This is a genomic window from Pseudomonas sp. CP4, from assembly GCF_047758505.1.
GTDB lineage: Bacteria > Pseudomonadota > Gammaproteobacteria > Pseudomonadales > Pseudomonadaceae > Aquipseudomonas > Aquipseudomonas fluorescens_AO.
Genome location: NZ_CP180489.1, coordinates 2,174,330 through 2,232,000 on the forward strand (window position 1 = coordinate 2,174,330; position 57,671 = coordinate 2,232,000).

A 57,671-nucleotide genomic window follows, 5' to 3' on the forward strand; every position below is an offset into this window, starting at 1 on the left:
GGTGTTGAGCGATGCCGAACCCGGCACTGCGCTCCAGAAAGCTGAAACCGGAAGTGATGCCCCGGTGCTGAAGGTTGGTTTGGGTATTGTCGAACAGGTACCAGCCAAGCGAGACCACCGCCACAACGGTGATGATCTGGAATAGCCACGCACGCACTCGTGGATCGCTGAGGCTGAGCCTCTGCTTTGGTGCGCCGATTGAATTTTGCATGAAGTGCCCCGGAAGAAATGGAACAAGAACATCACCCGGCGGTTGGCCCGCCGGGCGATAGAACCATTAGCGCACTGGTGGTGCGTACTGAATGCCGCCGTTGTTCCACAGGGCGTTCAGGCCACGGTCGATTTCCAGCGGAGTGCTCTTGCCGAGGTTTTTCTCGAAGATTTCACCGTAGTTGCCGACTTGCTTGACGATCTGCACAACCCAGTCTTTCGGCAGTTTCAGGTCTTTGCCGTATTCGCCGTCAGCGCCGAGCATACGGGCCACGTCCGGGTTCTTGGTCGACTTGGCTTCAGCTTCGACGTTCTTCGAAGTGATGCCGGCTTCTTCGGCGTTGAGCAGCGCGTAGCCGACCCAACGTACGATGGCCAGCCACTCGTCGTCGCCGTTACGCACGACCGGACCCAGTGGTTCTTTGGAGATGGTTTCCGGCAGCACCACGTAGTCCTTCGGCGAAGCCAGCTTGCTGCGCTGGGCGAACAGCTGGGACTTATCGGAAGTCAGCACGTCGCAACGACCGGATTCCAGCGACTTGGCGCTTTCATCGGAGGTGTCGAAAGTGATCGGGGTGTATTTCAGACCGTTGCCACGGAAGTAGTCGGAAACGTTCAACTCGGTGGTGGTACCGGCCTGGATGCAGATGGTCGCGCCGTCGAGCTCTTTGGCACTTTTCACGCCCAGCTTGTTGTTTACCAGGAAGCCGATGCCGTCGTAGTAGGTGATGAAGCCCGGGAATTTCAGGCCCATGCCCGCGTCACGGGAGCTGGTCATGGTGGTGTTGCGCGACAGGATGTCGATCTCGCCGGATTGCAGCGCGGTGAAGCGCTCCTTGGCGTTCAACTGGCTGAACTTGACCTTGTTGGCGTCGCCGAAAACAGCAGCGGCCACAGCGCGGCAGACGTCGGCATCGATGCCGAGGATCTTGCCGGTCGCATCCGGTACCGAGAAGCCCGGCAGACCGTCGCTCACGCCACACTGCACGAAACCTTTTTTCTGTACCGCATCCAGGGTTGCACCCGCCTGAGCGAACCCGCTGACGCCGAGTACTGCTGCTGCAGTCACGACTGCCAGAGTGGATTTCAACATCTTCATTCAAACCTCCAGTTTTGCTCTTGTTGTGTCGGAGCTTGAGTCCTGTCGCACCCTTTTGAGGCGTTGCTGACCCGTGTTGGCTTTTTTTGGGGTCAACCGACGTAGGACCTTCGCTATGAGTCTAGTAGGAGAGAATCCACATCATGGATCACTCACTTCTCACCAATCGGCCGAACGGGCTGTGGCCCTTTCACGTTCGTTAAGCCCGTAGCGGCCATTGGCGAACATCCATCACCGGATTCGTTGCTGTCCCATCGCGCGACGTAGACTGATAGTGTTACCGCCACGCGTAGGACGCTTCGTACGCAATCCTCCATAGCAAAGGCCGTACCACACTGCTTGCCAAAGTGATTGCGCGACACGTCAATAGCTAAACTTGTAACCTTGCGACATCTTGTTAACGGATCAACCGGGCGCGCACTTCAATCACGCACTCAATGAGAGCGCCCGCACATTTTTGGAGCAGACATGACCGAGCCCTTGATTCTTCAGCCTGTTAAGCCCGCAGACGCCTGCGTGATCTGGCTGCACGGCCTCGGCGCCGACCGCTATGACTTCCTGCCGGTAGCCGAGGCGTTGCAGGAAAGTCTGCTGAGCACACGCTTTGTGCTGCCGCAGGCACCGACCCGTCCTGTGACGATAAATGGCGGATATGCCATGCCCAGCTGGTACGACATCAAGGCCATGAGTCCGGCCCGAGCGATCGATCGCGACGAACTGGAAGCCTCGGCGGATCGCATCGTCGAACTGATCGAAAACGAGCGCGCCAGCGGAATAGACGCCTCGCGGATTTTTCTTGCCGGGTTTTCGCAAGGCGGCGCGGTGGTACTGCACACCGCTTTTCTGAAATGGCAGGGACCGTTGGGTGGGGTGCTGGCGCTGTCGACTTACGCACCGACTTTCAGCGATGAACTGGAATTGTCCGCCAGTCAGCAGCGCATTCCGGTGCTGTCGCTGCATGGCCAGTTCGATAACGTGGTGCAAAACTCGATGGGCCGCAGCGCTTATGAGCATTTGAAGAAGCATGGTGTCACCGTGACATGGCAGGAATACCCAATGGAGCACGAAGTGTTACCTGAAGAGATTCGCGACATCGGCGTCTGGCTGAGCGAACGCCTGCGCTGATTGGCGAGTGATGTCCGCCCATTGATCCCTCCTACTACGCCGCGCCCGATTCTTGCATTACACTGGCCGGCGTACATTCCTTAACCAACTGATGAGATGACCGTGCTCAAAGCACTCAAGAAAATGTTCGGTAAAAGCGAGGCTGAGCAGCTCGCGCCAGTTCCCAGTGCGCCGTCGCACGCCCCCGGTCATCGCAGCGATGCCCCGCAGGTCGACCGCCCCGCTCCCGTAGCGACACCGAAGCCAGAAGAAAAACCTGCTGCGGCCGCACCAATCGCTGCAGAGCCTGTGCGCAGCGAAGCGCCGAAACCGGCCAGACCGCGTCGCGAACCGAAGCCCAAGGCACCGGTCATTCCGTGGAAACTCGAAGACTTCGTCGTCGAGCCACAGGAGGGCAAAACCCGCTTTCACGATTTCAAACTTGCCCCCGAGCTGATGCACGCCATCCAGGACTTGGGCTTTCCGTACTGCACGCCGATCCAGGCGCAGGTGCTGGGCTTCACCCTCGCCGGCAAAGACGCCATTGGCCGCGCGCAGACCGGCACCGGCAAGACTGCCGCATTCCTGATCTCGATCATTACCCAGTTGCTGCAGACGCCGCCACCGAAAGAGCGCTACATGGGCGAACCGCGTGCGCTGATCATCGCGCCGACCCGCGAGCTGGTGGTGCAGATCGCCAAGGACGCCGCTGACCTGACCAAGTACACCGGCCTCAACGTGATGACGTTCGTCGGCGGCATGGATTTCGACAAACAGCTCAAGCACCTCGAAGCGCGCCACTGCGACATTCTTGTTGCGACGCCGGGGCGTTTGCTCGACTTCAACCAGCGCGGCGACGTGCATCTGGACATGGTTGAAGTGATGGTGCTGGACGAAGCCGACCGTATGCTCGACATGGGTTTCATCCCGCAGGTACGGCAGATCATTCGCCAGACCCCACCGAAGTCCGAACGCCAGACTTTGCTGTTCTCGGCGACCTTTACCGAAGACGTGATGAATCTGGCCAAGCAATGGACCACCGATCCGGCCATCGTCGAAATCGAAATTACCAACGTCGCCAACGAGAACGTCGAGCAGCACATCTACGCCGTGGCCGCTGCCGACAAATACAAGCTGCTCTACAACCTGGTCAACGATAACGGTTGGGAGCGGGTCATCGTGTTTGCCAACCGCAAGGACGAAGTGCGCCGCATCGAAGAGCGCCTGGTGCGTGACGGCATCAATGCCGCGCAACTGTCTGGCGACGTGCCGCAGCACAAGCGCATCAAGACCCTGGAAGGTTTCCGCGAAGGCAAGATTCGCGTGCTGGTGGCCACTGATGTCGCCGGCCGCGGCATCCACATTGATGGCATCAGCCACGTGATCAACTTCACCCTGCCGGAAGTCCCGGACGATTACGTGCACCGTATCGGCCGTACCGGTCGTGCTGGCGCTGACGGAGTGTCGATCAGCTTTGCCGGCGAGGACGACTCCTACCAGTTGCCGTCGATCGAAGAAAAGCTTGGTCGCAAGATCAGTTGCGAAACGCCGCCAACGCATCTGTTGCGCGCGGTTGAGCGCAAGCGTCCACAGTAAGCGCCACGAAATGAAAAAGCGCAGCCGGCAACGGACTGCGCTTTTTTTACGCCTGATGGTTGCCCATCTAAACTAAAAGTCCATAATGGAAAAATAAGTTTAGATTTGGAGCGCAAAATGTCTGGTACGCCTTACGTCATCGATCAGGCGCAGGCCCGGGATCTGCTGGCGCGCATCGATGTGCCGCAGATCCTGCGCAAGCTGTTCCGCGATCTGGCGGCCGGTAACGCCGTGCAGCCAGCACAGCAAGTGGTCGAGTTCCCGCAGGGTGCCGGCGACTTCATCAACTATTTGGGCGTGCTGGCAGAGGATGGTGTCTACGGAGTGAAGACCTCGCCGTACATCGCGCGCGAGCAGGGTGCGCTGGTGACGGCGTGGACTTTGTTGATGTCGATGAAAACCGGCCAGCCGCTGCTGCTCTGTGACGCCAGCGAACTGACCACCGCGCGTACCGCCGCGACCACGGCAGTGGCGGTCGACGCCCTCGCCCCGTTGAATGCCCAACGACTGGCGATCATCGGCAGCGGGAAAGTTGCTCAGGCGCATCTGCATTACGTCAAAACCTTGCGCGACTGGCAAAGCATCAGCGTGTACTCGCCGTCGCTGCCGGAAGATCCTGAGACACAGGCCGTATTGAGGACCATCGCGCCGCAAGTGAAGATTTCCGACAGCCGCGAGTCCGCCATTGCCGACGCGGAGGTGATCATGCTCTGCACCTCGTCGGCCGGGCCGGTGATTGATCCTGCAACGTTAAGCAAACCGGCGCTGATCACCTCGATCAGCACCAACGCCCCGCGCGCCCATGAAGTACCGCCGCAAAGCCTCAACGACATGCAGGTGTTCTGCGACTATCGTCTGACCACGCCGGGTTCGGCTGGTGAGATGCTGATTGCCGCCGAACAGCATGGCTGGAGCAAGGGTTCGATTGTCGGCGACCTCGCCGACTTGCTCAGCGAAAAAGTGCAGCGCCCGGGTTACGACCGTCACGTGTTCTTCCGTTCAATCGGCTTGGGCCTGGAAGACATTGCCCTCGCCAATGCGGTTTATCACTTAACCCACTAACGCCATAAATCCCCTGTGGGAGCGAGCCTGCTCGCGATGCGGTCTGACATTCACCGAAGATGTCGACTGATACACCGCTTCGCGAGCAGGCTCGCTCCCACAAGGGACTAGCGTACGCCTTGATATTGCGTACTGGAGACCTACATGAGCCACGCAGATTTCATCATCATCGGCGGCGGGATTGCCGGCGCTTCTACCGGGTTCTGGCTGGCGCCGCACGGCAAAGTGATCGTGCTCGAGCGTGAAACCCATCCCGGCTATCACTCCACCGGTCGCTCCGCCGCGCTGTACACCGCCGCCTACGGCACCGCACAGGTCCGCGCACTGACTCAGGCCAGCCGCGCGTTTTTCGACAGTCCTCCGAGCGGTTTTTGCGAGCACCCACTGCTGACCCCGCGCGGCGAAATGACCGTCGACTTCATCGGTGATCCCGCCGAACTGAACAACCAATACCTCAGCGCCAAAGCCACCGTGCCGCAGATGCAACTACTCAGCGCCGACGAAGCCTGCGCGCGCCTACCGATCCTGCGCCGGGAAAAAGTCCACGGCGCGATCTACGATCCATCGGCCTGCGACATCGACACCGACGCGCTGCACCAAGGCTACCTGCGCGGCATTCGGCGCAACCACGGCGAAGTCCGCACCGATTGCGAAGTGCTTGGCCTGCGCCGCGATGCCGATGGCCTGTGGCACGTGCAGACCAATGGCGAGTCTTTCAGCGCACCGGTCATCATCAATGCCGCTGGTGCCTGGGCCGACAGAGTCGGCGTTTTGGCTGGCGCGCAGCCGCTGGGTCTTCAACCAAAACGTCGTGCGGCGTTTATCTTTGCCGGACCTGAAGGCGTGGACACTCACCATTGGCCGATGCTGGTCAGCCTCGACGAGTCGTTCTACATGAAACCCGACGCCGGCATGTTCCTCGGCTCGCCGGCCAACGCCGATCCGGTCGAACCGCACGATGTGCAGGCGGAAGAACTCGACATCGCCATGGGTATTTATCAGATCGAAGAAGCCACCACGCTGACCATCCGCCGGCCGACGCGCACCTGGGCGGGCTTGCGCAGTTTCGTTGCCGACGGTGACCTGCTCAGCGGTTTCGATCCGCAGGTGCCGGGGTTGTTCTGGGTCGCCGCGCAGGGCGGTTACGGCATCCAGACGTCGCCGGCGATGGGCCAGGCCAGTGCGGCGCTGGTGCGCGGCGAGCCGCTTCCCGAGCACCTGCATGAATTCGGTCTGGACAGCGCCATGCTCTCCCCGGCCCGACTGGCTTGATCGCATCGACTCGCCCAAAAGATTGCGGCACACTCGCAGCGCCCCGGCACAAGGGGCGCTGACGCTGCCTGGAGCTCCACTGTCATGACTGCCCCCGAATTCGACCCGGCGCTGGATAACTTCCGCGCCATCGCCGACGCCATCGCCACGCTGTTCTTTCCCCACGCCGAGGTGGTGCTGCACGACCTGCGTACGCAGAAGGTCGACTACATTGCCAACAACCTGTCCAAGCGCGAGATCGGCGACGACTCGTCATTGGAAGACATGCTCAGCGAGGATGTCAGCGACAGGAATATCGGCCCGTACGAAAAGCTCAACTGGGACGGCCAGAAGATTCGCAGCCTGAGCACTGTGCTGCGCGACAGCGAAAGTCGTCCGCTGGCAGTGCTGTGCATCAATCTGAATATTTCCCTGTTCGAGAACGCCAAAGCGGCGCTGGATCTGTTTCTGTCACCGAGCAAACTGATTCCGCAGCCGGACTCGCTGTTCCGTGATGACTGGCAGGAACGCATCAACACCTTCCTCCACGCCTGGTTGCGCGAGCGGCAGCTGAGCCTGAACCTGCTGACCCGCGATCACAAACGCGAATTGGTGCTGGCGCTGCACGCCGAGGGCGCGTTCAAGGGCAAGAGCGCCTCGAACTATGTGGCCAATGTGCTGAACATGGGACGGGCGACGGTGTACAAGCATTTGAAGGAATTGAAGGGCTGAAGATTTGCATCGCTAGCGCTGGCCTCTTCGCGAGCAGACTCGCTCCCACATTTGGAATGCATTACCCCTGTGGTAGCGAGCCTGCTCGCGAAAGCGCTTGATCAATCGCCGTAGATATCAGCTTTGAAATACTTATCGGAAATCTTCTGATACTCGCCATTCGCGCGAATCCCGTCGATGGCGCTGTTCAACTGGCTGACCAGTTCGGCATTGCCCTTGCGCACGGCAATACCCGCGCCTTCACCGACGTACTTCGGATCCTTCAGCTCCGGCCCGACAAACGCATAGCCCTTGCCACGCGGCATCGACAGAAAGTCATTGAGCGGAATGGTGTCGGCGAAAATCGCATCGAGGCGCCCCGCTGCCAGGTCCATGTAGATCTCTTCGTTGTTGCTGTAGCGCTTGACGTTGATGCCCTTGGGTTCGAACACCTCGGTGGCGTAACGATCGGTGGTGGTCGCGCGCTGCACGCCGACGTTCTTGCCCTTGAGGCTGGCGTACTGGTCATCCACCGTGGCGCCCTCCTTCATGACCAGACGCGAGGAGGTGAAGTAGTACTTGTGGCTGAAATCCACCGACTTCTTGCGATCTTCGTTGATGGTCATCGACGACAGCGCCATGTCGATCTTCTTCACTTTCAGCGAAGGAATCAGCCCGTCGAACTCACCTTCAACCCACACGCATTTGACCTTCATCTGCGCGCATAGGGCATTGCCGATGTCGTAGTCGAAACCGACGATTTCACCCTTGTCGGTTTTCGACGCGAATGGCGGATAGGCCGCTTCGATGCCGATGCGCAGGGTTTTCTCGGCGGCGAATACGCTGGCGGAGGCCAACAGGCTGAGGGCCAGACCGGTGATGAGGGGGAATTTCTTCATGTTCGTTCTCTCGCGGGTTGTTGTAGGTTTGGCGAAGAAGAGCAGCTACAAGCGGCAAGCTGATAGCTGATAGCTGATAGCTGCAAGACAGAAGCATTTTTGTACTTGGAAATCCATACTGGACTCTCAGGTACAAATCGTCAATCGGGTAGAGAGGGGAGGGTTTTCGGTATTGCAGATGACGCCTTCGCGAGCAGGCTCGCTCCCACAGGGGAACGCATTTCAACTGTGGGAGCGAGCCTGCTCGCGAAGACTGACTAATGAGCAATACAGGGATTATTTTTTCCAGCGATCCGCAGCCGCATGATCACTGTCACGTCCTTCGACCCAACGTGGCCCGTCGCTGGTGTTTTCTTTTTTCCAGAACGGAGCGCGGGTTTTCAGGTAGTCCATGACGAAGGCGCAGGCGTCGAATGCGGCCTGGCGATGGGCGCTGGCGGCGCCGACGAAGACGATCGGTTCGCCCGGCTCCAGCGCGCCAATGCGGTGCAGCACTTCCAGCTTGAGCAGCGGCCAGCGCTGCTCGGCTTCGACAGCGATCTTGCCGAGGGCTTTTTCGGTCATGCCCGGGTAGTGCTCGAGAAACATCCCGGCCACGTCGAGCCCGTCGTTGAAGTCGCGTACGTAACCGACAAAACTCACCACCGCACCGACGCCGACGTTCGCCGCGTGCATGGCGTTGACTTCAGCGCCCGGATCGAACGGCGTGGCCTGCACGCGAATCGCCATGTTCAGCCTCCTGTCACGGTGGGGAAAAACGCCACTTCGTCGCCATCGGCCACTGGCTCGCCGAGCTGGCAGAGGTCTTCGTTGCGCGCGCACATCAGGTTCTGCTCGCTCAACACCTCGGCGCCATCACGTTGCGCCAACAGCTTGCGAACGTCATCGACGGTCGCGAAATCGCCTTCAACCTTCACCGAATCCACGCCCAGCGCTTCACGGTAACGAGCAAAAAACTTCACGGTCAGTTTCATGGCTGCTCCGCCTGGAAGTGGCCGCTTTTGCCGCCGACCTTTTCCAGCAGACGCACGCTTTCGATGGTCATGCCAGGATCCACGGCTTTGCACATGTCGTAAATGGTCAGGGCGGCGACGCTGGCGGCGGTCAGCGCTTCCATCTCGACACCGGTCTGCCCGGACAGCTTGCAGCGGGCGACGATGCGCACGCTATCTTCGCCTTCGGCGCTGAGTTCGACTTTGACGCCAGTGAGCATCAGCGGGTGGCACAGGGGAATCAGATCGCTGGTTTTCTTCGCCGCTTGAATCCCGGCAATGCGCGCGACAGCGAACACATCACCCTTGGGATGACCGCCGCTGACGATCATCTGCAGGGTTTCAGGGAGCATGCGCACCAGCGCTTGCGCGGTCGCTTCACGGAACGTCACGGCTTTTTCAGTGACGTCGACCATGTTGGCGCGACCTTGGGAATCGAGATGAGTCAGCACGAGGGCCTCCTTGAGGCAGCTGCGAGCGGCAAGCTACAAGCGGCAAGTTAAAGCGCGGTAGGCAGGCGTCAGGAAAGCTCGCATTTAAACAGCCGAAAGCCGCAAGCTTCAAGCGGCAAGTGAAGTTCACTCGGACCACTCGTAGCTTGCGGCTTGAAGCTTATAGCTGCTCCTCTTTAGAGATGCGATTCGGCGTATTCGGCCAGGATCGAGCGAGGCACGCCTTGCAGGGTGATGTGTACACCGTTGGGGAAGTCCTTGAAGCGTTCGGTCAGGTAGGTCAGCCCGGAGCTGGTCGCGGACAGGTACGGGGTGTCGATCTGCGCCAGGTTGCCCAGGCACACCACTTTGGAACCGGCGCCGGCACGGGTGATGATGGTTTTCATCTGGTGCGGCGTGAGGTTCTGGCATTCGTCGATCAGGATCAGGCTCTGCTGGAAGCTGCGACCGCGAATGTAGTTGAGCGATTTGAACTGCAACGGCACTTTGCTGAGGATGTAGTCGACGCTGCCATGGGTGTTTTCGTCATCCATGTGCAAGGCTTCGAGGTTGTCGGTGATGGCGCCCAGCCAAGGCTCCATTTTTTCCGCTTCGGTGCCGGGCAGGAAACCGATTTCCTGGTCCAGGCCCTGCACGCTGCGGGTGGCGATGATGCGGCGATAGCGCTTGCTGACCATGGTCTGCTCGATCGCAGCAGCCAGCGCCAGAATGGTTTTACCGGAACCGGCGGCGCCGGAGAGGTTGACCAGATGGATGTCCGGATCAAGCAGCGCGTAAAGCGCAAGACTCTGATAGATGTCGCGCGGTTTCAGGCCCCACGCCTCCTGATGCAGCAGCGGTTCCTGATGCAGGTCGAGGATCAGCAGGCGGTCTTCCTGGATTTCCTTGATCCAGCCGACAAAGCCCTGCTCGTCGATGATGAACTCGTTGATGTGCACGGCCGGCAGGTTGTCGATCAGTTGCACCTGATGCCAGGTGCGGCCGTGGTCCTGACGGGTTTCGACCTTGCTCACGCGGTCCCAGAAGGAGCCGGTCATGTTGTGGTAGCCGTTGGGCAGCAGGGACACGTCATCGACCAACTGGTCGGTGCTGTAGTCCTCGGCGTCGATGCCACAGGCGCGCGCCTTGAGGCGCATGTTGATGTCTTTGGTGACCAGCACCACCGGTTTCTGTGGATCGCGGGTGTGCAGATCAATCAGTTGGTTGATGATTTTGTTGTCGTTCAGGTGCTCGGGCAGAATCAGGTTCGACTCGGCCTGCTTGCTCATCAGAATTGACAGCAAGCCCTTCGGCCCGCCCTTGCCACGCTGGATCAGCACGCCCAGTTCGACGTCTTCGGGGGACGCATCGCCCAGGGTCTTGTCGATCAGACGGATCGCCTGGCGACATTCGGCGGCCACGCTGTGATGGCCGCTCTTGAGCTTGTCCAGCTCTTCCAGCACGGTCATCGGGATGGCGACGTGGTGTTCTTCGAAATTCAGCAGGGCATTTGGATCGTGAATCAATACGTTGGTATCGAGTACATACAGGATTGGCTGGTTGGAGGAAGGGCTGCGTCCGTGATCATCCATACTCGGTCACCTTTGTGGGAGCCATTCGACGCAATACCGTGACAGTGCTGCGCCTCGAGGTGACTGCCGAATTCATCCACGAGGGCCTGGATGAACTGCACACAATAGGAGTCTGGGAAGACGCCACCTGTGTTGCAGGTTTCGGCGGTCTGTCTTCGTAATACTCCAAAACCGATGACATAAAAAAGCACTTTGACGGTTTTTTTAAGTTTATTTTGCAGAGTGACGAAAAGCCCTTGGCGGACTCCCCGTACCCCGCTAAAGTCGGAAGTCCGCCTGCATCGAATTCCTCCTGAAAATCACCCCAAGCCCAATGTTTCCGGGCTTTTTGTCGTTCTCAACGAAACGCGTCCTGACAGTCTTCCCAGCCGATGCCGCTCTGCGCAGTCTGCGTGATCAGCCACGGCACGGACGTCTTCACCGCATCCTGTTTCATGTTGAAATTGATCACTCCGTGACGCCACAACAGCATCAGGGTCAGCACTCGCTGCGCGCTCGCCGGGCCCTTGAGCTTGCCGGCACCGTCCTGAGCATCAATGTCCCACAGCGCCACTTGCAGGCCCTGGCTATTGAAGAAACCTTGTGCGTCACTGCGGCGCTGACCATCCGGCGGACGGAATAGCGGCACATAGTTTTCCGGCAGTTTGTTTTTCACCAGGTCGGCGCTGCGCCGTACCGAATCCTGCCAGTCCTGCCAATGGCTATGGGAGCGGAACTCCCAGCCCTGCACGCCAACGCACTGCCGGGAGAAACTCGCCTGCAGGCTGCTGACCGAACGGCCGGCGAGTCGCGCCTGAATATCCTTGCCCAGCACAAAGAATGTCCCGCTCAGATTCGATTTGCGCAGGTACTCGGTCAGCCAGTCGGTGTTGTCCGGTTGCACGTTGGCGGCGCTGTCGAAGGTCAGCAAAAACAGCCGGTCATGCATCTCGTCGCCGTTGCGCTCGTAGTCGCCAAAACGATCGAATTCATTACTCGTTTGCGGTGACAGCGCGGCCTTGCGCATCAACTCGTCGAGGTACTGCAAATGGAAGATCCGGCTCGGCTCGGCCCATTTGGTGTAATAACTGTCGTCGCTGACCACGAACTTGGCCGCCTGTTCGCGCAGGGTAGGCAGGTCTTCGACGAGGAAACAGAATGAGGCGTCCTGATCGCAGCTTTGCTGGGCGTAATTGTAGTTGGCGAGCAAGCGCTGCCAGAGACGCTGACGCAGCTGATTGACCGCATCGATATTGACCGTGCGCAGACCCAGGCGCTGGGCCAGCGCCGCCTCGTCGATGGATTCGGTGCCAAGCAGGCCTCGAGCGAACATAAGGATTTCCGCCCGCGACGCGACGTCGAACAGGGTCGGATTGCTGAGCTGCTCCGGCCAGGTCGTGCGATCCAGCGTCGCCGCATCACCGGGTGCCGCGACGGCCGCGAAGCTCAGCAGCCACGCGGTGAATAAAAGAACAATGCGCAAAGGGATGTCTCCATAACAAAACCCGCGCGGCACTATAGCTGATCCTGTCCCATTCCCCGCAGCCACACCTATACCCTGTGGATCGTTCCCACGCTCTGCGTGGTAACGCCTCCCCGGACGCTCCGCGTCCGACGACTGTAACGCAGAGCGTCATGGGCTGCATTCCCACGCGGAGCGTGGGAACGATCATGTGAATCCGCTTTCGCGAGCAGGCTCGCTCCCACAAGGGGTCTGAGTTAAGCCGTCGATCACCTATGGGCTTGATAGCTGGAGTCAACAAGGACAACCCCCTAGAATCGCCCCCACGATTAAAGGAGACGACTTCATGCTGATGGTGATTTCCCCCGCCAAGACCCTCGACTACGAAACACCGCCGGCGACCCAGCGCTTTACCCAGCCGCAGTACCTCGACCATTCCCAGGAACTGATCCAGCAGTTGCGCGAGTTGAGTCCGGCGCAGATCAGCGAGTTGATGCACGTGTCCGACAAGATCGGTGGCCTCAATGCCGCGCGATTCGGCAGCTGGACGCCAGCCTTCACACCAGAGAACGCCAAGCAGGCGCTGCTCGCATTCAAAGGCGATGTGTACACCGGTCTCGACGCGCAGTCCTTCAGCGAAGCGCAATTCGATTACGCGCAAAAGCACCTGCGCATGCTCTCCGGCCTTTATGGCCTGCTGCGGCCGCTGGACCTGATGCAACCCTATCGCCTGGAGATGGGCACCAAACTGGCCAACGGCCGCGGCAAGGATCTGTATGCGTTCTGGGGCACGCGCATCAGCGAGTGGCTGAATGAAGCGCTGGCCGAGCAAGGCGATGACGTACTGCTCAACCTTGCATCCAACGAATACTTTTCTGCGGTCAAGCGCAGCGCGTTGAAGGCGCGGATCATCAATACCGAGTTCAAGGATCAGAAGAACGGCCAGTATAAGATCATCAGTTTCTACGCGAAGAAAGCGCGCGGTCTGATGAGCCGATTTGTGATCCAGGAACGCATCAACGACCCGGCTCAGCTCAAGCAATTCGATGTGCAGGGTTATCGCTACAGCGCCGAGCAATCGAAACCCGACAACCTGGTGTTTTTGCGCGACCACGCCCCGGAATAAAGCATGCCCTTTGCACGACTCTTTTCTTCGGGAGTCGTGCAGTCCGCCCGAAGTCAAAATCCCCCCGCGACATATCGCCAAATTCATGGCGCCAATAAAACAACACTCCATTTTCTAATTTTAGTTTCACTCGACACTGAAGTTTTTTTTCAGTAGTGGCACCTAAATTTTTTACCCGTAGTGGCGCAAAACTATCGGCCCCGGTTTCGCCCCGATAACTAAAGGACGAAATCGTTAGTGCTATCAAATTGCACCCAGTGCCATCTCCACCAATATTTCAAAAAATTTCGGCTGGCACGATGAGTGGGCTGGAACTATGTCCAAATGCGTTGCTCATACCACCGGTAACGATTCTCGGCGAGTTTGTACGAGATAACTTACGCAGAGCAGATAGCCATGTAACCAAGTTGTCACAGCAACTTGCCTGAGTGACTAACGAGTCTCAAAACAATCGAAGGACAGGAGATACGCACCATTAATATCCCCTACAAAGGCCAAGGCCGCGCCCCTATAAACGTGCTCGCCTGAGCACCTAACTGCTTGATTTACCGGCTCCCTACCGGACGTCGAGCAGGCTACACGACTGCACTAGAGTCTTCCTGCACGGAAGATCGGCTGCATAACAGGGCAAGTCATAACAACAAGGCCTAGTTGCGCACATCTTGAGTGCACTTATTAGACACTCGGAACTTTGTATGCCTGCACACGGCATTGCGGCGCCTGTAAGCCGCACTTCCGAGTGCACTAGTGACCGCTGAACACCATTAACTCCGGCCTTCTAAGGCCTGATATATACAGAGGTAATTGCGATGCGCATCAGCATATTTGGTTTGGGTTACGTTGGCGCAGTATGTGCCGGTTGCCTGTCTGCACGTGGCCATGACGTAGTTGGCGTCGATGTTGCCAAAGACAAGATCGACATGATTAACGACGGCCGATCGCCAATCGTTGAACCGGGCCTGGGTGAACTTCTGCAACAGGGTATTCAGACCGGTCGTCTGCGCGGCACGACCAACTTCGCCGAGGCGATTCGTGATACCGACCTGTCGATGATCTGCGTCGGCACGCCAAGCAAAAAGAACGGCGATCTGGAACTGAACTACATCGAGGCGGTGTGCCGCGAGATTGGTTATGTCCTGCGCGAAAAAACCACCCGTCACACCATCGTCGTGCGCAGCACCGTGCTGCCAGGCACTGTGGCCAACGTGGTGATTCCGATTCTGGAAGACTGCTCGGGCAAAAAGGCCGGCGTCGATTTCGGCGTTGCGGTCAACCCTGAATTCCTGCGTGAATCCACCGCCATCGCTGACTATGATCACCCGCCAATGACTGTCATCGGCGAGTTCGACACCGCGTCGGGCGACGTTCTGCAATCGCTGTACGAAGAACTCGACGCACCGATCATCCGCAAGGACATCGCCGTTGCCGAGATGATCAAGTACACCTGCAACGTCTGGCACGCGACCAAAGTGACCTTCGCCAACGAGATCGGCAACATCGCCAAAGCCGTGGGCGTCGATGGCCGTGAAGTGATGGACGTGGTTTGCCAGGACAAGACCCTGAACCTGTCCCAGTACTACATGCGCCCGGGCTTCGCCTTCGGCGGCTCGTGCCTGCCGAAAGACGTGCGCGCGCTGACCTACCGCGCTGGTTCCCTGGACGTCGAAGCGCCGCTGCTCAACTCGCTGATGCGCAGTAACGAATCGCAAGTGCAGAACGCCTTCGATATCGTCGAAAGCCATGAAAAACGCAAAGTCGCCCTGCTCGGTCTGAGCTTCAAGGCCGGCACCGACGACCTGCGCGAAAGCCCGCTGGTCGAACTGGCGGAAATGCTGATCGGCAAGGGTTACGACCTGAGCATCTACGACAGCAACGTCGAATACGCCCGTGTCCACGGTGCGAACAAGGACTACATCGAATCGAAGATTCCGCACGTGTCGTCCCTGCTCAACTCCGACTTCGACTCGGTGATCGACAACTCCGACGTGATCATCCTCGGCAACCGCGACGAGAAGTTCCGTTCGCTGGCCCAGGAAGCGCCACAGGGCAAGCAAGTCATCGACCTGGTGGGCTTCATGTCCAAGTCCACCAGCGCCGGTAGCCGCACCGAAGGTATTTGCTGGTAACGCAGCCCCAAGCGACAAGCGTCGAGCTGCAAGTCAACGCGATTGGCTTGCAGCTTGAAGCTTGCAACTTGCAGCTTCCCTTACCTTCGGATGACGGTTATGACCAAGCTCAAACATTTTTTTCTGCAATCAGCCGGCTGGCTTTTTTATCTCAGTCTGCTGATGGGCCTGGCCTTGATGCTGCCCACGTCCACATTCGACTCCGAGTCGAAGGACTTCATTTTCCTGATTGGCGCCGTGGGTATCTGGCGCTACTCGATGGGTGCAACGCACTTTGTGCGCGGCATGATTTTTCTCTACATCGTTTACCCGCACCTGCGTCGCAAAGTACGCAAGTTGGGTAAAGCGGCCGACCCGTCGCATGTGTTTCTGATGGTCACCAGCTTTCGTATTGACGCGCTGACCACCGCGCAGGTCTACAGCTCGGTGATCCGTGAAGCCATCGATTGCGAACTGCCGACCACCATTGTCTGCTCGATCGTGGAAATGTCCGACGAGTTGCTGGTCAAGGCGCTGTGGGCGCGGATGAATCCGCCGGAGCGGGTCAAGCTCGACTTCGTGCGCATTCCCGGTACCGGCAAGCGCGATGGCCTGGCCTTCGGTTTCCGCGCGATCTCCCGTCACCTGCCGGACGACCGTGCCGTGGTCGCGGTGATCGACGGCGACACCGTGCTCGGCGAAGGCGTCGTGCGCAAGACCGTGCCGTGGTTCCAGCTGTTCGGCAATGTCGGCGGCCTGACCACCAACGAGTTCTGCGAAGTGCGCGGCGGCTACATCATGAGCGAATGGCACAAGCTGCGTTTCGCCCAGCGCCACATCAACATGTGCTCGATGGCCCTGTCCAAGCGCGTGCTGACCATGACCGGGCGGATGTCGGTGTTCAAAGCTTCCGTAGTCACCAATCCGGAATTCATCGCCGACGTTGAAAGCGACTCGCTGCAACACTGGCGTCTGGGCCGCTTCAAATTCCTGACCGGCGACGACAAGTCGAGCTGGTTCAGCCTGATGCGCCTGGGTTACGACACCTTCTACGTGCCGGACGCCGCGATCAATACCGTTGAGCACCCGCCGGAAAAGAGCTTCATCAAGGCCAGCCGCAAGCTGATGTTCCGCTGGTACGGCAACAACCTGCGCCAGAACTCCCGCGCACTGGGTCTGGGTATCCGCCGCCTCGGCGTGTTCACCTCGGTGGTGCTGTTCGACCAGCGCGTGTCGATGTGGACTTCGCTGCTCGGCCTGACCGTCGCACTGATCGCCAGCTTCAAGTACGGCACCGCGTTCATCCTCGTGTACCTGCTATGGATCGGTATCACCCGCCTGATCCTGACGCTGTTGCTGTCGTGCTCCGGTCACCGCATCGGCCCTGCTTACCCGGCGATTCTGTATTACAACCAGATCGTTGGCGCCCTGGTGAAGATCTACGTGTTCTTCCGCCTCGACCAACAATCCTGGACTCGCCAGCCCACATCCCTGACCCGTGATCTCGCCAGCTTTCAACGTTGGTTCAACACCTGGTCGTCTCGGACCATGACCTTCTCCGCCGGCAGCATTTTTGTCGCCGTGCTGCTGATGATGGTCTGACCCGCTCCTATTGAATTAACAAGGAAATCGCCCCTATGAATACCGCCGTCAACGTCAACGTAGTGCATGAATCCGAAGCCCAGCGCCAGCACGCTCGCGTGAAAATCCCGGCCAAGCTGCGTTTCTTCGGCCCTGACCGGACGCCACTCGAAGCGCGCGTCCTCGATCTGTCGGCTGGCGGTCTGGCGTTCAACGCCGGGCAGATGCCGCTGACCATCGGCGAGGTGTACAAGGCGCGTCTGCAATTTGTCATCGACAACCTCGGCCTGGCCATGGACGTTGAACTGCAGGTGCGTTCCTTCGATCGCGCCACCGGCCGCGCCGGCTGCCAGTTCCAGAACCTTGAGCCGCAGGACATTTCCACCCTGCGCCACCTGATCACTTCGCACCTGGCCGGCGACATCGTCAGCATCGGCGAAGTACTGGCGACCCTGCAGCGCGACAACTTCACCAAGGCGCGCAAGAACAAGACCAATGACACCGGCATGACCCCGTTCGGCCGTCTGAAAGCCGTGACCTTCAGCGCCGGTATTTTCGCCGTTGGCCTGGTCGCTGCCGGTTTCATCTTCAAGTCGGTGTACGGCATGTACTTCGTCAGCCACGCCCAGGCCGGTCTGGTCAGCGTGCCGGGGATGAACATCACCATGCCGCGTGACGGGACCGTGCAGAGCCTGGTCAAGTCCGACGGCGTTGCCGCCAAAGGCGCCCCACTGGCGACCTTCAGCACCAGCATGCTCGACGTACTCAAGGGCCATCTGGCCGAAGACCAACTGGCCCCGGCCAAGGTTGAAGAACTGTTCGGCAAGCAAATGACCGGCACCCTGACCTCGCCGTGCGATTGCACCGTGGCCCAGCAACTGGTGGCTGACGGTCAGTACGCGAGCAAGGGCGACGTGATCTTCCAACTGGTGCCGCGCAACACCCAGGCCAACGTTGAGGCACGCTTCTCCTATCGCCAGTTCGGCGACGTCCGCCCGGGTACTCCGGTGAGCTTCCAGATCGCCGGCGAAGACAAGACCCGCACCGGCAAGATCGTCAGCAGCACCAGCCTGAAGAGCGCCGACCTGTCCTCCGACATTCGCGTACAGATCCAGCCAGACGAGCCGCTCGACAGCAGCCTGGCCGGCCGCCCGGTGGAAGTGAACAGCGACCGTGGCCCGAACCTGAACTGGCTGATCGACAAAGCCATGGCTGCCGGTCTTTAAGTCGAGGACATGCCTGTGACTACTCCACCCATCTCAAGCACACCACAAACCCTGTGGGAGCGAGCTTGCTCGCGAATGCATTCTGACATTCAGCCTCAGTGCCGACTGACACACCGCTTTCGCGAGCAAGCTCGCTCCCACATGGGGTCAGTGTGCGCATTGGCATTGGCAGTGAGTCTGGCCGGTTGCGCCGGGCTGCCCGACCAGCGTCTGGCCAACGAAGCGCTCAAGCGTGGCGACACTGCCACCGCTGCGCAGAATTACCAGCAACTGGCCGATCTGGGTTACAGCGAGGCGCAAGTCGGCCTGGCCGATATCCAGGTCGACAGCCGCGACCCGGCGCAGATGAAACAGGCCGAAGCGACTTACCGCGCAGCGGCCAGTGTGTCGCCGCGTGCCCAGGCACGTCTCGGTCGCCTGCTGGTGGCCAAGCCCGGGTCCACCGAAGCCGAGCATCACGAAGCCGAAACCCTGCTGAAAAAAGCCGCTGCCAATGGCGAAGGCAATACGTTGATCCCGCTGGCGATGCTGTATCTGCAATACCCGCACAGCTTCCCCAATATCAACGCCCAGCAGCAGATCGATCAGTGGCGCAAATCCGGTTACCCGGAAGCGGGTCTGGCGCAGGTGCTGCTGTATCGCACCCAGGGCACCTACGACCAGCACCTGGATGACGTGGAAAAGATCTGCAAGGCCGCGCTCAACACCACCGACATCTGCTACGTCGAACTGGCCACCGTCTACCAGAAACGTGGCCAGCCGGAGCAACAGGCCGAGCTGATCAAGCAGATGCAGGCCGGTTACAGCCGTGGCACCGTCACTGCGCAGCGTGTCGACTCCGTGGCCCGCGTGCTGGCCGACTCGACCCTGGGCAAGACCGACGAAAAAACCGCGCAGTCGTTGCTCGAGCCGATCGCTCCGGGCTACCCGGCGTCGTGGGTCACCCTCGCGCAATTGCTTTACGACTTCCCCGAACTGGGCGACGTCGACCAGATGATGAAGTACCTGGACAACGGCCGCGCCGCCGACCAGCCGCGCGCCGAACTGCTGCTGGGCAAGGTCTACTACGAAGGAAAACTGGTTCCGGCTGACGCGAAAGTTGCCGAGGAACACTTCCAGAAAGCCGTTGGCCGCGAAGTCGCCGCCGATTACTACCTCGGCCAGATCTACCGCCGTGGCTACCTGGGCAAGGTCTATCCACAGAAGGCTCTCGACCACCTGCTGACCGCTGCGCGCAATGGCCAGAACAGTGCCGACTTCGCCATCGCCCAGCTGTTCTCGCAAGGCAAGGGCACCAAGCCCGACCCGCTGAACGCCTACGTGTTCAGCCAATTGGCCAAGGCCCAGAACACCCCGCAAGCCGATGAACTGGCAGCGACCCTCGAGGCGCAACTGCCGCCCGAGCGCCTGCCCGAAGCCCGCCGCCTGTTGCAACAGGAACAGGCCAGCCGTGGCGCCCTGAACTCGAACACGCTGCAACTGCACGCCCTGCAAGAAGAAGACGGCGAGGAAAAACTATGAAGCTGAACCCATTCGTGAAGGCCGGTATTGGCCTCACCTTCGCGCTGCTCTGGTCTTGCCCGACACTGGCTGCGATGACTGAAAGCAAGAACTTCGGTCTGGAAGTGAAACTTACCGGCCAGTCCGAAGACGACCGCGACCTCGGCACTGCCGGCGGCGGCGACGTCAACGGCGTGGGCCTCGACCTGCGTCCGTGGATCTACGGCGAAAGCGGCGCGTGGAGCGCTTATGCGATGGGTCAGGCGGTGACCTCGACCGACATCATCGAGACCGACACCCTGCAGCAATCGGACGGCGAACAGACCACCGACAGCGGCGATCGTGAAACCAAGAAAAACTATCTGGCGATGCGCGAATTCTGGGTCGGCTACAGCGGCTTCACGCCCTACCCTGGCGAGATCCTCAAGTTCGGTCGCCAGCGTCTGCGCAATGACGACGGCCAATGGCGCGACACCAACATCGAAGCGCTGAACTGGACCTTCGATACCACACTGCTGCGCGCCAATGCCGGTGTTGCCGAGCGTTTCAGCGAATACCGCACCGACTTGAAAGAGCTGGCACCGAAAGACAAGGATCGCCTGCACGCCTACGCCGACGCCGCTTACCAGTGGACGCCAGGGCAGTGGGTCGGCATTCGCGGCCACCACACTCACGATGACGGCAAACTCGATTACGCCGAGCCGGGCGTCCCGCGCGATTCGCTGGACAAGACCGAGAACGGCGACATCAGCTGGATCGGCCTGACTGCCGACAGCGACGCCTACAACTGGCGCAACACCAACACCGTCAACTACTGGGGCAGCATCACCGGCATGAGCGGCGACCGCGACACGGTCAATGCGCTGAACGCCGACGGCACGCGCCCGACACAAGCCAAGCGCAGCGATGACATCAGCGGCTGGGCAGCCGATGTCGGCGTGCGTCTGCGCCTCGATCCGCAGTGGCAAGTCGGCGGTGCCTACGCCCGCGCCAGTGCCGATTACGAGCAGAACGGTCTGGAGAGCAACCGCTCCAACTACACCGGTACCCGCTCGCGCGTGCACCGTTTCGGCGAAGCGTTCCGTGGCGAAATGAACAACATGCAGACCGCCACCCTGTTCGGTTCGTGGATGGTCAACGACGAGTACGACGCCAGCCTGATCTACCACAAGTTCTGGCGTGTCGACGGCAACAAGCCGGTCGGCAGCAACGGCATCAACGCGGTGGAAAACAACACCGACGACGTCACCGGCGCGATCCTCTCCAGCACCTCGCTGCCGCTTGAAGATGGCAACAAGGACCTGGGTCAGGAAATGGACCTGGTCGTCACCAAGTACTTCAAGCAAGGCCTGTTGCCGGCGGCGTTGAGCCAGTCGATCGACGAGCCTTCGGCACTGGTGCGTTTCCGTGGCGGTGTGTTCAAACCGGGCGATGCCTATGGCAGCCAGGTTGATTCCTACATGCACCGCGCATTCATTGACGTGATCTGGCGCTTCTGATGCAAACCGCCAAGGGAGTGCCCGACATGATCAGCACCAGAACAGGCTCACTCAGCCTGCTGGCCGGCGCGATGCTGCTGGCCAGCGCCGGCGCCTTCGCCAATGTTGAACCGGCGAAACCTGCGACCGTGGCCAAAGAACTGCAACAGGCCAAGACCTACACCGTCAGCAGCGCGCCGACCGACGCGCTGAAACTGGCCAAGCCGACACTGCCCGACCTGTCCGGCTTCACCGCCGAAGCCGCTGCGGCGAAGATCGTGCGCAGCAAGCCGGGCAAGATCAGCGTGCGCCGGATGATGCAGGAAAACGCCCTGAAGGACTTCATCGGCGGCGATAACAAGATGGCCGAATGGGTGGTGCGTCAGCACGGCATCCCGCAGGCCATCTTCATCGACGACGGCTACATGAACCTCAAGGATCTGGCGAAAAAACTGCCCAAGCAGTATTTCAGCGAGACCGCTCCGGGCGTGTACCTGGCCAAATTGCCGATCGTGGTCGGCGAGAAAGGCATCCTCGAAATCGACGGTCAGACCCAGGAACTGCGCCTGTCCCAAGAGGCCGGTTCGTTCCTGGTCAACGACGGCAAACTGTTCGTGCGTGACACCAAAGTCACCGGCTGGCGCGAGAAGGAAAACGGCCCGGCAACCTTCCGTTCGCCGAAGGAATTCCGTCCGTTCCTGCTCTCCTGGGGCGGCACCGAGACCTACATCGTCAACAGCAAGATGGCCAGTTTCGGTTACGCCAACAGTAAGTCGTACGGGGTAAGTATTTCCCAGTACACGCCGAACATGGCCAAAGTCCTCAAGCGCCCGGAACCGACCGGCTGGATCGTCGGCTCCGAGTTCTCGGACATGTGGTACGGCTTCTACTGCTACGAAACCCGCGACTTTGTGGTCAAGGGCAACACCTACAAAGACAACATCGTCTACGGCATCGACCCGCATGACCGTTCGCACCGTCTGATCATTGCCGAGAACACCGTTCACGGCACGAAGAAGAAGCACGGGATCATCATTTCCCGTGAGGTCAACGACAGCTTCATCTTCAACAACAAGAGCTTCGACAACAAGTTGTCGGGCCTGGTGATCGACCGTAACAGCGTCAACAACATCATTGCCTACAACGAGATCTACAAGAACCACACCGACGGCATCACGCTCTACGAGTCCGCCGACAACCTGCTGTGGGGCAACAAAGTCATCAGCAATACCCGTCACGGGATCCGGATTCGTAACAGCGTGAACATCCGCCTCTACGAAAACGTTGCCATGACCAACGGCCTGACCGGTATCTACGGGCACATCAAGGACCTGACCGACACCGACCGTGACATCAAGCTCGACCCGTTCGACGCGCAGGTCTCGCTGATCGTCGTCGGCGGCGAGCTGGCAGCCAACGGCAGCGGCCCGCTGTCGATCGACTCGCCGCTGAGTGTCGAGCTGTATCGCGTGTCGATGCTGGCGCCGACCAAGTCCAGCGGGATCAGCTTCAACGGCATCCTCGGCGAGCGCCAGGATGAAATTCTCGATCTGTTGGTGCGCCAGCAGAAAGCCGTGCTGATCGACCCTGTCGAACGCCAGACCGAATTGCAGGACTGAGGATAATTTTTATGCACCCACACATGATCAAACTGCTCAGCCTCTCGGCCCTGACCCTCGGCATTCTCGCTGCCGGCAACGCCCGCGCCGACGCTGACGGCGCAAGCGTCACGCCACCGAAGTTCACCGCCGAGCCGTGCTGCAACCTGTGCCCGGCGGCCCATGACGCGAAGAACTACACCACGCGTTATCAGCAGAACTTCACCACGCTGGTGCAGGCCCAGGGCGACTGGTTGTTCCGTACCCAGGAAGACCTGCGCACCGAGTTCAACACCACACCAGCCGGCTACAAGCGCTTGCAACAGTTGCACGATGCGTTCAAGAGCAAAGGCGTTGAGCTGGTGATCGTCTACCAGCCGACCCGTGGCCTGGTGAACCGCAACAAGCTCAACCCGCAGGAAAAAGCCGCGTTCGATTACGAGAAAGCCCTGGGCAACTACAAGACCATGCTCGGCCGTTTCGCCAAGATGGGTTATGTGGTGCCGGACCTGTCACCACTGACCAACGAATCGCTGCCGGACACCCTGCCCGCCCACGACTTCTACTTCCGTGGCGACCAGCACTGGACGCCTTACGGTGCCCAGCGCACGGCGAAAATCGTCGCCGAAAAGGTCAAGCAGATCCCGGCCTTCGCCGACATTCCCAAGCGTGAATTCGAGACCAAGAAGTCCGGGCGCATGGGCAAGACCGGCACGCTGCACAACATGGCCGGGCAGCTGTGCGGCACCAGCTACGCGATCCAGTACATGGACCAGTTCACCACCGAGCCGAAAGGCGAGGCCGGCGACGGCGACCTGTTCGGCGATTCCGGCAATCCGCAGATCACCCTGGTCGGTACGTCGCACAGCGGCAAGAACTACAACTTCGCCGGTTTCCTCGAAGAAGCCATCGGCGCCGACATTCTCAACGTGGCCTTCCCCGGCGGCGGTTTCGAAGGTTCGATGCTGCAGTACCTGGGCAGCGAAGAATTCCAGAAGACCCCGCCGAAGATTCTCATCTGGGAATTCTCGCCGCTGTATCGCCTCGACCAGGAAACCATCTATCGCCAGATGATGGCCCTGCTCGACAACGGTTGCGAAGGCAAAGACGCGCAGATGTCCGCCAGTGCCACGCTGAAGCCAGGCAGCAAGCAAGAACTGCTGGTCAACAGCAAGAACCTGAACCTGCAAAACGCCAACCATCAGGTCGACATCCGCTTCGCCGACACCTCGGTGAAAACCCTGCAAGCCACCCTCTGGTACATGAACGGTCGCCACGAGGACATCAAGATCGAGAAACCGGAAACCTCCGACACCGACGGTCGTTTCGCCTTTGAGCTGCGCACGGACGAAGACTGGGCCTCGCAAAACCTGCTGGCCGTTGAAGTCCAGGGTCCTGAAGCCGGACCTGGCGCCGCGCCACAAAAAGTCGAAGCGAAAATCTGCAAACGCAACGTATTCCCGGGCGTCGGTCAACAGACCGCGCAGCTCGGGCAATGAGGTCTGCTATGCGAAATCCGAAACTGAAAAATCTGTTGGCACCGACACTCCTGAGCCTGGCGATGTTCGCCGGGGCGACTCAGGCCGCCGCGCCATTGCGTCCGCCGCAGGGCTACTTCGCCCCGGTGGATAAATTCAAGACCGGTGACAAGAGCGACGGCTGCGACGCGATGCCAGCGCCGTACACCGGTCCGCTGCAATTTCGCAGCAAATACGAAGGTTCGGACAAGGCCCGCGCGACGCTGAACGTGCAGTCGGAAAAAGCCTTTCGCGACACTACCAAAGACATCACTACGCTGGAACGCGGCACCGCCAAGCGGGTTATGCAGTTCATGCGCGACGGTCGCCCGGAGCAGCTCGAATGCACGCTCAACTGGCTGACCGCGTGGGCCAAGGCTGACGCGTTGATGTCGAAAGACTTCAACCACACCGGCAAGTCGATGCGCAAATGGGCGCTGGGCAGCATGGCCTCGTCGTACATTCGCCTGAAGTTCTCCGACTCGCACCCACTGGCCCAGCACCAGCAGGAAGCGCAGTTGATCGAAGCCTGGTTCAGCAAAATGGCCGATCAGGTGGTCAGCGACTGGGACAACCTGCCGCTGGAAAAAACCAACAACCACTCGTACTGGGCCGCCTGGTCGGTGATGGCCACCGCCGTCGCCACCAACCGCCGCGACCTGTTCGACTGGGCCGTCAAGGAATACAAGGTCGGCGTCAATCAAGTCGATGCCGATGGTTTCCTGCCCAACGAACTCAAGCGCCAGCAACGCGCCCTCGCCTATCACAACTACGCCCTGCCGCCGCTGGCAATGATCGCCAGTTTCGCCCAGGTCAACGGTGTCGATCTGCGTCAGGAAAACAATGGCGCACTGAAGCGTCTCGGTGATCGCGTGTTGGCCGGTGTGAAGGACCCTGATGAGTTCGAAGAAAAGAACGGCAAAAAGCAGGATATGACCGACCTGAAAGAGGACATGAAATTCGCCTGGCTCGAACCGTTCTGCACGCTCTACACCTGTGCGCCGGATGTGATCGAGAAGAAGCGCGACATGCAACCGTTCAAGACCTTCCGTCTTGGCGGCGACCTGACCAAGGTCTACGACCCGTCGCATGAAAAGGGCAACAAGGGTTCCTGAAAACACTGATGGCTGATCGTTCCCACGCTCCGCGTGGGAATGCAGCCCGGGACGCTCCGCGTCCCATGCCGAAGCGGACGCAGAGCGTCCATTGAGGCATTCCCACGCAGAGCGTGGGAACGATCGCAGGACTGTTTCACCCCTCCACTACCACGGGGGGTTTGGGGGGGCTTTGGCCCTTGACTGTTGGTTCAAACATGGAGAGATCGGGATGGTATTTTCATCCAACGTGTTCCTGTTTCTGTTCTTGCCGATCTTTCTCGGCTTGTACTACCTGAGCGGGCAACGCTATCGCAACCTGCTGCTGCTGATTGCCAGCTACGTGTTCTACGCCTGGTGGCGAGTGGACTTCCTCGCGCTGTTCGCAGCGGTCACGCTGTGGAACTACTGGATCGGCCTGAAAGTCGGTGCCGCCGGCGTGCGAACCAAACCGGCGCAGCGCTGGCTGTTGCTTGGCGTGGCGGTGGACCTGTGCATCCTCGGCTACTTCAAATACGCCAACTTCGGCGTCGACAGCATCAACGCGATCATGACTTCGTTCGGTCTTGAACCGTTCATCCTGACCCATGTGCTGCTGCCGATCGGTATTTCGTTCTACATCTTCGAATCGATCAGCTACATCATCGACGTGTACCGTGGCGACACTCCGGCGACGCGCAACCTGATCGACTTCGCAGCATTCGTGGCGATCTTCCCGCACCTGATTGCCGGCCCGGTTCTGCGTTTCCGTGACCTCGCTGATCAGTTCAACAACCGGACGCACACCCTCGACAAGTTCTCCGAGGGCTGCACGCGGTTCATGCAGGGTTTCATCAAGAAGGTCTTCATCGCCGACACCCTCGCCGTGGTCGCCGACCATTGCTTCGCCCTGCAGAACCCGACCACGGGCGATGCCTGGCTCGGTGCGCTGGCGTACACCGCGCAGCTGTACTTCGACTTCTCCGGTTACAGCGACATGGCCATCGGTCTGGGCTTGATGATGGGTTTCCGCTTCATGGAAAACTTCAAGCAGCCGTACATCAGCCAGTCGATCACCGAGTTCTGGCGCCGCTGGCACATCAGCCTGTCGACCTGGCTGCGTGACTATCTCTACATCACCCTCGGCGGTAATCGTAAAGGCACGCTGATGACCTATCGCAACCTGTTCCTGACCATGCTGCTCGGCGGTCTGTGGCACGGCGCGAACATCACTTACATCATCTGGGGCGCCTGGCACGGCATGTGGCTGGCGATCGAAAAAATGCTCGGCCTGAACACCTCGCCGCGCAGCCTCAACCCGATCCGCTGGGCACTGACCTTCCTGCTGGTGGTGATGGGCTGGGTGATCTTCCGTGCCGAGAACCTGCACGTTGCCGGTCGCATGTACGGTGCAATGTTCAGCTTCGGCGACTGGTCGCTGTCGGAACTCAATCAGGCCAGCCTGACCGGTCTGCAAGTGGCGACCCTGGTGGTGGCTTACGTGACCCTGGCGTTCTTCGGCCTGCGTGATCTGTACACCAATCAGCCGCCCGCCAAGACCAAACCGGAAGTCAACGTCAAGGCCGATGGCCCTGCCACTGCGACCCCGGGAATGATCAAGGCAGCGCCTGGTGAAAATCCAGCGAGCATCCACGAACCTGGCTACACCGTCGGCGTCGAAGCCCAGGTGCAACCGGCCTACTGGACCGCTGACTGGTCGCGCTACGTGATGCGCGGGCTGATCCTGCTGCTGTTCATCGCCTCGATTCTCAAACTCTCGGCGCAAAGCTTCTCGCCGTTCCTTTACTTCCAGTTCTGAGGGATCTGACATGACCCGCTCATTACGCATCTTCTACATCGCCCTGTTCCTGGTGACGCTGTTGGTCCTGGGCCTGTGGTCGATTCGCAGCTTCTTCGGCTTCAGCACCAACGCCGACGCGACGGTGCTCAATGGCCGCTGGACCAAAGCGGTGGAAACCCACTACGACGATGAATTCCCGATCAAGCGTCTGGGCACCAACCTCTGGGCCGCGCTGGATTTCAAACTGTTCAACGAAGGTCGTCCGGGCGTCGTGCTCGGCCGCGACCAGTGGTTGTACAGCGATGAGGAATTCAACCCGATCGTCAACGAACAACAGAACCTGCAAGGCAACTACGCGCTGGTCGAAGGCGTGCGCCAGACCCTGAAAGAGAAAGGCGTGAAACTGGTGATGGCGATCGTGCCGGCCAAGGTGCGTCTGTATCCGGAGCATCTGGATGAAGTGAAGCCTTCGAGCATTCACCAGAACCTGTATCAGGATTTCCACGCCCGTGTTGCGGCCGACAAGATCCTCGCCCCTGACCTGCTCGGCCCGCTGCAACAGGCCAAGCAGAACGGTCAGCAAGTGTTCCTGCGCACCGACACCCACTGGACGCCGGAAGGCGCCGAGATCGCCGCCAACACGCTGGCGAAAACCATTGCCGAGAAATTCCCGCTGAGCGGCGAGCCCCAGCGCTTCGTCACCACGCCAGCGGAGAAGGTTACGCACAAGGGCGATCTGCGTCTGTTCCTGCCACTCGATCCGCTGTTCGAAAACATGATGCCGGCGCCTGAGCCACTGCTCAAACGCAACACCGTGGCCGCCGAGCAACCTGCCGGTGACGACGCGCTGTTCGCCAACAGCGAAGTACCGGTCGCGCTGATCGGCACCAGCTACAGCGCCAACCCCAACTGGAACTTCGTCGGTGCGCTCAAACAAGCGCTGCACAGCGACGTCGTCAACTACGCCGAAGACGGCCACGGCCCGATTCTGCCAATGCTCAGCTACCTGAAAAGCGATGACTTCAAGAACAGCCCGCCACAAGTGCTGATCTGGGAGTTTCCTGAACGATATCTGCCTGTGAACAACGAAATCGGCGACGCCGACCCGCAGTGGGTCGCAGAGCTCAAACAAGCCGGCGCCCGCCAACAAAACGTAGCCATCAACACTAAATCCGAGACGCCCGATCGGGCGCAAAACTGAAAGAGAGGTACACCATGACTTTCACTACTACTCCTCGTCGTCTCGCTAAAAGCTTCGCACTGGTTGCTGGCCTCAGCGTACTTTCCGTCCCAGCCTTTGCCGGCGGCGACGCCGCGCTGTACGGCCCGACCGCACCGAAAGGCTCGACCTTCGTGCGTGTCTACAACGCCAGCAACGCTGAAGTCAGCGCGACTGTCGGCAGCACCAACCTGAGCGACATCGCGCCACTGGCCAGCAGCGACTTCAGCTTCATGCCAGGCGGCGACTACAGCGCCAAAGTCGGCAGCCAGACCCTGCCGGTCAAACTCGCCGGTGACCACTACTACACCCTGGTCAACAACGCTTCCGGCGCGCCACAACTGATCGAAGAGCCGCCGTTCAAGAACAAGCAGAAATCCCTGGTACGCGTGCAGAACCTCAGCGACAAGCCGCTGACCCTGAAAACCGCCGACGGCAAGACCGAAGTGGTGCCGAACGTGGCAGCCAAGGGCCGTGGCGAACGTGAAATCAACCCGGTGAAAGTCAGCCTGGCGCTGTACGAAGGCGACAAGAAAGTCGGCGACGTGAAACCGGTCGCCCTGGAGCGTGGTGAGGCAGCGGTGCTGTACGTCACCGGCAACGGCAGCAACCTGTCGCCAGTCTGGGTGAAACGCCCGGTGTCGACTCGCTAATCGCTCGAGCTATCAGCTACTAGCTTCAAGCTGCAAGTGAAGTGCTTCTAACTCACCACTTGCAGCTTGCAGCTCTCAACTGCATTTTATGGAGTAAACATTATGATTCCGGTGATCTTGTCAGGTGGTAGCGGTTCGCGTCTGTGGCCTCTTTCGCGTAAGCAATTCCCCAAGCAATTCCTCGCCCTGACCGGCGAACACACCCTGTTCCAGCAAACCCTCGAGCGCCTGGTGTTCGAAGGCATGGACACGCCGATCGTGGTCTGCAACAAGGAACACCGCTTCATCGTCAACGAGCAACTGGCCGCACGCAATCTGGAATGCCAGCGCATCCTGATGGAACCGTTTGGCCGCAACACGTCGCCGGCCGTCGCGCTGACCGCGATGATGCTGGTCAATGAAGGTCGCGACGAACTGATGCTGGTGCTGCCGGCCGACCACGTGCTGGAAGACCAAAAAGCCCTGCAACGCGCCTTGGCTCTGGCCACCGTCGCGGCGGAAAACGGTGAAATGGTCCTGTTCGGCGTGCCGGCAACCAAACCGGAAACCGGTTATGGCTACATCAAATCCACCGCTGATTCGCTGCTGCCCGAAGGCGTCAGCCGCGTCTCGCACTTCGTCGAAAAACCGGACGTCAAGCGCGCCACCGAGTATGTCGAATCCGGCGGTTACTACTGGAACAGCGGCATGTTCCTGTTCCGCGCCAGCCGCTTCCTCGAAGAACTGAAAAAGCACGATCCGGACATCTACGACACCTGCCTGCTGACCCTCGAGCGCAGCCAGCAGGACGCCGACAGCGTCACCTTCGACGAAGCCACCTTCGCCTGCTGCCCGGACAACTCCATCGACTACTCGGTGATGGAAAAAACCCAGCGCGCCTGCGTGGTGCCGCTGACCGCCGGCTGGAGCGATGTCGGCTGCTGGTCGTCGCTGTGGGAAGTCAACGAGAAAGACGCCAACGGCAACGTCAGCAAAGGCGACGTGGTGATTCAGGACAGCAAGAACTGCATGATCCACGGCAACGGCAAACTGGTCTCGGTGATCGGTCTGGAAAACATCGTTGTGGTCGAAACCAAAGACGCGATGATGATTGCCCACAAGGACAAGGTCCAAGGCGTCAAGCAGATGGTCAACACGCTCAACGAGCAGGGCCGCAGCGAAACCCAGAATCACTGCGAAGTCTATCGTCCGTGGGGCTCGTACGACTCGGTGGACATGGGCGGGCGTTTCCAAGTCAAGCACATCTCGGTCAAGCCGGGCGCGTGCCTGTCGCTGCAGATGCACCACCACCGCGCCGAACACTGGATCGTGGTCAGCGGCACCGCCGAAGTGACCTGCGACGAGAACGTGTTCCTGCTCACCGAAAACCAGTCGACCTACATCCCGATCGCCTCGGTGCACCGCCTGCGCAACCCGGGCAAGATCCCGCTGGAAATCATCGAAGTGCAGTCGGGTTCGTACTTGGGTGAAGACGATATCGAGCGTTTCGAAGATATCTACGGTCGCTCGACCCCGATCGAACGCGGCGTGTCGGTGAAAACCATCGCGCAGTGATCGCTCGCTAAAACGAGAAGCCCTCGTCCAGCCCGTTGCGTTCCCTATCCGCAGCGGGCTGGGCGGGGGCTTTTTTTCGCCTAGCCGAAAACTGAATTACGGCGTCTCGCCAATGCTGGATCTTCCTCGAGCGACTCGCCTTCCATCCCCTGTGCCATCGCCACGGGATCTTGAGTAAACGCCGCGGCAAACAGCTGCTGCGCCAACGGTGTGCGGGTTGCGGTCGGTTCCGGAAACAATGACCGGCGCGGGGTCGATCGATTGAAGGAGCGCAAGTCGACCGCTGGGCTGTTCGGGGAAACGGCTGGAGGTACGGGGACGGGTGTGCTGAGCATTTTGTACTGGATCCGCGTCTGAGCCTCGGAAACCTGCATGGCATTGCCCATTGCCACACTTACAGAGCCAACCAACTGAACGGCAGGGTGGGCGGCGTGCATCAGCAGATTTCCGCCGATCTGGAAGCTTTTGGCCACAGCACCGCGCCTGGCTGCAAGTACTTGCGGTTCTTCAACAGGGCTGTTGAACGCAACGGACATGGGTCCCATGATCCGGCTGGTGGTCTCCTCCCCCAACACCCGATTCATTGTCGAAGAAACGAATTCACCGGAGTGGTACAGCACGGCCCCCGACGGGGGTGCGGTGTGCGTCCGGGCGGCGGCAATGACATGTGCCTGATGGGTGTTGAGCACGGAGTTGTCCCGGGCTCCCAGCTCTGCCAGCGCTACCGGTATTTCGCGGCGGTAGGCCTGAACGTCGGGATTGGGGTCATTCTCGAAGTAACGGCGCACGGGCTGCATGCCGGCGGCTTGCACGGGATTGACCAGTTTCTTGTCGGCAAGATCGTGGTACACCCGATCGGGTGCATGCTTGTCGGGCTTGCGCCCGTCGCTGTCCGTGTAAGTCATTGGGTTATTGCGCATCGCGCGATAGCGATTATGGCCGTCGATCGCCCCGCCAGGATCGGTATTCAACCAGCGTTGCAGCCACGGCACGTAATAGCGAAACCCAAAGGAGTAAAGCCCCGTGGCATCACGTTCCTTTCCCGAATAGCGCGCGGTCTTGTAACTGACGTCGGGCTCATCGGCCCACGCCGTCGCACCGAACGGATAGAAATATTCACGGCTGATCAGTCGCGCATCTGCGTCCATCTCAAGACTGAGCGACCCCAGATGATCACTGAAACTGTATCGGTAGATATCGTTGGTGCCCGTCGGTGGCGGGCTTTCCCAGTGCAGAACGCGAACGCTGTTGAGTCCGGTCTGCACGCTGACCACCTGCAAGCTCCGCGCAGTGCCGGTGTCCATGCGCAACTCCAGCGCGGGCAGATAGCGTATATCGGCGAACAGATTGCGCGCGTTGGTCTGGGCTGACCTGGTTTTACGGACACGTTGACCGCCGCCGTCGTAGAGATAGCTTTCGCGATCATCGGCGCCTGATTCGCGTTGCACGACCACGACCGAGTCCAGCTGATTACGCAGATTCCACTGCAACGGGCGTCCTTGATCCAGCAACAACAGATTACCCCGCGGATCGAAAGCTTCAGCGATCTCTGCCTCAGAGGGCGGCTTACCGTCGCGCCACGGCAGGCAATGATTACTGTGGCGCGCGGCCTGCAGTTGATGACCTGGACTCTGTTGGCCAGTGTGAGTCAGCTCAAGCAAATTGCCCCCGGCGTCATAGCGATAGCTTTGGCTGTAGTTACCGACAGCGATCGGCCCGCCACCAGCGGCGCCGGCCTCCCAGCCAGTCGCATGGATCAGTTGGTAAAGACTGTCATAGCGGTAGCGACTGACTGGCTCGATGCGCTGGTTGGCGAACCAGCGCACGGACAATGCCTGGTCTTCGATGCTCAGTACATTGCCCATCGCGTCATAGGCATACAGTAGGCGTTGCCAGACTTTGCCGTATTGATCCTGAGCATGGCGGGTGAGCAGACGGCCGTCCTCGGGACGGTAGCTCAGCGTGGTCGAAACGCCGTTGCCCGCCAGTTCCCGAATGACCTGGCCGTCGGCGTTGTAGCGAATATCGCTGACGACGGGATAGTCCTGGGTCTGAAACCTCAGCCTCAGACCCACCCCGCCTAACCGCCCGTCGAGTGTCAGTGCGAACACCTGCAGGTTGCCAGCAGCATCGAACTGTTCGAGCACGGTTCCGAGCGGGCCATAGCGCCACTGCGTGGTTGCCCCGGCTGCGGATTCGAGCAGTTTCTGCCGATCACCCAAGCCCTGCGGCCAATCCGGGGCCGCTGACTCAAGCGTGAATTGGCGAATGCTTTCGCTGCACTGGCCAGTGATTGCGAATTGCTCAAACAGCACGCTGCCGGCCGGATCGTCATGTCGGATCAATTGACCGAGCTGATTGCGCCACGCGTCGCCCGCCCCGGGGACGCCATAGGCAAAACGCTCGGTGCACCGCCGGGGCAGGCCAGTGCCCTGTTCGAACACGGCAACCGGGCGCAGCAAATTATCGTACTGGTCCTCGCGACGTGCGCCACGGCTGTCCCAACTGAACAGCGTCTCACCCGCCAAACCCGGCAACCGGACCTGAATGCCTGCATCAGTGCTGTCCGAGCGCAGTACGCTGTCGTCCAGGGAGTACACCGATGACAGAGAGGCAGGCGTTTGCGGATCAATCGCTTGCAGCGCCCAGAGTCGAGCATCCCATTGTCTGACCGCACGCCCGGCAACGTCGCGCAGCGTTCGCTCGATCCGGGGCTCGCTTGCCAACGATGCATCGGTGCGCCAGTAATTGACTGTGAGGACGGCCAGACCGCGCGGATCGTTCACGGCAAGCGTCGGCGTTTTGCTGTGGATACCCATGATCAGTCAACGTCCGTGTAAGCATCTGCCCATCTGAGCAAGCGCAAGCCCCCGTGGCCACTGTCAGAAATTACAGTCCCGACCGACGGTAGGCTGGCGCTTCTCACCAATACCCATCGTGCGAGGCGTTCGGTAGGATGGACTTCAATCCTCCATGGAGCACTCGCGCATGTTCATTGGCATCCTGCTGGTCATCACCTGGCTGATCCTGCTGTTGCGCTATCCGGCCAAGGCCTTGCCGGTGTCGGTGGCCGCAGCCATCGGCCTGGGCCTTGTGGCGATGTGGGTGGTGTGGCTGGACAACCGCGAGATCAAGCAACTGGCGCGCCTGGAACTGCGCATTGCCTATGCCCCCGAACAATGTCCGGCCGACCGACCCCTTCAATTGAAAATGAACAACGGCAACAATGTGCCGCTGACCGAACTGCGCTGGCGCATCGCCGCATACGCGCCGGGCGATACGGTCAATCTGGCCGACAACCAATACACCGCCCCACGCTATCGCGGCCCCGGCGAACTGCAGGCCGGCGCGACTTGGGAAGACTGCCTGCCGCTGCCGCCGCTGCGCCCCGGCTATCGCCCGCAAACGCTGGAGTTTCGCGCCGAGCATTTGCAGGGTAGTTTCTCCGACTGATCCCCTTCCCCGATTTTTTGCATAAGGAATGCGCCATGCCCGTTGCGTTGATCACCGGTTGTTCCAGCGGCATCGGCCGCGCCCTCGCCGATGCTTTCAAAGCGGCCGGATACGAAGTCTGGGCCAGTGCGCGCAGGGCTGAAGACGTCAGCGCGCTCAGCGCCGCCGGTTTCACCGCGATTCAGCTGGACGTCAACGATGGCGTCGCGCTGGAACAACTCGCCGAACGTCTGGGCCAGCAACATGGCGGCCTCGACGTATTGATCAACAATGCCGGTTATGGCGCCATGGGGCCGCTGCTCGACGGCGGCGTTCAGGCGATGCAGCGTCAGTTCGAAACCAACGTATTTGCGATTGTCGGCGTCACCCGCGCGTTGTTTCCGCTGGTGCGTCAGGCCAAGGGGCTGGTGGTGAATATCGGCAGTGTGTCGGGTGTTTTAGTCACGCCGTTTGCCGGCGCCTACTGCGCGTCGAAAGCGGCGGTACATGCCTTGAGCGATGCCTTGCGCATGGAACTGGCACCGTTCGGCATCCGCGTGATGGAGGTTCAGCCCGGCGCGATCGAATCAAGCTTCGCGAAGAACGCCGGGCATGAAGCCGAGCAGTTGATCAACGAGCAATCGCCGTGGTTTCCGCTACGTGAGGGCATTCGCGCACGGGCCAAGGCGTCGCAGGACAAGCCGACGCCGGCCAGTGAGTTTGCCGCTGAATTGCTTAAGGCTGTGCAGCAGAGCAAGCCGCCACGGTTGATCCGCATCGGTAACGGCAGCCGGGCGTTGCCGTTGTTGGCGGCGTTGCTGCCGAAGGGATTGCTGGAATCGACGTTGATGAAGCGGTTTGGGTTGCATGGGCAGCTTTAGATTCGCATCCATCTAACGTCCCGAGCCAGTCCGTAACTCTCGGTTATGCCGAGCCCTGCGAGACCCGCCACTCACTTCTGTCAACTGTCAAAGCTGACAGTTACGGCCACGCTCTAATCGGCATAAAGTCGTCTATGTAGGAGTTTAGTCGGGCTTTCCTGCGAGCTATTCCCGGTTAGAGTCCGGCAATCAGCGGATAAAGGTGATAGACAATGGACAATGAAAAACGGAAGAATGCTCCGGGTAACCCTGATGAAAGTTGGGGTCCGAGAAAAAATGGCCGACTGTACGCCAAAGACGTATTTACAGCTCATATTTTTCCAGACCTTTGGGTCTCAGGAACCTTGATACTTCCCGATGAAAGTATGTTGGTTTCATCCTCGGTGGTACTCACTGACACTCATCACTTCTCCATCGCAAAACTGGACTCTTCCGGAAATGTTGATAAAAGCTTTGGCGAAGAAGGTTTCCTCACAGAACTCTTTGCTCCAGACTTACCTGCTTACGGTGGCAGCTTTGCGCTGAAGGATGAGCGCATTTATATGTTCGGATCGTCAAAATCACCAAGCTCTCTAGATGCCCAAATTGCGATCTTGTGCATCGACGAGAAGGGTAAGCGAAACAAGGACTTTGGAACTAACGGGCAGATCATCGTAGAAAACATAATCAACGATCGCGTTTTCTTCGCAAAGTATCATTTCATCCGAACACTGAAAGACGGCAGTGTGCTTATCGGAACTTCAGGGGCAACCGGCCCCTCTCGAATCCGTACAGGTTACCTGATGAAGTTTGATGCCAGTGGCGAACCTGATAAATCCTTCGGCTCCAACGGAATCGTTGATATAAAATTACCTGATGATGCAGCCATAGACTTGACGGATGTGTGCATTCTCGATAATGGCAATATTCTCGTATCAGGCTACGCGCGCCCAAAAACATCAACGTTCAACATCGGGTTACTAGTCATGTTGAATCCCACCGGCTCGTTCAACCCGCTTTTTGGAAAAGACCCGGCTATCCCTGGCTTCCGGCTATTCACTGATGAACGCCGTGGAATCGAACTAAATGCCGTCACTGAGCGCAGCACCGGTAAATTCCTGGCAGCAGGTAGCACTGGTAATCTGGGCGGTTCTGAGGCTCTCGGATTACTAGTTGGTTTTGACCAACGAGGTGAGAACGATATGGCATTCCATAATGGGGAGGCGCTTGAGTGTGCAGTTAGCCCAGACCACACTTTGGGCTGGGATGCCGTCGTCACCCAAGGGGATGACATTTATGTAGCAGGAGGGGAGCAACTTTTTACACTCGCCTTATTCAAACTTGACGGCAAACTTAATACAGCTTTTGGCAACGAAGGCGTTGTACAGGAGCCCTCGTCAGGACGGGCTAGCGCACTCCTGCGCTATTCATCCGACCGATTACTGTGTAATTTTACCGCGCCTGGAGTAGGCGGCCCCCGAGGAATTTTATTTCGTCATTATCGAGCCTGACTCACTAAGTCATACAAGAAGCCACGTCACCAACAGAACGGCCTCAGGCACTCTGTTGATGTCTAAGTGAATTTGTAGACGCTCTCGAAGTTTCATTTTCAGCAGTATCGAGACAAACTGATTGTTGTCCTGAACATCAATCCAGAAAAATCCTCTGGGTTGTCTGTATCGCTACAACATTTCCCAGTAGCTGGAAGCATCACCGCGTCGCCCGGTTCAGGGGCGACCTGGTCGATCAATTGTCTGCCAGGTCCTGCTTCACCACCACCGTGCAAGTAATCCCCGCCGCCAGCAACACCCCCGCCGGCACCTCATCAATGCGAATCCTTACCGGCACCCGCTGAGCCAACCGCACCCAGTTGAACGTAGGATTCACATCCGCAATCAGCTCGCGGCTTTCCGGGTTGTCGCGGTCGTAGATGCCGCGCGAAATACTTTCGACATGGCCCTTGAGCACCTCGCCGCTCATCAATTGCATATCGGCTTTGTCACCCACTTTGACGTGCGGCAATTTGGTCTCCTCGAAGAAGCCGTAGACCCAGAACGAGTTCATGTCGACCACGGCCATCTTCGCCTCACCGATGCGTGCGTAGTCGCCACGATGCACGTTGAGGTTGGTCACGTAGCCGTCCACCGCGGCGCGGACTTCAGTGCGTTTGAGGTTGAGTTCGGCGGCTTCCAGCTGCGCCTGGGCGTGTTGGTAATCGGCCAGCGCGGCGTCGGCGATGTTACTGGCGTCGTCGCGGTTTTCCTTGGAGATCACCAGATTGTCGAGGTCGGCGCGGCGATGGGCGTTGACCTTGCGCATCTCCCAGGTCGACTTGCGCGAAGCCACCAGTGACTGCGCCTGCTTGACCGCGATGCGGTAGTGCTCAGGATCGATGCGCATCAGCAGATCGCCCTTCTTCACCAACTGGTTGTCACGCACCGGCACTTCGACCACTTCGCCGGTGACGTCGGCGGCGACGTTGATGATATCGGCACGCACGCGACCATCGCGGGTCCACGGCGTGTTCATGTAGTGCTCCCACAGCGTGCGGCCGATCCACAGCGCCAGGGCCAACACCAGCAGGGTCGCGAGCAGGCTGAAAAACTTTTTCATCAAGATGTTCTCAACGGTAGACAGTCAGCGCCATGGCGCCGAACAGACAGGTAAACAGGCTCAGACGCAGCAGCGCCGGGTGCCAGAAAAAACGGTACAGGTCGAACCCCGAGAGGAAGCGGTCAACTGCCCAGGCCAGTCCCGCAGCAATGAAAAACATCAGGGTCATGGTCGGCATGTACACGCCGTGGAAGGCGATTTCACGAGGCATGGGCGAGTCCTTCGGGCCGGGCAGAAGCGAATTGGGCGAGGGGTGATTGCGGGTCGAGCAGCGAGGTGCGGATGAAGTGCAGGTAGCTTTTCACCCGCCGCAACGCCGAGGTGTCGAAGTGCGGCGCGAACGGCTCATCGGTGGCGGCGACGCGGCTGATCGCGTGATCGACGGCTACCAGTGCGCGTTCGAGATTGCTCGCGTTCGGCTGCAAAAACAGGCGTACCAACGCGCGCCCCATCACGCGGATTGCCTGGCGCCACGGCTGCGATTCGGCATACGCCGGGTGCACCGGCAGGATCGCCTGTTCCTTGCGCAATTCGATGATCGCGTGGCCGACTTCGAGCACCACGAACATCCAGCGCAGCAGACTCTTCTGCACTTTCGGTTGCCCTGCTGCGAGGCCATAGGCCTGATGCAGCAGATCGCGGGTACGGCTCTCGAAACGCGAGGCCAGGCCCTTGAGTTTGCCGCTGATCGCGTAGACCACTTGGCCACGCAAGTCCTGCTCCAGGCGCTGCCACAGCCAGCGACTGTTCGGCGGCAGAATGATCGCCCCCGCCGCCGCACACACGAGCATGCCCATGACCATGGCGATGTAGTCGTTGATGAAGGTGTAGGGGTTGTAAATCGTGAGGTTGTCCGGCACTGAACCGGTGCTGAAAAAGATCAACAACCCGAGGCCGACACCGGCGTATTGCGGTCGTGAAGCGAGGAACGAACCGAGCACGATCACCGGCGCGAGCATCACGCAGAGCAAGGGGAAACCGTCGATCAACGGGAAGATGAAAAACATCTCGACGAAGCCTATCAGCGCACCGAGAAACGTGCCGCAGGCCATTTGAAAGGCCATGCGTTTGGGGTTCGGTGTCGCCGCGGAAAGGCCGACGGTGGCGGCGGCGATCAGGGTCATGGTCGCCCCGCTCGGCCACGCGGTGGCGACCCAATAACTGCCCAACACAATCAGGATGAACGAGGCACGAATTCCCGACGCGGCTGCGGCCCACCAGTTGGTTTGCGGGGTGAAGGGCTCGTCCCAGCGCTCGCGTTCGTGGCGGTGCTCGGCCAGGGACGCGTGGGTCTGTGCATAGCTGTGCAGGTCATCGACGAAGCGGTAGAGCAATTCGTAGGCGGTGTGGAAATCCAGTTGTTCGGCTTCGCTCGGAGCAGTGTCCTGAAAGATCCCGCGCAGGGTTCGGACACGTGCCGGCAGACCTTCCTTGTAGGTGGCCAACGCGGTCGCCAAACGTGCCGCATCGGGGCTGGTCAGCGCGCGACCGCTGAAGCCGTCGAGCACTTCGGCGAGGTCCTGCAAGCCCGGTTTGATCGCTGCCACGACATGCTCTTCGCCATTGCCGCGCAGGCGTTCAAGCAACTGATGCAAGGCGTTGAAGCGCGTGGTGATGCCCATGAACTCACTGTTCAAACGACTTAGCCGGCCGTTGCGCCGGCGCATGTGCGGGTCTTCGAACACGGTCACGCTGCGCAGTCCTTCCAGGCCCACGGCTTCGGCAATGAAGCGCACGTTGCTGGCTTCGAACGCCTCGGCTTTGCTGCGCCCGCGCAGGCCGTCAGTGACAAACAGCGCGAACACGCCGAAGCGCTGATACAAGGCGTTGCGCATCGCCGCACTGGCGGTCTGCGGCAGAATCGCCGCGCTGATCAGCGTCGAACAGAGAATCCCCAGCGAAATTTCCAACACCCGCCACACCGCCGCCATAAAGGCGCCGTCCGGGTGCGCCAGCGCCGGCAGACCGACCATCGCTGCGGTGTAACCGGCGAGCACAAAACCATACGCGCGAAAATTGCGGCAACGCGCGGCACCGGCCGAGCAGATGCCGACCCAGATCGCCAGCGAGCCGAGAAACAATTCGGTGTTCTGCGCAAACAAAGCGATCAGCGTGACCATCATCGCCGACCCGGCCAGCGTGCCGAGCAAGCGATAGAAACTCTTGGCGAACACCTGACCGCTTTGCGGCTGCATGACGATAAACACCGTGATCATCGCCGTACGCGGTTGCGGAAGTTCCAGACGCATCGCCAGCCACAGGGTGAGAAACGCGGCGAGCAACACCTTGAAGATATACACCCAGGTCACGCCATCGCTGCGTGCCCAGTCGAAAAAACCGCGACGCCATTCCAGGGAGTGGAGCCAGCGCAACGGTGCGGGCAAGGGAGTCATTAAATCCTGCTCAATGTTCGAGAACTGAAGAGTTTTCTGTGGTCACTGCAAAACCTGTGGTGAGGGGATTTATCCCCGTTGGGCTGCGAAGCGGCCCCAAAAACTACGACCCGATTCCCACAGTCACACCGCGTGCACTGGCTTTGCGACGGCTGCGCCGCCGAACGGGGATAAATCCCCTCGCCACAGGGTTTGGGGTCAACTCCAAAGGAGGAAATTCCCAATAGAGATTTAGAGTTCAACGCAGCAGCGCCGGGGTTTTCGGGGCTTGCGTCTGCTCGGCTGTCGGCACGTCATCACCGGCACCGAGGCCGCCCCCCAAGGCAGTCACCAGCTCGGCATGCGCACTCAATCGCGCCGCCTGCACCTGCTGCTGCACTTGCTGCTGTTTGAACAGCAACGTCTGCGCATTCAGCACGTTGAGGTAATCGGTGAGGCCGCGTTGGTAGGCGATCATCGCGATGTCGTAAGTCTTCTGCGCTGCGGCCACGGATTCGGCAGCGAATTCCTGCTGCTTGTCCATCGACTCGCGGCGGATCAACTGATCGGAAATGTTCTTCAGTGCGTTGATCAGGGTTTGGTTGTAGTGCGCCACGGCGACGTCATAACCGGCCGCCGCCTCGCCCAATTCGCCCCGCAGGCGGCCGCCATCGAAGATCGGCAACGAGATCGCCGGGCCGACGTTGTAGTTGAGTTTCTTGCCGGTCAGAAACTCCAGCGCCCCGCCGCCAGTGGCCATATAGCCGAGGCTGCCGACCAGATCGACATTAGGATAAAAGCCGCCATGGGCGACATCGATGCCACGCGCCTGCGCCGCCACTTGCCAGCGACTGGCGACCACATCGGGCCGCTGGCCGAGCAAGTCGGCGGGCAATGCCGATGGCAGTTTCAGCGCAGCACCGAGGGACAATGTCGGGCGCTGCAACTGCGCGCCCGCCCCCGGACCTTTGCCGGCGAGCGCGGCGATCTGGTTGCGGCTCAGGGCGATTTCCTCGTCCAGCGCATCGAGTTGGCGATGGGTCTCCGGCAGTGGCGTTTCGGCCTGGCTGACTTCGAAGTGCGTGCCGATCCCGCCGTTCAAGCGCTTCTGCGCCAGATCGAGAATCTGCTGTTGCTGCTGGAGCGTCGCCGCGACGATGTCGCGCTGGGCGTAATGCAGCGACAGTTCGATGTAGGCGCGGACGATGTTGTTCTGCAGTTCCAGCTGTGCCAGTCGCGCCTCGGCCACGCTCACATGCGCCAGATCAACCGCCCGCTCACTGGCATTGCGCTCGCGGCCCCAGAGATCGAGGGCGTAGCTGAAGCCGAGCGCGGCGTTGTTGTCCCACGTGGTGGTGTTGGCCAGATCGCCGGGGCCGTAGAACTGATCGGTCGGCCAGTTGTGGCGCTTGAGGGTCGACTCGCCATTGATCTGCAACGCCTCGGCCGCTTCGGCAACACCGGCCATGGCCTTGGCCTGACGCACCCGCGCAGCGGCCATGGCCATGCTCGGGCTGCCTTGCACGGCGAGGTCGATCCAGCGATTAAGTTGCGCGTCACCAAACGCCTGCCACCATTGGGCGCTGGGCCAGTGGGCATCTTTGGCAGCCTCGGCAATGGCCGCGTCGGTGGCCAGTGAATCAGCCGCGAGCGTCTCGCCGTGAGGGGCAATGCCTTGGGTTGAGATGCAGCCGCCGAGAGCCAGGGTTAAAGCCAGAACACTGAGCGGCAAAAGCGCTCTGTTGATGCGACGCGGCACAGCTGCGAATTCCTGAGAGAGGGATAGATCGAGGACCGTGTAGGAGCTGCCGCAGGCTGCGATTTTTTGATCTTGCTTCCCTTAAAACAAAATCAAAAGACCGCAGCCTTCGGCAGCGCCGGCACAGGATCGGCGCAATTCTATGGAGCTGCCTCTGCGGCGATAAGCTGGGATTTCTGTGAATCTTTGTTACGGTTAACGAGATAATCCCTTGGTCGGGGGTCTCAGCCCCTGAAACTTCGTGTCACAATTTGCCATCTCCCTTGAGAGCACCCCATGGACACTTTGCAAAACATGCGCGCCTTCAGTTGTGTTGCCGAAGCGGGCAGTTTCACCGCCGCCGCCGTGCAACTCGACACCACCACTGCCAACGTCTCGCGCGCGGTCTCCAACCTCGAAGCCCATCTGCAAACGCGTCTGCTCAATCGCACCACCCGGCGCATCGCCCTGACCGAGGCCGGCAAACGCTACCTGCTGCGCTGCGAACAAATTCTGGCCTACGTCGAAGAAGCCGAAGCGGAAGCCAGCGACGCCCACGCGCGCCCGGCCGGCCAGTTGAAAGTGCACACCATGACCGGCATCGGCCAGCACTTCGTCATCGACGCCATCGCCCGCTACCGCAAGACCCACCCCGACGTGACCTTCGACCTGACCCTGGCCAACCGCGTGCCGGACCTGCTCGACGAGGGCTACGACGTGTCCATCGTGCTGGCCAGCGAACTGCCCGATTCCGGCTTCGTCTCGCAGCGCCTGGGCATCACCTACAGCATCGTCTGCGCCTCGCCGGCCTACGTAAAAGCCAACGGCGCCGCGCAGAAACCCAGCGACCTGCTCAACCACGCCTGCCTGCGCCTGGTCAGCCCGGTGATCCCCTTGGAAAAATGGGCCTTCGACGGCCCGGACGGCCAGGAAACGGTCACCATCAACAGCTCACCGTTCCTGGTGAACTCCGCCGACGCCATGAAAACCGCCATCACCAGCGGCATGGGCGTCGGCGTGCTGCCGGTCTACGCCGCCATCGAAGGCCTGCGCAACGGCACTCTGGTGCGGGTCATGCCGAACTACCGCTCACAGGAACTCAACCTCTACGCGATCTACCCGTCGCGGCAGTACCTGGATGCCAAGATCAAAACCTGGGTGGAATATTTGCGCGGATCGTTGCCGGAGATATTGGCGGCGCATCAGGCGGAACTGGTTGCGTATGAGTTGAGCGGGAGTCTGGCTGGCGTCCGCGTTGCGACCTGACTTTCAAAGACCCGGAGGGAGTTCCGCGTTCCGATGACGCGGAATTCCCAATGCAACGTCGTTGCGATAGCACTAATCGGCGATAAAGACAGAGTGTTACTTCTGTACGTGCTCAAGACCTTGAACGTCTCTGAACGCACCGTTTGCTCCCAGCTGGGGCTCTGTTGGATCGTTCTGTACCTTTAAATTGAACGTCGCATGGAATGTGCCTCGTTCCAAATCGAATGCAACTGTGACTTTTCCGCTTCCGTAAACAGCTGAGTAAGGAGTATATGTCTCCCCATCGTCATCCTTTTCAATCAGTACATAGATAATGTCGATACCGCTGTCTTTAACGTAATCATGTTCTTTGTTGTCAATTGACTCTGGAAAACTGATGCTCAACGACGCCGACCGTTTTTCGTCAAATTGTTGATTTGCACTAACTAGGACTTCCTTGCCATCAGTCAAGAATTTCAAAACACTGCCATTGAACGGTGGAAGGCTGTCAATCAGCACGTTGGCCGAACCTGATACTGATTTTTTTGATTTCGAATGGAGCCGAATTTTATTTTGCATGACAAGTTCCCTCTCTATGGATCCCGGTACACACAGGAAAATAGTGTGCAGACACAAGATTGCATGATTGAACTCTGATCGCACCTGACAGAAATGACAGTAAAACAAAATTTTTTGCTATAAGAAACTTACGATCTGGTTCTAGACAAAGTGCAGAAGGATGGAATTGGTAGCGTATCAATTGGCCGGAGCCCGCCTAGGACTCGACACATTCAAATTCGAGCTGTCAGATAAACCGCTTTCGCGAGCAGGCTCGCTCCCACAGTTTGAATCGAGTACATCAGCGAGAAACAGGTCGGCTGTCAGGCCGCCTTCGCGAGCAGGCTCGCTCCTACAAAAGCAAAGGCAAAGCAGCGCAGCTGCCCGCGGCGAAGCCGCCCCACTCAACAATGAGCGCAAGCTCGAGTGCTTTTGATCTTGATCCACCGGCGACGTCGGAAGGCTGAGTGGAGGGATTGATCCGGGCGTGGGAGCGCAGCGACCGTCTGGCGCAGCCAGACACAGCGGAAGGAGGTGCAGCGAAGCAAACCGGAGCCGCTGCGCCCGGATCAGTCCCGGAGCGAAGGGACCCGAGCCTGCGAGGGCCGAACGTAGGAGCTAGCGTTTTTTGCTTACTTTTTTAGGCGCTTGTAAAAAAGTAAGTCGCCGTCAGGCGAAACCGCCAGCCGCCGCACCGAAACCTTCGGATATTCACACCAGACAAACCAAGGCATGGTCGGCCCAGAGGCCGCCAAGACAACCCGAACAAGAAAATGTTAGCGTGCTTGCAATCAAGCCCCGACGAGCCCAAGCCCAATGAAAAAAACAGTCCTGGCCTTCAGCCGCATCACCCCGCCCATGATCGAACGCCTGCAACAAGAATTCGACGTAATCGTCCCCAACCCCAAGACCGGTGACATCAACGCCCAGTTCAACGAAGCCCTGCCCCACGCCCACGGCCTCATCGGCGTCGGCCGCAAACTCGGCCGCGCACAACTGGAAAGCGCAACAAAACTCGAAGTGGTCTCCAGCGTCTCGGTCGGCTACGACAACTACGACCTCGACTATTTCAACGAACGCGGGATCATGCTCACCAACACCCCCGACGTGCTCACCGAAAGCACCGCCGACCTCGCTTTCGCCCTGATCATGAGCAGCGCCCGCCGCGTCGCCGAACTCGACGCCTGGACCAAGGCCGGGCAATGGCAGGCCAGCGTCGGCACCCCGCTGTTCGGCACGGATGTGCACAGCAAGACCCTCGGCATCGTCGGCATGGGCAACATCGGCGCCGCCGTCGCCCGGCGCGGGCGCTTCGGCTTCAACATGCCGATCCTCTACACCGGCAACAGTCGCAAGACCGAACTGGAACAGGAACTCGGCGCGCAGTACCGCAGCCTTGATGAGCTACTCGCCGAAGCCGATTTCGTCTGCCTGGTGGTACCGCTGAGCGACAAGACCCGCCACCTGATCAGCCATCGCGAGCTGACGCTGATGAAGCCGAGCGCCATCCTGGTCAACATTTCGCGCGGCCCGGTCGTTGACGAGCCGGCGCTGATCGAAGCCCTGCAAAACAACCGCATCCGTGGTGCCGGGCTCGACGTCTACGAGAAAGAACCACTGGCCGAATCGCCGCTGTTCCAATTGAAAAACGCCGTGACCCTGCCACACATCGGCTCAGCGACCACCGAGACCCGCGAAGCCATGGCCAACCGCGCTCTGGCCAACCTGCGCAGCGCCCTGCTCGGCGAACGGCCGCAGGATCTGGTCAATCCGCAGGCCTGGCGCGGCTGAAAAAAAGGGCCGGCGCAACGTTGCGCCGGCCTTCACCTTACATAACTTGCAACCGAACAAAAAAGCCAGACCAAGTAACAGCCATATAAGCTCTCGCAACTTATCAACTCATTGATTGATTGCCATGGAGAGCCATTCCCGTGAACACCCTGACCACTGACAAACTTATTCGTTACAGCAAAGTCATCCTCATGGCTTATATAAGCTTCTTCGGCCTGCTGGTGATGATTCATAACTTCACCGACTATGAATCCAATTACACTTATGTGGCGCACATTCTGAGTATGGACACCACCAACGCCAGCGAAAACATCATGTACCGGGCCATTGACTCGCCCATGATCCACCACCGGATCTACTGGTTCATCATCACCATGGAAGTCACTTACACGTTGCTCTGTCTGATCGGTACCTACCAGTTATATCGCTACATTGATGCTTCGGCTGCAGCGTTTCATGAAGCCAAGAAGTTTTCGATCATGGGCATATTGGTCGCCATCTTCATTTATTACGTGTGCCTGCAAACTGTCGGTGTTGAATGGTTCGACATGGACACTTCGCAATCATGGAACGCCAAGGACTGGGCACGACACATTGTCGACTTTATCTTCCCGGTAATGATCTACATCACCTTGAAAGTCGAGCGCTGAACAGCAGCGCTCGTTTTATCAAGCCAACTTTCCCTGCCCGGCGGACAACAGTGGTTTCGGTTTACGAAACACCAGCACGTTGCCCAGCATCACCAACACCAATCCGGCGAGCGCTGGCGCGGTCCATTGATAACCTTCGGCAAACGCCGACACGTTCAACGCCACCACGGGGAACAGCACCGTGCAATAAGCCGCACGCTCCGGCCCCATGCGCCCGACCAGCGTCAGGTAGGCGGTAAAGCCGATCACCGAGCCGGGAAGCACCAGATACAGCAACGCGCCGACGTAACGCGGCGACCAATCCATGTCGAAAGGAATGCCTTTGAGCAGACACCACACCGACAACATCGCCGCGCCGTAGGCCATGCCCCAGGCATTGGTGGTCAACGGCCTCAACCCTGCTTTCTGTTGCAGACTGGAGAGCATATTGCCTGCCGAAAAACACAAGGTTCCGCACAGCGCGAGACCAAGACCGAGCAAGGTTTGCGGAGTGGCCTCATGCCCCGCCAGCTCCGGCCAGAACAACATCCCCAGACCCGACAGCCCCAACGCACCGCCCAGCAACACATTGCGCGCAATGCGCTGACCGAAGAACACCCGCGCATTCAGCGCGTTCCACAGCGTTGCCGTGGAAAACACCACCGCCACAAGCCCGCTGGGAATCCACTGACTGGCGGTCAGAAAGCACATGAAGTTGATGCAGAACAGGCACAGGCCCTGCAAGACGCAGATGAGGTGCCCACGCCGATTCATCGGTTGCAGACGTCGGCTGAGCAGCAGCAACGCAAACAACACCAATGCAGCCAGGCCGAAGCGATAAACGATCGACACAGGAATTTCGACCACGCCCAATTGCCATTTCAAGGCGATCCAGGTGGTACCCCAGATCAGCACGGTCAGCAGGTACAACGACAGGTTCATGGCAGACACTCCTTAAACAGGCCTTGAGTGTCTGCCTTGGCCATCCTTCGGCGCTTGCAGAATCTTGCGCTTTTGTCTGCCAACTGGCTGGCAGCGCCACGCCTACGGAGTAGGATGCGAAGGCGTTGAAGAGAACCGCACATGGCCGCCATCGATACCCTGCAAGTCTTTCAAGCCCTCAACCGCTCGCCGAATGCACGTCTGGTGCACAGCGCCGAGCTCGGCGACGGCTTGTCTGCGGCTTTGTGGACCAATCACCACGACGCCCAGGAATATGAAGCGCCGAGTCATCACACCTTGTCCTGCTATATCGCCGGCGGCACTGGTACATTTCGCCGTGGCCAGCCGGGCCGCAAGGGCGGGCCCGACAAGCTGTGCATCCTGCCGGCCGAGCATGAATCGGGCTGGGTGATCAATGGCGACATCCGTCTGGCGCACCTGTATTTCAGCGCCGAACAATTCGCCCTCGGTTGCGTGACGTTGCTCGATCGCGAACCGCGCGAAATGCAATTACGCGAACAGACCTTTCTCGAAGATCCGCAGCAGGCCCAGCGCTTTCGCCGATTGTTGAGCCTGAACTGGGAAGAGCCAGCCGAACGCTTGCTGACCAGCAGCCTCGCCCACGAATTGATCAGCCACACCCTGCTCAACCAGGTCGGTGCGCGTCAGGGCTTGCGCTTGAAGGGCGGACTCGCACCGCATCAGCGCCGGCAACTGGTGGAGTTCATCGACAATCAGTTGGCTGAGCCGATCAGCCTCGGGCAACTGGCCGGGCTGTGTGCGCTGTCGGAATATCACTTTGCGCGGATGTTTCGCCTGAGCTTCGGCCTGCCGCCGCATCAATATGTGCTGGCGCGGCGCTTGAGCCGGGCACGGGAATTGTTGCGCGGCACGGCGCTGCCCTTGGGGGAGATTGCACTGGCGTGCGGGTTTGCCAGTGCCAGCCATTTCACTAATCGGTTCAGGCAGGTTTTGGGTGGGACGCCGGGCGAGTATCGGCAGGCGTTTTTGCGTTAGAAACTCGTACCTTTTCGCCAGTGATGGCCCCTTCGCGAGCAGGCTCGCTCCCACCTTGAAATGCAGTCTCCTGTGGGAGCGAGCCTGCTCGCGAAGAGCGTTGATGCGGTTTTGGATCAGAACTCCAGAGTGCTGGACAAGGAAACCTGCCGCGAATCCCCCATCGACACAAAGAAGCGGCTCGCGGACGAGGTGTAATAGGTGCGATCAAACAGGTTCTTCACGTTCAACTGAAACTTGACCTTCTGCCCTTCAACCGTGGTGTCGTAAGTGGCAAACGCATCCGCCACGGTATAGCTCGGCAGATCGAAATCATTCACCGCGTTGCCTGCGCGTTCACCGACATAACGCGCGCCGGCACCGACACGCAACTGATCGCCGCCAAACACATTGCCGAAGTCATACACCGCCGACAGCGAGCCGGAATTCTTCGCTACGTTTTGCAGGCGCTTGCCTTTGTATTCCGGGTCTTCGGTGACTTCGGCATCGGTGTAGGCATAGCTGCCGATCAGGTTCCAGTGCTCGCTGAGTTGCCCGCTCAGATCCAGTTCCAGACCGCGTGAACGCACCTCGCCTGCCGCGCTGTAGATCGTGGTCGGGCCTTCGGAATTGGCCACCAGCACGTTGCGTTTCTTGATGTCGAACAGCGCGATATTGCCGGTGATACTGCCCGGCATATCCAGTCGCGCGCCCAGCTCCCACGACTTGGCTTCTTCCGGCGCAATGCTGCCGTCGAGCACGGTACTGCTGCCGCTCAGGGGGGCGATGGTTGAGTTGGGTTTGAACGATTCGGTGTAGCTGCCGTAGAACGACAGCGCGTCGGTGTAGCGATACACAAGACCGGCGCGCGGCACCCACTTCTGCCCGTTGCTGTCGGTATTGGCCTTGAACGGCACGCCTTTGCCGGCGTACTGGTCGTATTCCTGAAAACGGCCACCGGCGACCAGAATCCACTGCTCGTTGAGGTGAATCGAGTCCTGCAGAAACGCCGAGTCGCTGCGCAGTTTGTCGGTCTGCGCGCTGTCGGGCGCACTCACCGTAGTACCCATCACTTCGCGGCCATACACCGGATTGAGGTAGCTGAACGTCGTCAGGCTTTTCTGCCGGATCAGATCCTCGCGGTAGATCTTGCGGTATTCATCATCAACACCGAACACCAGATCGTGCTGCATGCCCAGCACATTCACTTTGCCTTCGAGGCTGGCGGTGGTGAAACGATCGGTGCTGATCGCGTTCTGGGTACCGTCCATACTGCGGGTCAGTGTGCCTTTGTTGGTGTCGATCGCAGTCACGCGCACCTGGCTGGCGTCGTAGGTCTCGCGATTCCAGCTGTAGCCGAAGTGGGCTTTCCAGTCGTCGTTGAGTTCATGGTCGGCTTCGAAATGGTACAGATCCGAGCGCCCTTCCATGTCGTTGAACGGCTCGTCGAGACGCTCCTTGCGCGAGATATCCAGCGGATGATTGGTGCGCGGATCGATCAAGGTGCCACGGTCGAACGGGGTGAGAAATTCGCGGTGCTCGTAGGCGAACAGCAGCTTGGTGCGCTCGTCGTACCAGGCCAGCGACGGTGCGATCAGCGTCTCGCGATGGGTGCCGAAGTTGCGCCAGTAATCTTCGTCTTCATGATCGACGACCATGCGATAGGCGAAGCCGGAATCACCCAGCGCGCCGGTGCTGTCGAAGGCGCCGCCGCTGCCGTTCTTGCCGTCACCGTAGGTCGAACCGCGAACCGTCACGGCGTTGTACTGGGTCAGTTCGGGCTTCTTGCTGACCAGGTTGACCACGCCGCCCGGGTCCTGAATCCCGTAAAGCAACGAGGCCGGGCCCTTGAGCACTTCGACGCGATCCACGGTCGCGTTCATGCCGCGGCCCTGCACCAGCGGCATGCCGTCGCGCATGATCGAGCCGTTGCGATTGTCACCGAAACCGCGAGTCATCACCGAGTCCTGGGTACTGCCCAAGGTGTTGCCCTGCGTGATACCGCTGACATTGGCCAGCGCGTCGTCGAGATTGCGCGGCGCCTGATCGCGAATGACCTGCGCCGGGATGACATTGACCGTCTGCGGAATCTCTTGCAGCGACGCCGATGAGCGCATCACCGAACTGGTTTCCGGCGGCTGATAACTCAGCGATTCGTCGCGCGTGGACGTGATGGTGGTGGCGCCGAGATTGAGCGCGCCTGCGGTCGGCATCGGCTCCAGCGCCAACGTGTGACTGTCAGTGCGGCGAAAGCTCAGGCCGGAATTGCCGAGCAACCGCTGCAAGGCCTGCTCGGCACTCATCCGGCCGTTGACTGCCGGAGCATCGAGGCCGTACGGCGCTTCGTCGGTGTAGACCACGCTCTGCCCGGTCACGCGGCTGAAGTCGCTCAGGGCCTGCGGCAACGGTTTGGCGGCGAGGGCAAAATTGAATTGCTGTTGCGCCTGATTGCTCACCGCTTCTGCCGCCAGCGCGATATTCATCGGCAGCAATGCCAACGCGGAAAAACTCAGCGCCGACATGCCCAACCACTGTTTGACCGAACCGGATTTTGCCCTGGACTTCATTGCTCAATGACCTGTGTAGAACCGCAACGGATGCGAATGGCTCGCAGTTTCAGTCACTACACGGATGGGGCTCGGGGTTACCTCACCTTTAATTTGAAAATATTTTTCGAGAATTTGTCGCCTGGGATGACGCCTTCGCGAGCAGGCTCGCTCCCACCTTTGGAATGCGTTCCCTGTGGGAGCGAGCCTGCTCGCGAAGAGGCCGGCAGCCTCAGCGCAGAATAATCAGCTGCCCCAACACCCGATGCTGCTCAAACCCCAACACCCCCTGCAACGAATTGAGCACCGCCTGCGGGTCCTTGCTCGGAAAGCTGCCGCTGACCTTGCGCGCCGCCAGCTCATCGTTGAGCAGCACAATCCGCCCCGGGTAATAGCGGCGCAGATCCTCTACCACATCGGCCAGCGTGGTCTTGTAGTAAGTCAGCCAACCCTGACGCCAGGCCAGTTGCGCTTCACTGTCCACGGCATGCAGTTTTTCCGCAGTGCCGTCGGCATAAGCAACTTGCTGACCAGCAGTGAGAATCTGTTGTTGACCGTGCTCGTCCGCCGTCACCGCGACACGTCCGGACAATACCGTCACTTGCGCGCCGTGGAGTTGCCGGCGCACTTCGAACTGCGTGCCCAGCACCCGCGCCTCGCCCTGCTCCGCCGCCACCACAAACGGATCGCCAGTGTGAGTGACGCTGAAGAAAGCAGCGCCTCTGATCAATTTCACGCGGCGCTGGCCATGACTGAAATCGACAGCAATCGCGCTATCGGCATCCAGCGTCACTTGCGACTGATCGGCCAGTGTCACCGTGCGAATTTCGCCAGGCGTGGAGACATGATCGGCGCGCAGATCGTCGAGCCAGCGCTGCGCCTGCCACCCCGTGCCGAGGCTGACCATCAACAGCAGACACGCGGCCAGCGCTAGTGCTCCAGACCAACGCAACATCGGCGAACGACGCGGGGCATCCATCGCCCGCAGATAACCTTGCAGCGCGAACGCATCTTCATCGGCCAGCGTGCGCGCGGGGCTTTCGCTGAGTTCCCAGATCACCTGCGCCTGCGCATACGCTTGGGCATGGGCTGGATCGGCGCGCAGCCATTGGCTGAAGGTCAGCTGATCGCCAGTGCTCGGGCGGTCGTGCAACAGGCTCAGCCAGGCCAGCGCGGCCTGCTCCTGGGCCGGTGTCGGCGTGATCGGGTTTGATGGCTTCACGGTGCTTTCCCTGGCAGACGTGGCGCGGGTTCGCGCAGGCTGGCCTTGCAGGCCTCGAGGGCGCGCATCATATGTTTTTCCACGGCACTTTGGGACAGGCCCATGGCCTTGGCGATCTCGGCGTACTTGCGCCCATGAATGCGATTGAGCAGAAAAATCTGCCGCGTGCGCTCGGGCAAGGCGCGCAACGCGGCTTCGACATGGCGCAGATCGTTGCCGGCTTCGAGTGCAGCCTGGGGTTCGCTGCCATGGCTGTCGGGTTCGTCCGGCTGCCAGCCTTCGTTGACCCGTGTGCGCGTGCCTTCGCTGCGCAAATGATCGATGGCGATATTGCCGGCGCAGCGCAGTAGATAAGTGCTGAGTTCTTCGACCTGCACCAGCGGCCGCCGCCAGAAGCGCAAAAACAGATCCTGGACCAGATCCGCCGCCGTCGCCCGACAACCGACGCGCCGGTTCACCAGCGCCTCCATTTGCGCACGCTGGGACAGAAACACCTGAAGAAAATGCGCACGCGCGCCACGCGCTTCATCGTCACGCGATTCCGGTGGCAGACCGATCAGCACTTCAGCACTGCGCCCAGGCGGCGACCGGGCTCGCCAGCAGGCTCAACCCGGCCAGGGCCATGGCCAGACGCGGGCGATACGGCAGCAACAGCACCAATGCCAAAGCGCTGAGCATCAGCACCGCGAACCAGTCGACCAGACCGAAACTCCAGCCACTGGCCGCGACCGCTGCCCACAGCGAAAGCGCCAGCAACAGCCATCCCGCCAACGCCAGACCCTGACGGCGGCGCGTCGACGGTTTGGCGCCGAGCAATTCGGCGTGATGACGTGGCATCGACAGGCACAACGCGGTGAAGCCGGCATAGGTGAGCAACAGGGCCAGCAGCATCAGTTGGCACCCTGTTCGACAGTGATCGAGCGAGGCGAAGAACCTACTTGGCGAACGCTGGCGTGGTTGCCCGTACGCTGCATCTTGCGCGCAGCCCAGCCAAGAAAAAGCCCCGTTGCCAGACACGTCAGATCAAATCCGGCCAGTGCCCAGTCGCGCTGCATCAGGCTGGCGCCAAGATTCCACGGTGTGGTCAGCGCATTGATCAGCGGCACCGCGATAAACAACGCGGCGCCGAGCGTCAGCTGTTCGATCCACGCCTTGCGTCCCGGACGCAATACCGCGTGCACCACGCTCAGGCCCCAGACTATGAAGAACGCGTTCACTTCCCAATCGGCCCGCCCTGCCAGACTCACCGGCAGCAGTCGATTGGCCAAAAAGAACACCGCCACCGCCCATACCAGCCCGGCCATACTGGCGATATTCAGCACTTCGACCAGACGCAATTCGAACGGCATCGCCGCACTTTTAGCGTGCTTGAGCTGTCGCTTGCCGAGCCAGATCACCAGCCCGGTGCCGATCATTGCCGTGCCGGCCAGTCCGCAAAGGAAATACAGCCAGCGCAACAGCGGCCCGGCGAAATGGCCCATGTGCAAACCGTAAAACGCGCCACCCACCGCCATCGCCATGGGCTGATCGGGGGTGCTGCTCAGAAGCTGCCCGGTGACGCCGTTGAAGGTCACCGCCCGGCCGAAATCATGCACCACCCGATCGCCCGCGCGGGACAGCACCACCGTGGCGCTGGTATCGCCCGGATTGCTCACCGACAGGCGCGCCGTGTGGCCGCCCGACCATTGCTCGCTGGCCTTCGCCAGCAACGGCGCCATGGCGCTCAACGGCGCGGCAATAGCGGCGCGCTCGGGCGTCTTCGAGGCGGGAAAGACCTCGTCGTAGAACTTGCGCACGTCGCTGCCATAAGAGGCGACGATGCTGGCTGGCATGACCATCGACATGAAAATCACCAGGCTGCTGTAGGTGATCATCAAGTGAAACGGCAGCACCAGCACACCCACCGCGTTATGCCCGTCGAGCCAGGAACGCTGGCCCTTGCGCGGGCGGAAGGTAAAGAAGTCCTTGAAGATTTTCTTGTGGGTGATGATGCCGCTGATCAACGCGACGAACATCACCATCGCAGCGATGGTCGCCAGCCAGCGGCCCCACGGATAAGGCATCTGCAACTGGAAGTGAAAGCGGTAGAAGAACTCGCCGCCCATGCTTTCGCGGCCCTGTACTTCGGCCCCGGTCTGAGCGTCAAGGGTTCTGGATTCGAAGCGGCCGCGCTCGCCGGGTTTGCCCGAAGCCTGCTGCCAGCGCACGGTCAGACCGGGATCGCGGGCATCGGGCAAATCGATCAGCCATCGCGAGGCACCGGCGGCGTGTTGCTGCAGATAGTTTTGCGCGAGCGTCAGGCTCGCTTCGGCATCGAGTGGATGCGCCGCAATTTCCGGCTGCATCCAGTGGCTGATTTCGTCTTTGAAGTAGGCGAGTGTTCCCGTCAGGAAAATCGCGAACAACAACCAGCCGAACACTAGCCCGGCCCAGGTGTGCAGCCACGCCATTGCCTGGCGGAAACCTTCTTTCATGCCAGCCCCAGACCGCGCGCGGCACCGGAAATGGTGGCGAGGATCACGCTCGGCACCAACAGGCCGACCCATGCCGACCATGCGCTGCGGCAGGCGAAACACCAGAGCACCGCGACCAGATAGACCAGAAAGGACACGGTCATGCCAGTGACCACCGCTTCGGCGCGGTTCAGCGGCAGCCACAACGTCAGGGTGACACTGGCCAGCGCCGCCACCAGATAGCCGCCGAAAATCGCCGCCAGCACTCGCGAAGTGACGGCCAGACGATAGGACATGGGAAGGGTTACGAGTTTGCCTTTCATGTTTCGACCCTGAAACGAAAAACATTCGGCCGACAAGCCGAATCTACAGGCGAGCAATATTAATGATAAATATTCTCATACGCAAAAGCATCTGATTGCCGGACACGGTCGCCAACCCCTACAATGCGAACCGTTCTTGTTCTCTAACGTACGTTCTCTACGCAGGTTTTGCGTCCGGAGTGATTTCGTTGCCGCCCGCCCATCCCGTCGAATCGCTCTACAACGCCCATCACAGTTGGCTCACCGGCTGGCTGCGGCGCAAGCTCGGCTGTCCGGACAGCGCGGCGGATCTGGCCCAGGACACGTTCATCAAGGTGCTGACCGCCCGCGAGCCACCGGTGATCATCGAACCGCGCGCCTTTCTCACCACGCTGGCCAAGCGCGTGCTGTTCAATCATTACCGGCGCCAGGATCTGGAACGCGCCTACCTCGAAACCCTGGCGCAGATGCCGGAAATGATCGCGCAGTCGGAAGAGCACAAAGCGATCATCCTGCAGACACTGGTCGAACTCGATGAAATGCTCGACGGCTTGCCGCGCCAGATCAAACGCGCTTTCCTGCTCGCTCAGGTCGATGGTCTGACTTATCCACAGATCGCCGCCGAACTGGGTATTTCCGTGGCCACGGTCAAACGCCATTTGAACAAAGCGGCCATGCGCTGCTATTTCGCGTTATGAATCGTGTGCCGGAATTTTCCGCGCAGGTCGCCGAACAGGCGGTGCACTGGCAGCTGGAAATGCAGCAGGGCACGCTCACCCCGCGCCAGCAACAAGCCTGGCAACAGTGGCTGGACGCACACAGCGAACACCGCCGGGCGTGGGAACACATGCAGCGGGTCAATCAGCGTCTGCGGGGTGTTTCCTCGCCGTTGGCCCACGCCGCGCTGAACGGGCCGAAGTCGAGCAGTCGCCGTCAGGCGCTGAAACTGTTGCTGATTCTCGGTGCCGGCTCAGCGGCGACCTGGGGCCTGCGCGAGCACACGCCGCTGCCGTCGCTGCTCGCCGATTACCGCACGCCGGTCGGACAGCGGCGCAAGATTGCCCTGAGTGGCGCCGATTCGTTGCAGCTCAATACCGCCAGCTCGGTTGATGTGGATGGTGCGCAGCGGTTGATTCGTCTGCTCGAGGGCGAAATGCTGTTGAGCGCTGCAAATCCGTTCGAAATACGCACGGCACACGGCGTGCTGAGAACCCAAGGTGCGCGCCTCAATGTGCGGCAATTTGCCGAGCGTACGCAGATCGCGCTGTTCGAAGGACGAGTCGAACTCACCGCCAGCCAGCGCGCGCCCGTGCTACTGCCGGTCGCGCGGCAGTTGAGTTTTACCGCCAGCGCCGTCAGCGAATCCAGGCCGCTGGACGCCAACAGCGGCGCCTGGACTGACGGCATGCTGGTCGCCGCCCATATGCGCCTCGGCGATTTCCTCGAAGAGCTTGGCCGCTACCGGCGCGGACAACTACGGTGCGACAGTCAGGTCGCCGATCTGTTGATTTCCGGGACGTATCCGCTGGATGACAGTGAGCGGATTCTTGACCTGTTGCAGATCAGTCTGCCGGTCAGAGTGAAGCGCTTTACCCGTTATTGGGTGAGCGTCGAAGCGCGGGTGTAAAAAAACGCCACAACCATGAGCCGTTTTTCAGATCTGGCGTGACAGAGAAGGAAAGCCCCCTTGATTCCACCTTCTCAGGATCATCCACATGCAGCCCACCCGCCTTACGCCACTGGCCCGCAGCCTGCGCAATCTTCTGCTCGGCGCTAGCCTCAGCTTCACCGCCCTGCCCGCCGCGTTGGGCGCCGAGGCCAAGGTTTATCACATCGCCCCGGCGCCACTGGAAACCGCGCTCAACCAGTTTGGCCGTGAAGCCGGCGTGCTGATTTCCTTTGGCTCGCAAGTCACCAGCGGTGTGCAGAGCCGTGGTCTGAAAGGCAACTACACCGCGCAACAAGGCCTCGATGCCTTGCTCGAAGGCACCGGCCTGCAAGCCCGAGCCGAGGGTGACAACGCCTTCAGCCTGCAACCGCCGGCTGACGCGGCGCTGGAGCTGGGCACCTCGACCGTAGTCGGCGACTGGCTCGGCGACGCGGCGCAGATCAATGTCTTCGAACACCCCGGCGCGCGTGATGTGATCCGCCGCGAAGAGTTCGAACGGCAGGGCGCGACCCAGGCCCGCGACGTACTTAACCGCATCCCCGGTGTGAATGCGCCGGAGAACAACGGCACCGGTAGCCATGACATGGCACTGAATTTCGGCATTCGTGGTTTGAATCCGCGCCTGGCCGCACGCTCGACCGTATTGATGGACGGCATCCCGGTGCCTTTCGCGCCCTATGGTCAGCCGCAGTTGTCGTTCGCGCCGATCAGCATGGGCAACATGGATGCCGTGGACGTGGTGCGTGGCGGCGGCGCGGTGCGTTACGGCCCGCAGAACGTCGGCGGCGTGGTCAACTTTGTGACCCGGGCGATTCCCGACGAGCCAACAGTCAAAGGTGGTTTCCAGACTGAAACCAGCCCATCGTCGAGCCACGACGGTTTCAAGACCAGCGCCAATCTGCTGGCCGGCGGCACCAACGCCAACGGCCTCGGTGGTGCGCTGTTGTACTCCGGCACCCGTGGCGGTGACTGGCGTGAACACAGTGATACCGAGATCGACGACCTGATCCTCAAGGGCAAATACCAGCTCGACGACGCCAACAGCTTCAACGCCATGGCCCAGTATTACGAAGGCAAGGCCGACATGCCCGGCGGTCTCAACGTCGCCGATTACGATGCCGATCCGTATCAGTCGACGCGGCCGAAAGACCAGTTCTGGGGCCGCCGGACGATGTTCAACGTCGGCTATCGCTATCAGGAAGACCGCCGCGAGTTCACCGCCAACACCTTCTTCACCAAAACCCTGCGCAGCGGTTATCTGGATCAGGGCACATTCCTGTCGCTATCGCCGCGCGAGTACTGGGTGCGTGGTCTGGAAACCCGTTTCGCCCAAGGCTTCGATCTTGGTCCGAGCAGCCACGAAGTCGGCGTCGGTTACCGCTACATCAACGAGGCCGGCCACGAACTGCGCTATCGCACGCCGATCAGCGCCAACGAATACCCGACCACCAGCAGCCGCAACGACCGCGACACTCGCGGTGGTA

Annotated in this window: 49 protein-coding genes (2 of these 49 running past the window's edge); 28 read left to right on the top strand and 21 right to left on the bottom strand. The window is 60.0% G+C overall.

Features of this window, described 5'->3' with window-relative positions; genetic code table 11:
• On the bottom strand, window positions 1-211 hold the 5' portion of the coding sequence (locus tag ACMYUN_RS09775; protein WP_329515924.1) for an amino acid ABC transporter permease. 971 nt of this gene lie to the left of the window's left edge; the window shows 211 of its 1,182 coding nt (coding positions 1-211); it begins with the start codon at window positions 209-211; its stop codon lies off the left edge, out of view.
• 66 nt (window positions 212-277) lie between these two features.
• Window positions 278-1,309, bottom strand: a complete 1,032-nt coding sequence (locus tag ACMYUN_RS09780) for an amino acid ABC transporter substrate-binding protein (protein ID WP_016771583.1) — start codon at window positions 1,307-1,309, stop codon at window positions 278-280.
• Between the two features lie 468 nt (window positions 1,310-1,777).
• Here ACMYUN_RS09780 and ACMYUN_RS09785 point away from each other — a divergent pair, with 468 nt between their 5' ends.
• The 5 genes from ACMYUN_RS09785 (at window position 1,778) to ACMYUN_RS09805 (ending at window position 7,054) form a co-directional block, all read left to right on the top strand.
• Window positions 1,778-2,434, top strand: a complete 657-nt coding sequence (locus ACMYUN_RS09785; RefSeq protein WP_039759204.1) for an alpha/beta hydrolase — start codon at window positions 1,778-1,780, stop codon at window positions 2,432-2,434.
• Between the two features lie 96 nt (window positions 2,435-2,530).
• Window positions 2,531-4,009 carry an ATP-dependent RNA helicase RhlB gene (gene rhlB / locus ACMYUN_RS09790; protein ID WP_039759207.1) on the top strand — a complete coding sequence of 493 codons (1,479 nt, stop codon included), beginning with the start codon at window positions 2,531-2,533 and terminating at the stop codon, window positions 4,007-4,009.
• A 117-nt stretch (window positions 4,010-4,126) separates the two neighbouring features.
• Window positions 4,127-5,071 (top strand): ornithine cyclodeaminase family protein, encoded by a 945-nt coding sequence (locus ACMYUN_RS09795; RefSeq protein ID WP_415763581.1) that lies wholly within the window; start codon window positions 4,127-4,129, stop codon window positions 5,069-5,071.
• Window positions 5,072-5,215: 144 nt separating this feature from the next.
• The gene (locus ACMYUN_RS09800; RefSeq protein ID WP_415763582.1) at window positions 5,216-6,343 is read left to right on the top strand and encodes an NAD(P)/FAD-dependent oxidoreductase; all 1,128 of its coding nucleotides are present in this window, start codon (window positions 5,216-5,218) and stop codon (window positions 6,341-6,343) included.
• 84 nt (window positions 6,344-6,427) lie between these two features.
• The gene (locus ACMYUN_RS09805) at window positions 6,428-7,054 is read left to right on the top strand and encodes a transcriptional regulator (RefSeq protein WP_016771588.1); all 627 of its coding nucleotides are present in this window, start codon (window positions 6,428-6,430) and stop codon (window positions 7,052-7,054) included.
• Between the two features lie 101 nt (window positions 7,055-7,155).
• On the opposite strand, the gene ACMYUN_RS09810 is transcribed toward ACMYUN_RS09805, so the two are convergent.
• From ACMYUN_RS09810 to ACMYUN_RS09835, 6 genes are all read right to left on the bottom strand, one after another.
• A complete protein-coding gene (locus tag ACMYUN_RS09810; protein WP_415763583.1) occupies window positions 7,156-7,932 on the bottom strand; it encodes an ABC transporter substrate-binding protein in 777 nt (258 codons plus the stop codon).
• Between the two features lie 276 nt (window positions 7,933-8,208).
• Window positions 8,209-8,661 (bottom strand): molybdopterin synthase catalytic subunit MoaE, encoded by a 453-nt coding sequence (gene moaE, locus ACMYUN_RS09815; RefSeq protein WP_016771590.1) that lies wholly within the window; start codon window positions 8,659-8,661, stop codon window positions 8,209-8,211.
• Window positions 8,662-8,663: 2 nt separating this feature from the next.
• A complete protein-coding gene (locus tag ACMYUN_RS09820; protein ID WP_415763584.1) occupies window positions 8,664-8,906 on the bottom strand; it encodes a MoaD/ThiS family protein in 243 nt (80 codons plus the stop codon).
• Window positions 8,903-9,376 (bottom strand): cyclic pyranopterin monophosphate synthase MoaC, encoded by a 474-nt coding sequence (gene moaC, locus ACMYUN_RS09825; RefSeq protein WP_415763585.1) that lies wholly within the window; start codon window positions 9,374-9,376, stop codon window positions 8,903-8,905. The genes ACMYUN_RS09820 and moaC overlap by 4 nt, the downstream gene beginning before the upstream one ends.
• A gap of 176 nt (window positions 9,377-9,552) precedes the next feature.
• Complete coding sequence (locus ACMYUN_RS09830; RefSeq protein WP_415763586.1) at window positions 9,553-10,947, bottom strand: PhoH family protein; 1,395 nt, start codon at window positions 10,945-10,947, stop codon at window positions 9,553-9,555.
• A gap of 337 nt (window positions 10,948-11,284) precedes the next feature.
• Entirely contained in the window at window positions 11,285-12,409 is a 1,125-nt protein-coding gene (locus ACMYUN_RS09835; RefSeq protein ID WP_039759221.1) for a polysaccharide deacetylase family protein, read from the bottom strand.
• A 325-nt stretch (window positions 12,410-12,734) separates the two neighbouring features.
• Between ACMYUN_RS09835 and yaaA the strand changes: the two genes are divergently transcribed.
• From yaaA to ACMYUN_RS09900, 13 genes are all read left to right on the top strand, one after another.
• Window positions 12,735-13,514, top strand: coding sequence for a peroxide stress protein YaaA (yaaA, locus tag ACMYUN_RS09840; protein WP_076565964.1), 780 nt, complete (start codon window positions 12,735-12,737; stop codon window positions 13,512-13,514).
• 809 nt (window positions 13,515-14,323) lie between these two features.
• Entirely contained in the window at window positions 14,324-15,640 is a 1,317-nt protein-coding gene (locus tag ACMYUN_RS09845) for a nucleotide sugar dehydrogenase (protein WP_039759224.1), read from the top strand.
• Between the two features lie 99 nt (window positions 15,641-15,739).
• Complete coding sequence (gene alg8, locus ACMYUN_RS09850) at window positions 15,740-17,221, top strand: mannuronan synthase (protein ID WP_161806094.1); 1,482 nt, start codon at window positions 15,740-15,742, stop codon at window positions 17,219-17,221.
• Window positions 17,222-17,256: 35 nt separating this feature from the next.
• Window positions 17,257-18,426 carry an alginate biosynthesis protein Alg44 gene (locus ACMYUN_RS09855; protein ID WP_024011680.1) on the top strand — a complete coding sequence of 390 codons (1,170 nt, stop codon included), beginning with the start codon at window positions 17,257-17,259 and terminating at the stop codon, window positions 18,424-18,426.
• Window positions 18,427-18,435: 9 nt separating this feature from the next.
• On the top strand, window positions 18,436-19,947 hold the full coding sequence (algK, locus tag ACMYUN_RS09860; RefSeq protein ID WP_415763587.1) for an alginate biosynthesis TPR repeat lipoprotein AlgK: 1,512 nt from the start codon (window positions 18,436-18,438) through the stop codon (window positions 19,945-19,947).
• Window positions 19,944-21,425 (top strand): alginate export family protein, encoded by a 1,482-nt coding sequence (locus ACMYUN_RS09865; protein WP_016771599.1) that lies wholly within the window; start codon window positions 19,944-19,946, stop codon window positions 21,423-21,425. Before algK ends, ACMYUN_RS09865 begins: the two co-directional genes overlap by 4 nt.
• 26 nt (window positions 21,426-21,451) lie before the next feature.
• Window positions 21,452-23,023 carry a mannuronan 5-epimerase AlgG gene (gene algG / locus ACMYUN_RS09870; RefSeq protein WP_415763588.1) on the top strand — a complete coding sequence of 524 codons (1,572 nt, stop codon included), beginning with the start codon at window positions 21,452-21,454 and terminating at the stop codon, window positions 23,021-23,023.
• 11 nt (window positions 23,024-23,034) lie between these two features.
• Complete coding sequence (locus ACMYUN_RS09875) at window positions 23,035-24,501, top strand: alginate O-acetyltransferase (protein ID WP_415763589.1); 1,467 nt, start codon at window positions 23,035-23,037, stop codon at window positions 24,499-24,501.
• 8 nt (window positions 24,502-24,509) lie between these two features.
• Window positions 24,510-25,634 carry a mannuronate-specific alginate lyase gene (locus tag ACMYUN_RS09880; protein WP_024011675.1) on the top strand — a complete coding sequence of 375 codons (1,125 nt, stop codon included), beginning with the start codon at window positions 24,510-24,512 and terminating at the stop codon, window positions 25,632-25,634.
• Between the two features lie 211 nt (window positions 25,635-25,845).
• Window positions 25,846-27,411, top strand: coding sequence for an MBOAT family O-acyltransferase (locus ACMYUN_RS09885; RefSeq protein WP_415763590.1), 1,566 nt, complete (start codon window positions 25,846-25,848; stop codon window positions 27,409-27,411).
• A 10-nt stretch (window positions 27,412-27,421) separates the two neighbouring features.
• Window positions 27,422-28,594: an alginate O-acetyltransferase gene (locus ACMYUN_RS09890; protein ID WP_016771604.1), complete on the top strand. Its 1,173-nt coding sequence runs from the start codon at window positions 27,422-27,424 to the stop codon at window positions 28,592-28,594.
• 14 nt (window positions 28,595-28,608) lie between these two features.
• Entirely contained in the window at window positions 28,609-29,265 is a 657-nt protein-coding gene (locus ACMYUN_RS09895; protein WP_016771605.1) for an alginate O-acetyltransferase AlgF, read from the top strand.
• A 102-nt stretch (window positions 29,266-29,367) separates the two neighbouring features.
• Entirely contained in the window at window positions 29,368-30,819 is a 1,452-nt protein-coding gene (locus ACMYUN_RS09900) for a mannose-1-phosphate guanylyltransferase/mannose-6-phosphate isomerase (protein WP_039759241.1), read from the top strand.
• Between the two features lie 80 nt (window positions 30,820-30,899).
• Here ACMYUN_RS09900 and ACMYUN_RS09905 read toward each other — a convergent pair whose 3' ends face one another.
• Window positions 30,900-33,638, bottom strand: a complete 2,739-nt coding sequence (locus tag ACMYUN_RS09905) for an RHS repeat domain-containing protein (protein ID WP_415763591.1) — start codon at window positions 33,636-33,638, stop codon at window positions 30,900-30,902.
• A 169-nt stretch (window positions 33,639-33,807) separates the two neighbouring features.
• Here ACMYUN_RS09905 and ACMYUN_RS09910 point away from each other — a divergent pair, with 169 nt between their 5' ends.
• The 3 genes from ACMYUN_RS09910 (at window position 33,808) to ACMYUN_RS09920 (ending at window position 36,622) form a co-directional block, all read left to right on the top strand.
• Window positions 33,808-34,272 (top strand): hypothetical protein, encoded by a 465-nt coding sequence (locus ACMYUN_RS09910; RefSeq protein ID WP_039759243.1) that lies wholly within the window; start codon window positions 33,808-33,810, stop codon window positions 34,270-34,272.
• A gap of 35 nt (window positions 34,273-34,307) precedes the next feature.
• Window positions 34,308-35,132 carry an SDR family oxidoreductase gene (locus ACMYUN_RS09915; RefSeq protein ID WP_415763592.1) on the top strand — a complete coding sequence of 275 codons (825 nt, stop codon included), beginning with the start codon at window positions 34,308-34,310 and terminating at the stop codon, window positions 35,130-35,132.
• Window positions 35,133-35,344: 212 nt separating this feature from the next.
• Window positions 35,345-36,622 (top strand): hypothetical protein, encoded by a 1,278-nt coding sequence (locus tag ACMYUN_RS09920; protein ID WP_415763593.1) that lies wholly within the window; start codon window positions 35,345-35,347, stop codon window positions 36,620-36,622.
• A 235-nt stretch (window positions 36,623-36,857) separates the two neighbouring features.
• On the opposite strand, the gene ACMYUN_RS09925 is transcribed toward ACMYUN_RS09920, so the two are convergent.
• From ACMYUN_RS09925 to ACMYUN_RS09940, 4 genes are all read right to left on the bottom strand, one after another.
• A complete protein-coding gene (locus ACMYUN_RS09925; RefSeq protein ID WP_415763594.1) occupies window positions 36,858-37,724 on the bottom strand; it encodes an efflux RND transporter periplasmic adaptor subunit in 867 nt (288 codons plus the stop codon).
• A 10-nt stretch (window positions 37,725-37,734) separates the two neighbouring features.
• A complete protein-coding gene (locus ACMYUN_RS09930; protein WP_016771611.1) occupies window positions 37,735-37,935 on the bottom strand; it encodes a DUF1656 domain-containing protein in 201 nt (66 codons plus the stop codon).
• A complete protein-coding gene (locus ACMYUN_RS09935; RefSeq protein ID WP_415763595.1) occupies window positions 37,925-40,117 on the bottom strand; it encodes an FUSC family protein in 2,193 nt (730 codons plus the stop codon). Before ACMYUN_RS09935 ends, ACMYUN_RS09930 begins: the two co-directional genes overlap by 11 nt.
• A gap of 238 nt (window positions 40,118-40,355) precedes the next feature.
• Window positions 40,356-41,855, bottom strand: a complete 1,500-nt coding sequence (locus tag ACMYUN_RS09940; protein WP_415763596.1) for an efflux transporter outer membrane subunit — start codon at window positions 41,853-41,855, stop codon at window positions 40,356-40,358.
• A 276-nt stretch (window positions 41,856-42,131) separates the two neighbouring features.
• On the opposite strand from ACMYUN_RS09940, the gene ACMYUN_RS09945 reads away from it, so the two are divergent.
• Window positions 42,132-43,100, top strand: coding sequence for a LysR family transcriptional regulator (locus tag ACMYUN_RS09945; RefSeq protein ID WP_076565944.1), 969 nt, complete (start codon window positions 42,132-42,134; stop codon window positions 43,098-43,100).
• Between the two features lie 96 nt (window positions 43,101-43,196).
• On the opposite strand, the gene ACMYUN_RS09950 is transcribed toward ACMYUN_RS09945, so the two are convergent.
• Window positions 43,197-43,658 (bottom strand): hypothetical protein, encoded by a 462-nt coding sequence (locus ACMYUN_RS09950; RefSeq protein ID WP_415763597.1) that lies wholly within the window; start codon window positions 43,656-43,658, stop codon window positions 43,197-43,199.
• Between the two features lie 795 nt (window positions 43,659-44,453).
• On the opposite strand from ACMYUN_RS09950, the gene ACMYUN_RS09955 reads away from it, so the two are divergent.
• The gene (locus tag ACMYUN_RS09955) at window positions 44,454-45,428 is read left to right on the top strand and encodes a 2-hydroxyacid dehydrogenase (RefSeq protein ID WP_415763598.1); all 975 of its coding nucleotides are present in this window, start codon (window positions 44,454-44,456) and stop codon (window positions 45,426-45,428) included.
• A gap of 140 nt (window positions 45,429-45,568) precedes the next feature.
• Window positions 45,569-46,078, top strand: a complete 510-nt coding sequence (locus ACMYUN_RS09960) for a DUF2165 family protein (RefSeq protein WP_415763599.1) — start codon at window positions 45,569-45,571, stop codon at window positions 46,076-46,078.
• 18 nt (window positions 46,079-46,096) lie between these two features.
• On the opposite strand, the gene ACMYUN_RS09965 is transcribed toward ACMYUN_RS09960, so the two are convergent.
• On the bottom strand, window positions 46,097-46,999 hold the full coding sequence (locus ACMYUN_RS09965) for a DMT family transporter (RefSeq protein WP_415763600.1): 903 nt from the start codon (window positions 46,997-46,999) through the stop codon (window positions 46,097-46,099).
• A gap of 141 nt (window positions 47,000-47,140) precedes the next feature.
• Between ACMYUN_RS09965 and ACMYUN_RS09970 the strand changes: the two genes are divergently transcribed.
• Window positions 47,141-48,016 carry a helix-turn-helix domain-containing protein gene (locus ACMYUN_RS09970; RefSeq protein WP_039759265.1) on the top strand — a complete coding sequence of 292 codons (876 nt, stop codon included), beginning with the start codon at window positions 47,141-47,143 and terminating at the stop codon, window positions 48,014-48,016.
• Window positions 48,017-48,132: 116 nt separating this feature from the next.
• Here ACMYUN_RS09970 and ACMYUN_RS09975 read toward each other — a convergent pair whose 3' ends face one another.
• The 6 genes from ACMYUN_RS09975 to ACMYUN_RS10000 all read right to left on the bottom strand — a co-directional run bounded on the left by ACMYUN_RS09975 (window position 48,133) and on the right by ACMYUN_RS10000 (window position 54,539).
• Window positions 48,133-50,562, bottom strand: a complete 2,430-nt coding sequence (locus ACMYUN_RS09975; RefSeq protein WP_415763601.1) for a TonB-dependent siderophore receptor — start codon at window positions 50,560-50,562, stop codon at window positions 48,133-48,135.
• Between the two features lie 211 nt (window positions 50,563-50,773).
• Entirely contained in the window at window positions 50,774-51,763 is a 990-nt protein-coding gene (locus ACMYUN_RS09980) for a FecR family protein (protein ID WP_415763602.1), read from the bottom strand.
• A complete protein-coding gene (locus ACMYUN_RS09985; protein ID WP_415763603.1) occupies window positions 51,760-52,326 on the bottom strand; it encodes an RNA polymerase sigma factor in 567 nt (188 codons plus the stop codon). Before ACMYUN_RS09985 ends, ACMYUN_RS09980 begins: the two co-directional genes overlap by 4 nt.
• 1 nt (window position 52,327) lies before the next feature.
• On the bottom strand, window positions 52,328-52,654 hold the full coding sequence (locus tag ACMYUN_RS09990) for a DUF3325 domain-containing protein (protein WP_122610800.1): 327 nt from the start codon (window positions 52,652-52,654) through the stop codon (window positions 52,328-52,330).
• Window positions 52,654-54,237 carry a PepSY-associated TM helix domain-containing protein gene (locus ACMYUN_RS09995; protein ID WP_415763604.1) on the bottom strand — a complete coding sequence of 528 codons (1,584 nt, stop codon included), beginning with the start codon at window positions 54,235-54,237 and terminating at the stop codon, window positions 52,654-52,656. The genes ACMYUN_RS09990 and ACMYUN_RS09995 overlap by 1 nt, the downstream gene beginning before the upstream one ends.
• Entirely contained in the window at window positions 54,234-54,539 is a 306-nt protein-coding gene (locus tag ACMYUN_RS10000; RefSeq protein ID WP_415763605.1) for a DUF3649 domain-containing protein, read from the bottom strand. Before ACMYUN_RS10000 ends, ACMYUN_RS09995 begins: the two co-directional genes overlap by 4 nt.
• 188 nt (window positions 54,540-54,727) lie before the next feature.
• On the opposite strand from ACMYUN_RS10000, the gene ACMYUN_RS10005 reads away from it, so the two are divergent.
• From ACMYUN_RS10005 to fecA, 3 genes are all read left to right on the top strand, one after another.
• Window positions 54,728-55,216, top strand: a complete 489-nt coding sequence (locus ACMYUN_RS10005) for a sigma-70 family RNA polymerase sigma factor (protein ID WP_415763606.1) — start codon at window positions 54,728-54,730, stop codon at window positions 55,214-55,216.
• Window positions 55,213-56,145, top strand: a complete 933-nt coding sequence (locus tag ACMYUN_RS10010; protein ID WP_415763607.1) for a FecR domain-containing protein — start codon at window positions 55,213-55,215, stop codon at window positions 56,143-56,145. The genes ACMYUN_RS10005 and ACMYUN_RS10010 overlap by 4 nt, the downstream gene beginning before the upstream one ends.
• A gap of 88 nt (window positions 56,146-56,233) precedes the next feature.
• On the top strand, window positions 56,234-57,671 hold the 5' portion of the coding sequence (fecA, locus tag ACMYUN_RS10015; protein WP_415763608.1) for a TonB-dependent Fe(3+) dicitrate receptor FecA. The gene runs 896 nt beyond the window's last position; the window shows 1,438 of its 2,334 coding nt (coding positions 1-1,438); it begins with the start codon at window positions 56,234-56,236; its stop codon lies off the right edge, out of view.

What these genes read in the sequence shown, in the direction of transcription:
- ACMYUN_RS09805 (WP_016771588.1), top strand. Translation starts at nt 6,428, where the DNA reads ATGACTGCCCCCGAATTCGACCCGGCGCTGGATAACTTCCGCGCCATC.
- ACMYUN_RS09970 (WP_039759265.1), top strand. Translation starts at nt 47,141, where the DNA reads ATGGCCGCCATCGATACCCTGCAAGTCTTTCAAGCCCTCAACCGCTCG.
- moaE (WP_016771590.1), bottom strand. Translation starts at nt 8,661, where the DNA reads ATGGCGATTCGCGTGCAGGCCACGCCGTTCGATCCGGGCGCTGAAGTC.
- ACMYUN_RS09990 (WP_122610800.1), bottom strand. Translation starts at nt 52,654, where the DNA reads ATGCTGCTGGCCCTGTTGCTCACCTATGCCGGCTTCACCGCGTTGTGC.
- alg8 (WP_161806094.1), top strand. Translation starts at nt 15,740, where the DNA reads ATGACCAAGCTCAAACATTTTTTTCTGCAATCAGCCGGCTGGCTTTTT.
- ACMYUN_RS09890 (WP_016771604.1), top strand. Translation starts at nt 27,422, where the DNA reads ATGACCCGCTCATTACGCATCTTCTACATCGCCCTGTTCCTGGTGACG.
- ACMYUN_RS09880 (WP_024011675.1), top strand. Translation starts at nt 24,510, where the DNA reads ATGCGAAATCCGAAACTGAAAAATCTGTTGGCACCGACACTCCTGAGC.
- ACMYUN_RS09820 (WP_415763584.1), bottom strand. Translation starts at nt 8,906, where the DNA reads ATGAAACTGACCGTGAAGTTTTTTGCTCGTTACCGTGAAGCGCTGGGC.
- ACMYUN_RS09905 (WP_415763591.1), bottom strand. Translation starts at nt 33,638, where the DNA reads ATGGGTATCCACAGCAAAACGCCGACGCTTGCCGTGAACGATCCGCGC.
- ACMYUN_RS09875 (WP_415763589.1), top strand. Translation starts at nt 23,035, where the DNA reads ATGCACCCACACATGATCAAACTGCTCAGCCTCTCGGCCCTGACCCTC.
- ACMYUN_RS09800 (WP_415763582.1), top strand. Translation starts at nt 5,216, where the DNA reads ATGAGCCACGCAGATTTCATCATCATCGGCGGCGGGATTGCCGGCGCT.
- ACMYUN_RS09855 (WP_024011680.1), top strand. Translation starts at nt 17,257, where the DNA reads ATGAATACCGCCGTCAACGTCAACGTAGTGCATGAATCCGAAGCCCAG.
- ACMYUN_RS09830 (WP_415763586.1), bottom strand. Translation starts at nt 10,947, where the DNA reads ATGGATGATCACGGACGCAGCCCTTCCTCCAACCAGCCAATCCTGTAT.
- ACMYUN_RS09935 (WP_415763595.1), bottom strand. Translation starts at nt 40,117, where the DNA reads ATGACTCCCTTGCCCGCACCGTTGCGCTGGCTCCACTCCCTGGAATGG.
- ACMYUN_RS09965 (WP_415763600.1), bottom strand. Translation starts at nt 46,999, where the DNA reads ATGAACCTGTCGTTGTACCTGCTGACCGTGCTGATCTGGGGTACCACC.
- ACMYUN_RS09810 (WP_415763583.1), bottom strand. Translation starts at nt 7,932, where the DNA reads ATGAAGAAATTCCCCCTCATCACCGGTCTGGCCCTCAGCCTGTTGGCC.
- ACMYUN_RS09845 (WP_039759224.1), top strand. Translation starts at nt 14,324, where the DNA reads ATGCGCATCAGCATATTTGGTTTGGGTTACGTTGGCGCAGTATGTGCC.
- ACMYUN_RS09925 (WP_415763594.1), bottom strand. Translation starts at nt 37,724, where the DNA reads ATGAAAAAGTTTTTCAGCCTGCTCGCGACCCTGCTGGTGTTGGCCCTG.
- ACMYUN_RS09945 (WP_076565944.1), top strand. Translation starts at nt 42,132, where the DNA reads ATGGACACTTTGCAAAACATGCGCGCCTTCAGTTGTGTTGCCGAAGCG.
- ACMYUN_RS09930 (WP_016771611.1), bottom strand. Translation starts at nt 37,935, where the DNA reads ATGCCTCGTGAAATCGCCTTCCACGGCGTGTACATGCCGACCATGACC.
- ACMYUN_RS09915 (WP_415763592.1), top strand. Translation starts at nt 34,308, where the DNA reads ATGCCCGTTGCGTTGATCACCGGTTGTTCCAGCGGCATCGGCCGCGCC.
- ACMYUN_RS09795 (WP_415763581.1), top strand. Translation starts at nt 4,127, where the DNA reads ATGTCTGGTACGCCTTACGTCATCGATCAGGCGCAGGCCCGGGATCTG.
- ACMYUN_RS10010 (WP_415763607.1), top strand. Translation starts at nt 55,213, where the DNA reads ATGAATCGTGTGCCGGAATTTTCCGCGCAGGTCGCCGAACAGGCGGTG.
- yaaA (WP_076565964.1), top strand. Translation starts at nt 12,735, where the DNA reads ATGCTGATGGTGATTTCCCCCGCCAAGACCCTCGACTACGAAACACCG.
- ACMYUN_RS09895 (WP_016771605.1), top strand. Translation starts at nt 28,609, where the DNA reads ATGACTTTCACTACTACTCCTCGTCGTCTCGCTAAAAGCTTCGCACTG.
- ACMYUN_RS09910 (WP_039759243.1), top strand. Translation starts at nt 33,808, where the DNA reads ATGTTCATTGGCATCCTGCTGGTCATCACCTGGCTGATCCTGCTGTTG.
- ACMYUN_RS09865 (WP_016771599.1), top strand. Translation starts at nt 19,944, where the DNA reads ATGAAGCTGAACCCATTCGTGAAGGCCGGTATTGGCCTCACCTTCGCG.
- ACMYUN_RS09900 (WP_039759241.1), top strand. Translation starts at nt 29,368, where the DNA reads ATGATTCCGGTGATCTTGTCAGGTGGTAGCGGTTCGCGTCTGTGGCCT.
- ACMYUN_RS09950 (WP_415763597.1), bottom strand. Translation starts at nt 43,658, where the DNA reads ATGCAAAATAAAATTCGGCTCCATTCGAAATCAAAAAAATCAGTATCA.
- ACMYUN_RS09780 (WP_016771583.1), bottom strand. Translation starts at nt 1,309, where the DNA reads ATGAAGATGTTGAAATCCACTCTGGCAGTCGTGACTGCAGCAGCAGTA.
- algK (WP_415763587.1), top strand. Translation starts at nt 18,436, where the DNA reads ATGCCTGTGACTACTCCACCCATCTCAAGCACACCACAAACCCTGTGG.
- rhlB (WP_039759207.1), top strand. Translation starts at nt 2,531, where the DNA reads ATGACCGTGCTCAAAGCACTCAAGAAAATGTTCGGTAAAAGCGAGGCT.
- ACMYUN_RS09785 (WP_039759204.1), top strand. Translation starts at nt 1,778, where the DNA reads ATGACCGAGCCCTTGATTCTTCAGCCTGTTAAGCCCGCAGACGCCTGC.
- ACMYUN_RS10000 (WP_415763605.1), bottom strand. Translation starts at nt 54,539, where the DNA reads ATGAAAGGCAAACTCGTAACCCTTCCCATGTCCTATCGTCTGGCCGTC.
- algG (WP_415763588.1), top strand. Translation starts at nt 21,452, where the DNA reads ATGATCAGCACCAGAACAGGCTCACTCAGCCTGCTGGCCGGCGCGATG.
- ACMYUN_RS09885 (WP_415763590.1), top strand. Translation starts at nt 25,846, where the DNA reads ATGGTATTTTCATCCAACGTGTTCCTGTTTCTGTTCTTGCCGATCTTT.
- ACMYUN_RS09995 (WP_415763604.1), bottom strand. Translation starts at nt 54,237, where the DNA reads ATGAAAGAAGGTTTCCGCCAGGCAATGGCGTGGCTGCACACCTGGGCC.
- ACMYUN_RS09975 (WP_415763601.1), bottom strand. Translation starts at nt 50,562, where the DNA reads ATGAAGTCCAGGGCAAAATCCGGTTCGGTCAAACAGTGGTTGGGCATG.
- ACMYUN_RS09920 (WP_415763593.1), top strand. Translation starts at nt 35,345, where the DNA reads ATGGACAATGAAAAACGGAAGAATGCTCCGGGTAACCCTGATGAAAGT.
- ACMYUN_RS09955 (WP_415763598.1), top strand. Translation starts at nt 44,454, where the DNA reads ATGAAAAAAACAGTCCTGGCCTTCAGCCGCATCACCCCGCCCATGATC.